The following is a 57,671-nucleotide window of genomic DNA, read 5'->3' as shown; positions in this document are numbered from 1 at the left end:
TCCCACCTTGTTCCGCTCATTCCTGGCAGTGATCAGGCTGACTAGATACATGACAATAAAGCCCACTCCGAAGGTGACGGAGAGCGCTAGGGTGGTCTGAGCCGGACCCAGAATAAACAAGACGCCAAAACCGGTAACCAGCAGCCAGGCTCCTCCGATGACCAATTCGGTCAGGTACAAAAAATTTGTCATGGAATGGATCATCAAGCCGTACAGAATCGCCAAACAAGGGACCAGATAACCGCTCCACCCGTGGCTGACCAGGAAAAACACAGCCAATCCGATCACGAATCCATAGGGGGCGACGATGGCCATCGTATTCCGGGTATACACTTCCTTAAGCAATTGCCGGAACGTAAGATCCGCGCCCAATTCCCGGACGCTCTGGCGGATCAATCGCGCCTTGGTATAGGAGAGCCAAACCATCAGAATGCCCAACAAGCTGTAATAAACGGTTTTCATGGCTCCGGGGATGGCGCCGTACGAACCGTAGTATCCCATCAACCACTGGATCGCGGCGGCAAAGCCGATCGTCAGCAGGCCGGTCGCAAGATAGAGCGGCCGGAGCGTTTTGGAGGAGATGGACTTGAAGACCCGGTTCGTCCGCATCACGGCATTTTTCAGATAACGGAAATCATCGATCAATTGAGTGAGCTCTTGTGATTTATCTTTCATGACTATGAACTCCTTTTGGATGTGTCTCGACATAATTGGAACGGCCAGGGTTCATGTCGTGACATTTGGTTTATATCATAAACTAATTTATATAATAATATGCCTTGAACAATTATTCAACAGGAAAGGATTGCTGCCCGCGTAAAAAAAGCCCTAATCCTTTTAGTCTTCAGGATTAGGGCTTCGCCATTTTCCAAAATACAAGTTGATAGATGGAACCCGGAGTTATCGCAATGAACGGGTTATTGGATCACGACATGCGCAAGGCGTTGCAATAACCCGCCGTCAGCCGCCGGATGCAACTCGGTAGAGCATTTCCAAATGAATTTATCTCCCGGCTGACTCTTTGCGGCGCCGTTTCCGCTCGCTCAAGAAGTCGATGACCTGGCCATTTTCCCCGCAATCCGCCGCCGGAGCATGACATGCCTCATGCTCCTCCCCTTCGCAGCAGTCTTCCTCGTCATCGCCGGCGTCGGCATCGAACTCTTCCGCGTCGAAATCCAGATAATCCCGGCTCGCCAATACGACCTGGAGCAAGTCCTCGTCAGCGACGTCCGCGGGGATCGCCTGCTCCCGGCGGGGTTTCTCCCCCCGGGCCAGCCAGTCCTCGCCCAGGACGGTCAGGTCATATTCGGCGGCGGCCGCGAACAGCTTGCTGCGCATCGTTTTGAAATCATCCAGCTCGGCCAGGAGATCGTCCACTTCCAGCTCCAGATCGTAGACCTCCGGATAGACCGGCTGGATCAACTGGAGATAATAGCCGAAGGGCGTAAAGAAGTAGAGATCCAGATAGACCTGGAGCCAGAGGAACTTGGTCAGATTCTCCAAACCATCCTCGCCCGCTTGGGAATACTGTTCCAAATCGCCGGTCAGCATCAATTCGTCGAACTGCTGTTGATCAACGCCCATTCGCCGCAAGACTGCTTCCAAAAGCCCCTCCAGCCGGCCGGGATGTTTGAGCAACCCTTTGATCTTGGCCACGGTAAATTCCAGCGCCGCTTCCGGAAAGGCCTGGGCCAACGTCTTGGAGCAGAGCCGGATGGCGGCGTCGACCAGGCGCCCAAATTGTTCCGTCGCGTCCAGGTCGAGGAATTCGGCAGCACCCGGCGCCGTCTTGCCGGTGATGCCGAAGGGCGTCTCCTCGCATTCGAGAAGCCCGGCTTCCAGGGCGATCAGTCCGAGCGTGTTGAGATAATGGCGATCTTCCAGAAAGAAGCCGGCTTTCAGCTTGTCCTGCTCCCGAGGGAGCAGGATGCCGGGATGCTCCATGGCCAACCCCCGCGTCGCGCTCTCCAATAGAGATTTCAAATCCTCGACCAGTGGATGGTGGTCCGCCTGAACCCGCACGAGATGATAATCGAGGCCTTCGTCGCTTGGGTCCTGGCGGGTGACCCGTAGGACGGGGACTACCATGAAACCCCGGCCGAACTCTCGCTCGCAGAGGGTGTTGACGATCCCCGCCGGCGTAATCAGCGCATCGGGATCCAGTACCGAATAGTAGTATTTCCGAAACATCTGCTGGACACAATGGGCCAGCGCCTCCCGCTCCGGCGGCTCTATCTCCCCAGCCAACTCCTGAAACTGCTCTATAAAATTGGCGACGGCCGCGGTGACGCTTTTCTGCCGCCCCAAAAACTCTCGGACCTTCTCCGGGCACTCCATTGCTTTACTCCTCTCCCGCTTTTCCCGCCCCATCCGGGCGTGGCTTCTCGACAATTCCGCGGGGATGCCGTCCAGCCGACTTCCCTGGCCCGGCCATGGACTCCCCGAATGTTAGTATATCAAAAAGACCCGCGGAAATGAATCCCATTTCCGGCCAATTCCTGGGCCGTCTCAAAAATATCGCAATGAAGCCGACGGCTTTCCTTTGAAATGAACCGTCGGCTTCATCGGATGCGTCCTGGCGGACCGAGGCCGGATTTTCCCGGTTAAAGCTTGAAAGCCTCCTCGATCTCCGTGATCTTTTCCTGGTCGATGATGGCGATCTCGCCGATGCTCTTCGACGCAATGATCGCCTTGGCGCTGTACTCGGCCACTTCCAGACGGTCAAAGGCGTTCAGCAGCGTGCTGCCGGTGACGATGATGCAGTCGTTTTCCATCATGACGATGGGATTTTCCTTGGTGAAGGACTCGGCGACGCTGGCCGGCTGCATAAAGCTGGAGCCGAAGGGAAGCTTCCGGATATTGCGCAACATGATATAGCTTTCGGGGATGGTCCGCGAATCAAACTGCTCCTTGGTCACTGCAAACGCCATGATATTGGGGGGATGGGCGATCAGGACCGCGTTGATGTGCGGATGCATGTCATAGATATACTTATGCAGCATGACCGAGCGGCTGGGCACCTTGCCCGCCTCCCGCAGGCCGTTGTCAATCCGTACGATCTCGCTGGTCTCCAGATACTTCCGGTCGATCATGTACGGGGTGATCAGGAACGACTGCGCGTTCAGCCGGGTCGAGAAAGTCCCCTGCGTGCTGGTGAAGAGCTGCTGGTCGTAGGCGCGGTGAATCAGCTCGCACATCTCTTTCCGCGCCAGCCGCTCTTCGCTGCTGAAGCTGTGCGGGATGAACTCGTTCATCATCACATGCTGCTTGTTCTTGGAAAGTTCGATATCCTTCGGGGTCAGCGAGACCGGCGTGCCGATCCGGTTGGCCTCGATCTCCAGCCGGGCGCAGAAGTCCAGGGTCTCAAAGGCCATAAAGGCCCGAAAAAGATCTTCGCCTACCACCACTACGCCGTGATTCTCCAGCAGCACCGTATTGATCCCCTGCTGCAGGACGGTGGCAATCTTGGCGCCCAGGTCTTCGCTGCCGGGCAGGCCGTACTCGGCCATACCGATGGGTCCGCAGACCAGCGTGGCATTGGGAATCAACCGGGTGTCCGGGATCTTCCGGACAATGCTGAATGAGACCAGCGCCGGCGGATGGGCGTGCAACACCGCCTTGACGTCGGGACGGTTTTTGTAGATGGACTGGTGGAAAGGCAGCTCGCTGGAGGGCTTGTGCTTCCCGAGCACCGTTCCGTCCGGCGTCACCCGGACAATATCCTGGCCGGTTAAAGAGCCTTTGTCGACTCCGGCCGGCGTGATCCAGACATCGCCGTTGTCATCGCGGATCGACAGGTTTCCGCCCGAGGTGGTCGTCATACCGTAGCCGTAAATCCGTTCCATGATCATCACCAATTGATCGGCGGGGTGCAACAGTTCAAAACGCATGGTTCTATCAGCTTCTTTCATACGACAATATGACCTCATCCATTTCCCAGCTCTTCGATGGCATGCCCATGCGCCCGTTCCCAAAGGCCGGATGCGGGCCTCCATAAGCTTCTCTCATCGAAAGTGACGCCATGAATCCGCGCGGATCCCATCCTCCCGCGAATCATGTCGTCGTATCTATGCAACGACATGATTCCTTAGTGTTTGATGATTTGCGAAAATAACGAAGGCTTCACCGTTTTTTCGCAAATCATGTCATTCAAATCATGTCGTTGCATCTAGCTGCAGTAATTTATTTTCACAAAATTCCTTATCGTTTGAAAATATCCTTCTTGATCCCGCGATTTTTTTATTCCCAAAAAACGGTCCTTTTCTTAAAAAAACCCTCATCGAACTGCATAGGAATTCCCATGGGCGCGGCCGGCCGGGGTCTTTTCATCAAGATTTAACAATTTTGCGCCGGCCCGCGCCGCATACGAAAACGCCAGTCCCTTGGCAGATGCTCAAGGACGGCGCGCAGCCAAAAAGGCGCTCCGGATCGGAGCGCCTTTGCCGTTCAGCCGTCGGTCGGCCGGGCCGGGCCGGCCAGTTCCAATTGGTAAAAAGCCAGGTCGAGCCAGTTGCCGAATTTGAACCCCGCCTTCTTGATCACTCCGGAACAGGTGAACCCCAACTTCTGGTGCAGGTGAATGCTGGCCAGGTTGGCCGCGTCGATCCCTGCCACCAGCGTGGCATACTCCCGTTGGTTGGCGATCCGGATGATCTCCCGCAGCAGCCCGGCGCCCACGCCGCGGCCGCGCTGGTCGTGCCGCACATAGACCAGGTGCTCGATAGTGTACTTATAGGCCGGCCAGGCCCGGAACGGGCCGAAGGAGGCAAAGCCGGCTACCTCCCCTTCGATCTCGTCTACTAACACCGGATACCCGTCGGCCTGCTTCTTTTGAAACCATTCCCGCCGTTCCTCGAGGGAAAGGGGTTGATAAGCATAAATTGCCGTGGTATGTAGGATCGCATCATTGTAAATCGCCAATATTTCGGCTAAATCAGTCTCTCTGGCATCGCGAATCATCGGGATCCTCCCTTGCATCTAGCGCCGCTCCATGGCCGTTCCGCCGCGCCCATTGCTGCGCGGCTTCGGCAAGCCCCGGTTCCTCCGGCGGTGAAATATCTGCTTTTTAACTTCACCCCCGCTCCGCGATCTCCTGCCCCTCCGGGAAATTATTCAGGGTTCGACCCCACCGTCATCCCTCTCGCCGGAGTGGAAGACCCGGTGCAAGACCTCCTGAAGCTCGTCGATCTTGTACGGTTTGCTGACCACGCCGGAAAAGCCGTACCGCTCATAATCGGCCATGATCGGGTCATTGGCGTAGCCGCTGGAGACGATCGCCTTGACCTGCGGGTCATACTCCCTCAGACAGGCGAGGGCCTCCTGCCCGCCCATGCCGCCCGGTATCGTCAGGTCCATGATGACCGCGTCAAAGGGATCCTCTTCCTCCTTGGCCCGCCGGTACATCTCGACAGCCGCGGCCCCGTCGTTGCTGAGCACCACTCGATGGCCGAAGCAGCCCAGCATCTCCCCCACCGCCTTCAGAATCTCCTGCTCGTCATCCATCAGCAGGATCTTCAGTCCGCCGGCGGCGGCGATCTCGCGCTGAACCTCCGCCTGGATCAGCGCCGCATCGGAGGCGGGCAGGTAAATGGTGAAGGTCGTGCCCATTCCTTCTTGGGAGTCGACCTCGATATAGCCGTTATGCTGATGAATGATGGAGTAGGATGTAGCCAGGCCCAAGCCGTTACCCTCTTTTTTGGTGGTGAAGAAGGGATCGAAGATTTTGGACAGGTTCTCCCTAGAGATGCCGACGCCCTGGTCTTGGACGGTGATTTTGACATACTGGCCCGGCTCCATCAGGGTCCCCGGGGCGACCACGCAATTCTCGGCGCTCACCCGGAGCACCCCGCCCCTGGGCATGGCCTGCTTGGCATTGATCACCAAATTATTAATGACCTGGCTGATCTGGCCGACATCGATGGTGGCCGCCCAGAGATCGTCGGGAATCGCGAACTCCGCCTTGGTCTTGGAACCTCTGAGCACGAACTCGGTGTTTTCCCGGAGCAACTCGATGAGGGAGGCGTCTTTTTTGACCGGAACGCCCCCTTTCGAGAAGGTGAGCAACTGTTTGGTGAGCTCGCTGGCCCTGCGGGCCGTCTCCACGGTGTTCAGCAGATAGGTCCGGACATCCTCGTTCTTCTCCAGTTTGAACATGGCCAGCTGGATGTTGGAGAGGATGGCCGCCAGGATATTATTGAAGTCGTGGGCGATGCCGCCAGCCAGAATCCCCAGGGATTCCAGCTTCTCAGCCTTGAGCAGCTCCCGCTCGGTCTTCTGTTTGGCGGAGATGTCCTGGAAAACCGTAACCGTTCCGATGACCCGGCCATCCTTGGCCTTGATGGGCGAATGGTTGATGGCGATCGGAACCTCCCGCAAATCGCGGGTCACCAATATCGGATGGTTAATGGTTCGCATGGCGGCGATCTCCACCAGCGGCTCGCTGGTCTTGTCGTCGATAATGTACATGATCTTGTGGAACGGCTCGCCACTGGCCTCGGCCTGCGAATATCCGGTCAGGCCGGCGGCGGCTTCGTTCATCAAAAAGACCCGTCCCCCCGGGTCGCTCGCCACCACGCCCTCGCCGATGGCGTCCAGCGTGACCCGGAGCAGCTCCCGCTCGGAGGCCAGCCTGTCTTCGAGCTGGCGTTTTCGCGCGGTGATATCTTGGAAGACAAAGATCACGCCCAGAGTCGCCCCCTGGGAATCATAGATGGGGGCGACCGTTCCTCCCAGCCAAACCGGGTCTCCGGGCTCCCGCATGATCACCATCTCTTCGTCGCGGGTCACCTCGCCCCGCAACGCCCGGTATAACGGAGTCTCATTCAGCGAATACGGCGTGCCGTCCGCTTTGCAGAGATTCAGCTTCATGATCCGCTCCGCGTAAGCCGTATGATACTGTTCCCGGGGATAATTCAGCAAATTCATGGCGAATTCGTTGATGTGCACGATTTGGCCGGCCGGATCATAAATGATGATCCCCGCGGCGATGGCGGCGAGGGTCGCACTCAGCTCGGCCGCGCGTTGCTGCGCCTCGTCGCGCGCCCGGAGCGCTGCCGCCGCATGTTCCCGGACGGTGGCGTCCTGGCGCTGCAACTCTTGATAGGCGGTCGTGAGTTCTTCCTGTTGGGCCTGGAGTTCCTCGTTGGCCGCGGTCAGTTCTTCCTGCTGGGCTTGGAGCTCCTCATAAGCGGCGGTCAATTCTTCCTGTTGGGCCTGGAGCTCTTCATTGGCCGCGGCCAGTTCGGCCCGGTTCTCCTGGAGCGCCGCTTCGAAGCGCTGGCGTTCGGTGATGTCGTGAATGATGGAGAAGAGCAACGGCCGGCCGCCAATCTCTACCGGCGTGGAGTGGACTTCGACCCAGCGGAGCTCGCCGCCGGCGAGCCGGTGCGGGAAAATATAATAACCCCTACGCTCTTCCAGCGTCTTCCCGCGCAGCTTAGCCACATCGTCCTCGGGAAGCTGATTGATCTCCTGGATCCTCATGCCGCACAACCGGGCGCGCGGATAACCGTAAAATTCGGCGGCCGCCGCATTGGCATCGATGATTGTGCCGCCATGGGGTTCGATGAGCAGCATGACCGCCTGGTGGCTTTCGAACATCGCCCGGAACCGCCGTTCGCTCTGGTGTAGAGCCTCTTCCATCCTTTTGCGCCCGGTGATGTCTTCGTTGAGCATCACCACGCCGCGAATTTGCCCATCCGGGGAATGATACGGCACGGCCGAATTGAGGATGATTTTCTGGGCGCCGTCAAAGCATTCGATGACCAGTTCTTGGTCCAGGCTGGTTTCGCCCTCCCGGATGGCGCGCGTAATCGCCCAATCCTCCGGCCTGAGCGGCTCCCCGGTATCCAGCCACCTGGCCCGGTACTCGTGGAACCGCTCCGGTCCGACATAGCGGGCTCCGGACCAGATCCGCCGGCCGGCTTCGTTTCCATATACAATGGTCCCGGCCTCGTCGGTAAACCAGACGCCGATCGGCATGTTGTCCACGATCGCCCGCAGCCTGGCTTCGCTCTCCTGAAGCGCCGCGGTCAACCGGCTCTGCTCGGTCACTTCGTGGCTATAGAGGCGAACGGCGCGCTCCTCCGCTAAAAATAAAAAAAGCTGTTGATAGCTGCGATCGTCGAGAGCGAGTATCCGGCTGACCATTTCGGTTCCTCCCGTCTGAAACGTGCGGGAGACCGCCGGCCAGTCCGCCAGCCAAGGATGGTCCATCCCTTTCTCCAGCAAATCCGGGAAGAGCTGAAATGCGGCCGGGTTGGCGTAGCGGATATTACCGTCCAGCTCCAATTCCATAATCGGATTCGGATTCTTTTCGGGGAACGAGGCCAGATAGGTCAACCGGTCGCGGGACTGGCGGGGTCCTCCCCTCTCCATGAAGACCAGCGCGAACTGGCCCCATTCCGGACAGGAGACGTAAATGTCATAGTGCCGGTCCAGCTCCCCGGCGTAACTGTGGAAACGGAGCGGCTCCCCGGTCAGCGCCACCCGGGCGTAGAGCTTCAGCCAGCGCCGGTCGTCCCCCGGCAACACCTGACTCTTGGCCTTGCCGATCACCGCTTCCCGCTTGAGCCCGGTGATCCGCTCGAACCCCGGGTTCAAATCCAGGAAACGGTAGTCGCAAGGCGCCCCCTGCTCGTCGAAGATGAGCTCGTGCAAGGCATAGCCGTCCGCCATCAGGGTGAACAGCGCATAATCGCGTTCGCCGCTGCCGCGAAAGATAGATTGGTCATGATTCATCGCCAGGAACGTTCTCCCTCCCATGCGCCCGTAGACCAGGAATCCGGCGGAGATTCAAAATATCATCCCGTATCGATCGCAATCCGTTTCTCAAACCCCGGGCGGATTGCGACCTATTGTATTCGAAGAAAAAACGTGCGATCGTTTGGACCCTTCGGATTAAAAACTATGGAACAACACTTCGGTGCCTTGGATGATTTTTCCTGCCGTTTGAGACGCGGTGCGCTGAATTATTCGCCGACAAAAAAGCGGATCGCGTCATTGCGACGCCGATCCGCCATTGCTTGCCAAGGGGCCGAAGCTCCCCAAACCGTTACGGTTTTCGCTTGTGATACCCCCGCTCGTCATAGGGCTGCAGCTTCTCCAGCCACAATTCCTCCAAGGCCTTCAGGTCCTCGCGGTAGTCGTAGAGCGGGTCTTCGTTGGGTTTCAACCGGTCCAGGATCTCGATTTCAAAATTCTCCGGTCCGTAGGCTTTCATTTCCGCGTCGAGCCGGCTGTTGCCTTTCCAGCCCCAGTCATATTGGGTCATCATCTGGAAGCGGTTCAGCATCCCGTCGAGATTGAGCGAACTGCCCAACAGCACTTTGCCGTTGACCCGGTTTCGAATCTGAAATATCCCCATGTGCTTGGGCCGGTTCTTATAGGCTAATTTCATTTCGGCGCGCTTATCCATGATGCATACCCTCCTTTACAACAAAAACTCATCCTTGGCTCAGCGCCTGTTTCTGCAGATACTCGGCTTTGCGCTGGGCGATCGCCCGCTCGCCTTCGGCCAGCACCCGGTGGAGATCGGTCCCCGCCACCGCCGGATCGAAGGCGCAGTCGGGCGGGCTGGCCGGACTTACGCGGTAACAGGAGCCGTCCGGCTTACGGTCGAGGAACCGTTCCTCCACCAGCCGGCGGCGCATGGTGACGTGATCCCAGCCCGCGAAGCAGCTGGCCGCAGTCAGCCAGTGTTGGATCACCTGGTTCACCGCGACTTCGGCGTACTCCCGGCCGGGGTCGAAGGCGACGGCCAGACTTTTCAATAGGATAAGCTGATCCCGGCGTTTGGTCGGGAATTCGGTCATCCCGCTCCGCAGGCAGAGATCCACCAGCCGTTTGGTAAAGGTTTCATACGATATGCAAGGAGTTTCCATTTCAATCCTTCCTTTCGTTTTCCGTCCATCCAAGGCGCCTTCGCTTCAGTCTTTCACCCAGTAGAGACTGCCGTCGGCGTGGCGATCCATAAAGCCGTACTCGATCAGGTAGCGGCGCACCGTGACATAGTCGTCATAAGCAGCTTTCAGGAGCTGGTTGACCTCTTTCTCGGTATACTTCCGTTTCGGGTCAAACCGTTGCACCAGGTGTTTCAAGATAACGACCTTGCGTTTTTCTTTTTTGGGAAAGCTATGCAAGGGACCGTCCGGTCCTTCTTTGAAATAAGTCTCCAGGATCGAGCGGCTCTCCGGCTCGGTGATGGCGAACCTTTCGTCCACCATCGTGGCGCCGCGTGGGATCTCGATGAAGGGCTCCGCCTTGGAGCGTTCCTCCAGCAGTTCCATGATGGCCAGAAACACCTTGGCCTGCTTGGCCTTTTCCCGGAAGGAGAAACGCTGGTTGCGGATGGTGGAGGTGTTGCCGTTCTCCATCTTGGCGGCGATCTCTTTATCGCTGAAGTTCTGATAAAAACAGGTCAGCAGGTTCTTCTGATGCTCGGTGAGTCCGGTATATTTTTTGTCCAGTTCCAATAAGAAAGCGAACGTAGAAGAATGTTCGTCCGCAATATGAGTCCGGACCGCCCGCTCGGCGTCTAGCCAAAGATCGCCCTTGGGATAGATCCGCCCCTGGGTGAACCGTTCCCCGCACAGGATGCAGACAAACTCTTCGGTCGCGAGGTCGGCGACATAGCCCCGCTTCATCTCCGCCAAGCTGGCGTTCCAGAATAATTTTGACAATTCCATCCGATTTTTCACCTTATCCGTCTACGATTTATGTAGTCATTATATATTTTCGTCTACTGATTGTCAAGACGCCGCCAAGCTCCTTCGCCCGCCCCGGTCTCTCCCCGGGTCATCCGCTTACCATAAAACCGCGCCAATCCGGGGATCGACCGGCCCCCTCTTCCATCCTTCTTGGAAAATTTGGAAGGAAACCGATAGGAAAATTCCACTCGGTAGCGAATCTATTGCAAAATAACCGCGGGGCCGGAGCCCGCCCTAAAAAGCCGGAAAACGGAGGGGAAACATGGGATGGAGAATCAAACGAACCGGGAGCAACCGGTGATCCGGGAGTTGGGCCCGGCCGAACCGCTGGAGGAGAGCGCGGTCCTGATCCGGGCCGCTTTCGGGACCGTCGCCGCCGAGCTGCGGCTGACCCCGGCGAATTGCCCGACCAATCCGGCCTTTTTGGACCGGAGCGACCTGGAAGCGCTACGGCAGAAAGGCGTCAAGCTGTACGCCCTGCGCAAGGAAGGACGGAGCATCGGCTTTGTGGCCCTCGAAAAGGCCGACCCCGAACTTTATTATCTGGAAAAGCTGGCGGTCCATCCGGACTACCGGCACTGCGGTTATGGCCGCCAATTGCTGGATTTCGCCTTCCGGACAGTCCGGGCGGCCGGCGGCCGGCGGGTCTCCATCGCCATCATCGACGAAAATGCCCGTTTGAAGCGTTGGTATCAGGCCTACGGATTCCGGGAGACCGGCCTGAAAAACTTCCCCCACCTGCCGTTCACCGTCTGCTTTCTGCAAAAGGAGGTCGCCACTTGAGGCCGGAGAGCGCTCGCAGCGCCGATCCGGCGTCCCAAAGGAAAGTACCGGTCTATTCAGGGTCAATATCCGCCCCCATGGGAATCGTCCCGAAATGGGCGAGAAACGGAGGAATCAGGAATGGAATTGATGGAAGCCATTTATCAGCGGCGCTCAATCCGCAAGTACAAGGATGATCCGGTCCCGAAAGAGGTCGTCGGCCGGCTGCTGGAAGCGGCCACTCTGGCGCCGAGCGCCTCCAACTCGCAACCCTGGGCGTTCGCGGTCATTCAAGACCGGGACCGGTTGCTGGGTTATTCGGATCGCGCCAAGGCGCTTTTTCTGGAATGGTTCAAGAACCAAGCCGATCCCCAGGGTTACCTGGCGCTCTTATCCAAGCCCGATTTTAACATCTTTTACGACGCGGGGACCCTGGTGATCATTTACAGCCGTTACGGGAACGTTTCCCCCATGGCGCTCGGCGACTGCTGCCTGGCGGCGGAAAACCTGATGCTGGCAGCGCACGGGCTGGGCCTCGGGAGCTGCTGGATCGGTTTCGCCACGCTCCTGGTGAACGACCCCGCCTTCAAGGAGGAACTGGGCATCCCCCAAGACTATCAGGCGGTGGCGCCGTTGATCCTCGGTTATCCGGAGGCGGTTCCGTCCGGTTACAGCCGGAAGCCCCCTGAGGTGCTGGTTTGGGAATAAGCTCCTCCCCGGGGATTGCGCTGCAAAAACGGGCCGTCCCGGCATCATCCGGCACGGCCCGTTTCACTTTATCCCCTATGAAAAGCGCCAGCCCGGCTACACCTCGCGGACCGCGATCGCGCTTTCCGCCGTCCAGCTAGCGCCAGGCTGCAGCTCCTGATAGCCGGTGAGTTCCGGCGCCAGGTCCAGGTTGGGCGCATTGATGGCCCAGGTCTGAGGCTCGGGGCAGAAGAAGCCCGACGCGCCGTCGTCGTTCCAGAGCATCCAGTGGCGGTATTGCCGGTCCACCGTATAGACCACGCGGAGCCCCTTGGAGCGGTCCTCGATGATCGCGCCGTGGAACGGCCGGCCGTCCACCGTCAACTCCTCGGCGGTGAAATGGCCGGAGATCGGGGTCCCCTGCAGCGGAGCGCCGCCGCTCCGGTAGGCCCGGTCATGTTCGTTCAAGGGCAGCAATTTCCCGGTGGGCAGAATGCGCTCGGTCAGCTCCCATCCCCGGCCCACCGAGACCAGTAGCCGGCAGTCCGCGGCGCTGCTCTCCGGATGGAACGGCACCCGAAAGGCGGTATGAAAGCCGACGCCCAGGGGCAGCGCGACGGCGGCCCGGTTGGTGACGGTCAAGCGCTGCCGCAGCCCGGCACCGGATAAAACGTATTCCTGCTTAAATTCAAATTGGTTTAAGTACGCGGCATAGGAATCGGTCGCGCCGTCGCCGCGGAAGACCGCCTCCGCCTCGACCGCGTCCCCGGCGATTTCCGCCCGGGTCAGTTGCCAGGGGCGGGTCCGCAGGAAGCCGTGGATATGGTTGTGCCCCTTGGCGTCATTCACCGGCAGCTCCACCGCGCGGCCGGCGATGGGCAGCTTGCCGTCTTCGATCCGGTTGGGCGGGAAGAGCAGCGGGAGCCCGTAGATCTGCGGCCGGGCCTTGAAGGCCTCCAGGTCCACCGCAACGGGCGGCCGCAATAGTTCCAGGCCGCGCCGGAGCTCCCGCAGCTCGATGATCTGGGCCCCGACTCCGGGCACCAATACCGCCTCATACCCGCCGGCCCGCAGCCGCACCACCGGTTCGCCCTGCCAGACGCTTCTTTCAATCCCCGCCGGATAACTTGGTCCTTCGCTCATTGAAAACATCCCCTGTCGTTACTGAATTTCCCCCTCTATTGTACAACATCCCGCGCCCAAATTTAATGGCAATCGCGGATCGCCGGCGGGCGAAGCTGCCCCGCCCGCAGCGGGGTTCTCCAGTTTATCGGCAGTCGGAACGGTTTTCCTGACGCTCCGCTGCAGGAGATCGCCGGATCCGTGTAGAATGGGTTGAAGCATACCGCTTATTTTCGCTTCGTGGAGGAAACCGGCATGGATGCGTCATGGCAGCAGCGGATGGCGCGGCTGAACCGCCGCCGCTGGCTGGTCTGGACCCCGTTGGCCTTCGCTTTTCTAGCCTCATACTTTCACCGCACCGCCACCGGCGTGGTGGCCGACAGCCTGATGCGAGAGTTCGCCATCACCCGCGCCGCCGACCTCGGCGGATTGGCGGCGGTTTATTTTTACACCTACGCCGCCATGCAGGTTCCCGCGGGGCTCCTGGCGGACCGTTTCGGCCCGCGACGTACCATCCTGCTGGCCCTGGCCGTGGCCGCGCTGGGCGCGACCCTCTTCGGCCTGGCGCCCAACCTCACCGTCCTTTACTGCGGCCGGTTCCTTTCCAGCCTGGGAGTGAGCCTGATCTATGTCAATATCGTCAAGATCCACGCCGAGTGGTTCCGGGGCCGCGAGTTCGCGACCATGACCGGCCTGATCGTCGTCGCGGGCAGCGCCGGCTTTCTGCTGGCAGCCACGCCGCTGGCGTTCTTCGTCGACCGCTTCGGCTGGCGCGTCTCCTTCCTGGCGATCGCCGCCTACTCGCTGCTGGCGGCGGTGGCCTGCTGGCTGCTGGTACGGGACCGCCCGGCCGCGGTCGGCCTGCCGTCCATCGCCGCGGTGGAAGCCCGGGAGGGCGGCGGACCGCCGCTGGCCGCGGCCGCGGCCGAACCCGCGCCGCCGGAGAACGGTTGGGACAGCCTGCAAAAAATCCTGCTGAATCCCTACACCTGGTGGCCTTTCTGGGCCTCGGTGGCGGTCTACGGCGTCTACATGGCCTTCATGGGCCTCTGGGCGGTGCCCTATTTCATGCAGATCTACGGCATGTCGCGGGTGGCCGCCTCCAACCACATCCTGGCCATGGCCGCCGGCACCATGGTCGGCGGGCCGCTCATCGGCCTCTGGTCCGACCGCCGCGCCACCCGGCGGCTGCCCAATCTCCTGGTCTCCTCGGGCTTCCTCGGCGTCTGGCTGCTGCTGACGGTCTGGAACGGCGGCCGGCCGCCCGAGTGGGCGCTCTACCCCCTCTGTTTCGGGATCGGCCTGGGCATGTCCGGCGTCAACCTCAATGTGGCCTGCGGCAAGGAGGTCAATCCGCCGCAGTGGACCGGGGTCGTCGCTGGGATCGTCAATTCGGGCTCGTTCGTCGGCGCCGCCCTGCTGCAGCCGCTCTTCGGCTGGGTGCTGGACCGGAACTGGGGAGGCCTCGCCGCGCACGGCGTCCGGATCTATCCGCTGTCGGCCTACCGGACCGCCTTCTGGTGCTGCGCCGTCGTCCTGGCGCTGGGAATCCTCTTCATCCTGTGGATCAAGGAGACCGGCTGCGTCAATATCAGCCGGCGGGAGCGGGCGACCGGTCCCGCCGGCGCGCCGCAGTAACCGCGGCCCGGAACGCCGCTTCACGGACGGGCCAAGCGCCCGCGGCGGCGATCCCCCGTCGATCTTCTGTGGCTAAAGTACCTGCTTTTGTGAATGAAGCAGTTGCTTGAATCATTCCGGATCGATCCGCTGTGAATCAGTCACTTGCTTTTGTGAATGAAGCGATTGCTTGAGCCATTCCGGATCGATCATTTGTGAATCAAGATCCATCATTGGTGGATAAAGATCTTCCTTTTGTGAATCGAGATCGATCATTTGTGAATGAAGCAGTTGCCTGAAGCGTTCCCGATCGTTCTTCTGTGGATAAACCGCTTGCTTTTGGGAATGAAGAGTTGCCCCCGGGCGGCCGCGCCTGACGGACGGAACGATGCTGAAAAGCTGGAGGAAAATACGGAATCATGCGCTTGAAATCACTTCATGACGAATCGCTGGCCACGATTCACGCCGCTTTCATCGCGGCGTTCAGCGATTATTCGGTGCGGATCGAACTGCCCTACGAGCGGTTTTTGGAACATCTGCGGGGCCGTGACATCCGGCTGGCCGATTCGTTCGGCGTTTATCATGAAACTGGGCGGCTGATTGGGTTCGTGCTGAATGGCCTCCGCGAGCGGGACGGAGTGACCACCGGTTACGACGGCGGCACCGGATTTCTCCCGGCCTACCGCGGCCAGGGCCTGGCCGCGCTGTTATTCGCCGAAATGCAAAAAGAACTGGTCCGGCGGCAGGTCCGGCGCTATCTGCTGGAAGTCATCCGCGACAACCAGCCGGCGCTGCGGCTCTATCAGAAGCTGGGCTTCACCGTCACCCGTAATCTAAACTGCTACCAGTGGCAGCGGAGCGCCGCGCCCGCCCCCCCGGTCCCCGAGGAGCTTCACCTGGCCGAACTGGATCTGGCGGCGCTGGACCGGTATCAGCACTGGCTGGACTACCAGCCGACCTGGCAAAACGCGACCCCGTCCATTCTGAATCTGAAGGATCGCTACCAGGGACTGCGGATCATGCTCGGCCAGCGCGAAGTGGGCTACGCCGTCATCCACCGCGAGTACGGCGACCTCCCGCAGCTGGGATTGGCCGAGGAGCTCCGCCGGGAGCGCCTGCCGCTCCTCGGCATGCTGGCCCCATACACCCGGTCGGCGGTCCTCAAAGCCATCAATGTCGAGGAAGGCAGTTATTTGGGCCCGTGGCTGATCGGACAGGGGATGCAAGGCCACGTCGATCAATACGAAATGGCCAAGGATCTGGGCTGAGCGGCGGCCCCTGGCCCGCCGCTCCCGCCCGCGGGTTCACTCCAGGCCGCATTTTCTCATGGCCTGGCGTTTGATTCGCCCGATCAGTTCCTTGCCGCCGATCACCGCGCCGCCCACGGCGTCGCCGCGGCCCATGATGTACTTGGTCAGGCTGCATTTCCCGCGACCTGATGTTTTCGCAATCCCTCAACCCGGAGCGGAACGGCTCAAAAGCAAAAAGAAAAGGGCCACCCCTCTCGGGCCGCCCCTTTCCACGGCAAATCGCCGGAAATCCGCTTTCAAGACGATAACCGATGTTCTATACCTGTACTGCAGGAAGATTCATTGCCGCGGCATCCTTTACCCCCAGAAAGCGAATCCTACCACCAATAAAACGAGGATTAAGAAGGTCAGAAAAGCAATACCGATGCCCCAGCCTCCTCCGCCTCCCCACAAAGCTTGTTGATCGGACATTAAATACCCCTCCTTTTTTTCATCAGAGGACTAATTGCTCTCATCGAGTCCTTTTATTCCATATTATGAAGCATTTCCAACCAATGCATCACGGCGAAAGAAACTTCATGCGAAAAATGCCTTTTGACGGCCAAAAGGAGTTTTTTGAGAATATGCTTCATTATCCTATTCATAAACGTAGTCCCATAAAAACTTTGGCCCGATACGCAACTTGACCTGAATCGAAAAGCATCAGCAAAGGCTCATTTTTTATCTCCCGCCTGAAATCGCTTCTTTCACTCCCGACCCGCGCCAACTCGCTTCGTGACCCGATATTTGGAATATCTATGCTAAAAAAAGGAAAAATATCTTCAATCCCCCATTTTGGCAACCGGCCGTACGCCGGAATATCGTCATGGACCAAATTTCCAAAGGAGATCATCTGCCCAATTGAGCGCCTCAGACAAGCAAAGCATCGCCGTGATTGTCCTGTATATCATCGGAACATCTTCCTTAGTCATCTTCTCCCTGCAAGCAAAGAGAGACTTATGGCTCGGCATCCTCCTGTGCTACCTGATGACTTTGCTGATGGCCCTGATGATTGGCAGGATTAAGGTTTTGTTTCCCGATATGGATATCTTTCAAATCTTCGAAAAATGTTTTGGAAAAGGGATTTCCAAAGTTATAAACGTCCTTTACATACTATCCGCCTTTTACGTCGTGGTGCTCATCAACACCTTTCTCATCCATTTCATCCGGGTCACGGCTTTGCCGAACACGCCCAAAGTCATTCTGAACATTTTTATAACCGTCATTTGCGTATGGATGGTGAAGGGCGGAGTGGAATTGATCGCCGATTTCGCAACGCTGTTCTTTATCCCCGCGTTGCTTTCGATTGCGGTGATGATCATCGCCCTGATTCCGCAGATGAATATCGGAAACCTGCTCCCCCCTTTCCAGGAAGACATCCGGCATACCTTGTATGGCGCCTTGTCAACTTTTATTTTCCCTCTGGGGGAAACCGTGGTCTTTGCGGCCTTTTTCCAAAAATTCAGCGCCAGGAAATCCTCTTACAAAGTGTTGTTGATCGGTTCAACCATCGGCGCGGTGGTGGTTTTCGTCATCTCGGTATCCAACGTGCTGGTCCTGGGGATCGATCTGGCCTCTGACGTTTATTATCCTACCTATCTTTCCGCTTCGAGAATTACGCTCGGCACCTACCTGCATGGGCTCGAACTGGTTTTATCCATTGTCTATATTCTCGGCGCTTTGGTGAAAACCAATGTCTATTTCTCGGTCTGTTGCAAGGCAGTGACCAGAACTTTCGGTTTCCAAGACGATTACCGGTTTATTGTCACGCCCGTCGGGCTCCTCATCTTCTGTGCCGCGCTCTTTTTCTATGAAGGTCCGCTGGATTATACCCTTTGGCTCAAAAAAAACCTGGTGCCGTATTCCATCCCCTATATCATCATCGTTCCGGTGATTACCTTTATCGTCGCGGAACTCAGGAAGAAAAAAGTTTAGACAAGGCCGTCACCAGATCATCCATTGGTTTTGCCGGACTTGGCAACCGGACGGCGACGCTCAGCAATAAACTCACGACGAATGCCGCCAAAAAAATGCTCGCGTACAGGATTAACTCTTTGATCCGGTTCGCTTTCACCAACGGCGTGATTTCGACGAATCCTATCAAGACATAGGCCGAGATGACGAACAAGAACATTCTAGCGCCCTTCTTTCGTTTCCGCCATACTTTGTTCGCTGCCGGTAACGTTCAACTCCACCCGGACCACGGCCGGGATCCTCGCGTATACGCTCTCCCAATGACTCCGGATTCTCCGCCATTGCTGCGGATATTTGTTTTCGACCTGGCTTCCAAAGCCCAGAACATCGCTTTGATACTTTTCTTTGAGCAGATTCAGCAACTCCATGATTTCGGCGGCGATCATCCGCTGCGCCTCTTCCTTCAATTTTTTGAGCGCAGCGGGTTTGAACACTTCTTTGACGCCGTCGATCTCAGCGATTTGGGCCTCTATTTTCACCCGGACCTTCATTCGCAAGGTGTTTTGGGATAATACCGGTTCGATGGCGGTTTGGCAATGGCTGGTTCGCAGCGAAACCTGCGGCAGGGTTGAGTGCCCGGATGGCCGGAGCACGAAGACCACCCGGTTCAGCTTATTCAAAAGCAACGCAAGGATCCGCGTCTGTTTGCCGTCGAGCCAACCCGCGACCTTGGTTCGCCGGAAAACCGCCGTCCCGTTGATAAAAGGCAGTTTTCCGCCATCGGAGTCTTCCAGGCGCACGGCGGGCAAGTGAATACAAGCGCTGGGCGAGCTCAAGTCGTACATCACCTCCGAGTAAGGCATGCTGATGAAGGTCTCGGCTTCCGCAGCGAGAAACAGCCGATCCAGGTAGTATGAGATAATTTTCTCCGTCTGCGGCTCGGCCCGCTGTAAAATTTCCCCGGCGGTTTTTTCTTCCGAAAAGACCATCCACATGGTTTCACGGGTTTCACCGTTTCTTTTGACCCAATCCATGGTGCCAATGAATAAGCGCTCGTTTTCCATGATTCCGGCGCCCAGGATCAGAATTTTCGAGTGGCTCCACAATAACCGCCGTCCCGCTTTAGAATGCAAGGCCACGATGGCCTCCGGTATGTTTTGGCCTTTGGCTTGATAGATCTTTGAAGTGAAGCTGCTTTCCTTGTCCGATGCCGTGGGCAATGCGATCTCCACCGTCAGCGAAATCCCCCGGCTCTCGCGGTCATAGTCAACCGCCGCGCCGGAAATGATGATCTGGTCGTCGATCTCCCGGTAATCCCAGCATCCCCCGAGCAGTGCCGGTATCGCGAGGATCATGGCCAGGATGAGCCCGGTTGTTTTGATTCCCGTGGTTCGCTTCGCGCTTGTTCGGTTCATCGCGCTCCCATCTTTCCCCATTTTCTTAAGGCTTCGAACCCGGATCGGCCCGCCCCTGCCGGATCCGGTTCAGCGCGCCGATAAATCTCGGCCGGTTTATCATGTACCACCACGGCGCTCTCAAAACGGTATCCTTTAGATCCTGAAGATTCATCGCGTTCAAGGGGGTCATATAAGGCACTCCGAAAGAGCGGATCTGAAACAAATGGACCAGCAGTCCGATCATGCCGAAGAGGTAGCCATAAAAGCCGATAAAGGTAACAAAGATTACAAAAACGAAGCGCAAGATAATAATGGCTCCGCTCAGTCCGGGGATCATCAGTCCGGTGACCGCGGTCAATCCGATAATGATCACCATCGGCGCGCTGACCAGGCGCGCTTGCACCGCCGCCTGACCCAGGATGAGTGCGCCGACGATGCTCAATGCTTCCCCGATGGTGCTGGGCATCCGCATCCCCGCCTCGCGCAAAATTTCGAACGCCAATCCCAGGATTAAGAGTTCGATGGCGGTCGGAAAAGCGACTCCTTGCCGGGCTGCCGAGATGCTGAGCAGCAAGGGAGTGGGGAGTATCTCCTCATGAAAAGTTGTCAGAGCCAGGTAAATGGCAGGAACACTGATCGCGAAGAGAAAAGAGGCGATCCGGATCATCCGGTTGATCGAGGAGAAATAGAAATTGATATAATAATCGTCGTTGGACTGAAAATACTCGACGAAAACATGCGGCAAAGTGATCGCCACCGGGCTTCCGTCCAGAATCAGGGCCACCCTGCCTTCCAATAGTTTCGCAGCCACCACATCCGGCCGTTCCGTGTTCCCGATGGTTTTAAACGGCGAAAGCGGCGCATCTTTAATGAATTCGACGAGATAGCCCGTGCCCAGTATGCCGTCGAGCTTGATTTGATCCAGCCGTTTTTCCAATTCCGCCAGAATCGCCGGACTGGCCAAGCCTTCGATATAACAGATACAGGCCTTGGTCCGGGAACGGGCGCCCAAAACTTTCATGGAGAATTTCAGCCGATCAGTATGGAGTCGCCGTCTCACCATGGACAAGTTCATCATCAGCGATTCCGTGAATCCTTCCTTGGGGCCGCGCAGCGTCTTCTCGCTTTCCGGCTCGCTGATAGCCCGGGTTGGCCAGCCTTTGGAGCTTATGATCAACGCTTCCGTCTCGCCCGCGCAGAGCAGAACCGTATCGCCATTGTGGAGAGCTTCCGTCAGGCGCTTCACATCGGCCGTCTTTTGCACCTCATCGGCCTGAATGACCTGGGTTTGCAAGATATCCACCGGGCGCCGCCCGGCTTTTTTGGGTTGGACATCGTGGAGGATCGGCCCGATAATGTGTTCATTGATAATCTCCGGATTAACCATTCCGTCCACGAAAACGGCGCAGTATTCCAGGTCGGCATCGGCCGGGTTGCTAAAACGCCGGTAAATCACGGTATCGTCGTTTTTAAACAACCGGCGGAAGAGCGCCTCATTGGATTCGAGGGAGTCGGACAACTGAAATACGGCATCGCTTTGCGGAGATTGGCCCGATGGAACCGGTTTGTTCTTGCGCCAGCTTTTATACATGGAGCTTCACCCAAATATAGTATCCGGATCCAATGGATAAAATATGTGGATCACTCCGGATCGCCGGCGGAAGAATTCGGCTTTTCGCACTATCCCCGATGTTGTGCCAAGCGCCGGTCCATCTGCCCCGCCGCTCCTCCCGCCGGGAGCAACGCCTCCGTCTCCCGTCCCGATCCTCTAATATATCAGCCGATCCTCGCTCGTGTCAGGTATGGTCTTTGGTCCAACTAGGATATTCTTCATCCTTGTAAGGGATGCTCGAATCCGTGTTAGGGATGCCTCGATCCTTTCAAGGGATCCTGCGATCCTTGTAAGGTATGCCTCCATCCGTGTCAGGGATGGTTTTCATCCTTGTAAGGGATCCCTTGATCCTTTCAGCGGATCCTTTGATCCTTTCTTCCCGAAGGATCATCCTACCATCCCGAAGCCTTCGGGAACCTTCCCCAAGGTTCCGGGATAAAGGACCAAAGCTTCGGGATGCTTCCCCAAGCCTCCGGGAAAGAGGACGAATCTTTCGGGAACCAAGACGGAATCCCGGGGATGCATCCCCGCGGCTTCGGGAAACCGGACCGCCGCATATCCTTGGAGGCCGGAGCCTCTCCCAACCGGACCAAAACCGCGCCTGACCGGTTTCTCCCCATCCCCTGCTCCGGCGCGGGGCGGCACCAATTCCCCTAAACCTTCCTCACGCTCCGGAAAAAATGCGGCTATCCATTCTTCAAGAAGGCCGAGTAATATTTTATATTAGATTTACGAGAAGTTATAATGATTGAGATATATCAAAGCGATACTGTGTAATTCAGTAATAGCGGGTATTATCAATATATACTATTGATAACCCTTACCATTGCAACAACTTTTAACATCGAATTGATAATTATTATTTCTATTTACTCATTAGTAAATGAGTAAAATATGCTTAATATCAGTATGTTGTCGATATCCAACTTTTCAAATCAACGTCATTAAAGGATTTATATTATATATGTACTTACAAACCCTTTAATATCAATAGTTTTAAAATATGATTGACATATTTAAATATTTGAACTATATTGTATATAAATTCCAAACGAGGTGATTCTCTTGAATCGTTCCGGCGCTGAAATATTGCTCGACTGCCTTGCCCGGGAAGGCGTGGAGCTGCTTTTCGGGTACCCGGGCAGCGCGGTGATCCACATCTATGACGCGCTTTACGGGCATCCCACGATCCGCAACATCCTGGTCCGGCACGAACAGGGCGCGATCCACGCCGCCGACGGTTATGCCCGCAGTACCGGGAAGACCGGCGTCTGCCTGGCCACTTCCGGACCCGGGGCGACCAACCTGATCACCGGGATCGCTACCGCCTATCAGGATTCGATCCCGCTGGTGATCATCTCCGGCCAGGTCTCCAGCTTTCTGCTGGGGCGCGACTCGTTCCAGGAAGCCGATATCCGCGGCATGACCCTTCCCATCACCAAGCACAACGAACTCGTCACCCGGCTGGCCGACCTGCCGCGCGCGGTGAAAGAGGCTTTTTATATCGCCCGTACCGGACGGCCCGGACCGGTCCTGATCGACCTGACCAAGGACGTGACCCAGATGCAGGATCAGGCGGAATATCCGGATGCCGTTCACCTGCCGGGCTATCAAGCCCGGCTCGGACCGCGGCCCGGCCCGATCAACGAAGCGGCGGCCGCCATTGCCGCAGCCAGGCGGCCGGTGCTCTGCGCCGGCGGCGGCGTCATCTCCTCCGGCGCCGCTCCCGCCTTGCGGCAACTGGCCGAAACGCTGGCGATTCCCGTCGCCGCCACTCTGATGGGACTGACCGCTTTCCCCGCCGGACACCCGCTCTCCCTGGGACTGTTGGGAGCCAACGGCACCGCCGCCGGCCGTTGGGCGGTGAACCAGGCTGATCTGTTCATTGCAGTCGGAGTGCGCTCCGCCGACCGGGTCACTCCCCATCCGGCCGTTTTCGCGCCCCAAGCCCGGCTGATTTCGATCGATATCGATCCGGCGGAACTGGAGCAAAACCGGAGCTCCCGGATCTCGCTGGCCGGGGACGCCAAGGCGGTATTGAGCATGCTGCTGGAGCGCCTGAAACCTGCCGGGCGCCCCGAATGGCTGGCGGAGATCGCCGCCCGGAAAGCCACTTCCGTCCCGCTCTCCTCCGCCGCCGGCCTTCAGCCCCGGGCCGTCATGGCCGCACTGGGCCGGATCACCGGAGGAGGGGTGTTCATCTGCAGCGAAGCCGAGCAGCCCGCCATCTGGACGGCGCGTTTTTATCCGTTCCGCGAGCCGCGGACCTTTATCGCCGCCGGCGGGCTCGGCACCGTGGGATTCGCTTTTCCCGCGGCCGTGGGAGCGCAGGCCGGCAACCCCGGCCGCCCGGTGGTCGCGGTCGTCAACGCCGCCGGAGTCCAGATGTGCCTTCAGGAGCTGGCGACGCTGGTCGCCAACCAATTGCCGGTGAAGGCCCTCATTTTGAACCGGCGCAACCCCCGGCCCGACCGGCCGCAAGGGCTCGCCCCGGAGAGCCAGCCCGACTTCGTCAAACTGGCCGAGGCTTACGGCGCCAAAGGTTTTCGCATCAACATCCCGGAACGGCTGGAGGAAATTCTGGGCGAAGCGCTGGCCGCCTCCGGGCCGGCGCTGGTGGACTGCCCGGTGGATTGGACGGAGGAGGATCTCCCGGCGCTGGCGGCGGCCCAGGGTTGACCCCTGCGGCGGATCAAAACGAGGCGGGATTGCTCCCGCCTCGTTTTGGCTCTTTGAGCCGGCGCCACGCCGCACCTACCGCGGCAGATACCGCTCCCCCGGTATCAACCGCACGTAGGGCCGCTCCAGCATCCGGATGGCGCCGCTCTCCGGATCCTTCACCGAATTGACGAACTTCAGCCAGTTGAAATCGTCCCGCTCCGGATAGTCGGTCCGGGTCTGAAACCCCGGCCACCGGGTCTCCTTGCGGTAGGCGAGATGCTCCACCACTTGCCGGGCCACCGCCACCCGGTCGATCACTTCCTGGCAGGCCAACAGCTCATGATAGTCGGCGGCCACCAAATACTGGAGCTGCCGTTCCAACCGCGCCAGCTGCCGCCCGGCCTCATCCAGGCCGGCCTCGTGAATCTCATAGAAGGTGCTAATCCCGCCGGCGTACTCATCCATGATCTTCTGCAGCCGCTCCTCGGCCTCGGCCGGGCCGACTCCCTCGGCGCCGTCCCGGAACCGGGCCAACGGCCGGTAGGAACGCTCGATCAGCCCCGGCAGGGCCATCTCATCCAGCTCCGGCTCATCGGCCTGCTGGAGGTCTTCGACAATGGCCCGGGCGGCGATGATCCCCTCGGCCCAACAACCGCTGACGAACTTGTAGGGATAGCCGCCGGCCACGTCCCCGGCGGCATACAGTCCGGGCAGGGTGGTGCGGCGCTCGCGGTCGATCCAGTAGCCGGCCTGGCAATGGCCGCCCATGATGTACGGCTCGGTGCCGCAGATCTCCACCGGCGTCTCGGCCGGATTGAATTCATTGGCCGCCCATTGCAGAACGATCCCCGGATACATGTCGAGATAGGCGGCTTTCAGTTTGCGGACCTGATCGGCGTCGAGATGGCGGGTATCGAGATAACAAGGACCGCGCCCCGCTTTCTGCTCCTGCACCGGACCATAGACCCGGAGGCAGGTCGGCGCCCCTTCGCCGCCCTGATGTTTGAAGCGCAGCTTCATAAATTCCTCACCGAGCGCGTTCCGCTGTTTGGCCCCGAATCCCAGGGCCAGCGTCCCGGTGGGGCAGATCAGATCCTTGGTGCGCAGGGCGATAAAACGCATCTCAAATCCGGTGAATTCGGCTCCGGCCCGGATCCCCATGGCATACCCGCCCCCGGTGTTAAAGGGCGGGTACCACATCTTGTGCGCCGCCCGGCCGGGATTGTTGGGGCGGTAAAGACCGGCCGCCCCGCCGGTGCAACAAAGCACCGCCTTGGCCGTGACCCAGTGGAATTGCCCGTCCCGGACTCCGACCCCGGCCGCTCCGACCACCCGGCCCTCATCGATCAGGAAATCGACGGCGTTCACCCGGTTCAGCACCTGGACTCCGGCCTCCCGGACCGCCGCCGCCAGGATCGGTTTGAGCGATTCGCCGTTGATCCGGATATTCCAGCGGCCCCGCGGCTGGTAGCGGCCGCTCTCGTCCTTCTGGACCGGCAGCCCCCAGCTTTCCACCTTTTGGACCGCGGCGTTCAGCTCCTGAGCGCCCGAGTAGACCAGATCTTCGCGGAGCAAACCCATGGCGTCATAGCGGACATATTGGGTGAATGATTCCGGCGTTTCGCCGGGATTAAGGTAAGCGTTGATGGCGTTCATCCCAGCGGCCAGGCAGCCGCTGCGTTCGATATGGGCCTTCTCCATGATCATCACCCGCAAGGTCGGGTTGAGTTCCTTTACGGTGGCCGCCGCCAGGCAGCCGGCGGTGCCGCCGCCGATGATCAGGACGTCGGTCTGATGCCGCACCGTTCTAACCTGTACTTCCAAAACGAAAATTACCTCCCCGTGCTTTCTACTATTAGGTACTGTATGCAGAAAGCACGGGGAGGGTGTCAATGATGATGCGCGGAGAGTGACAGTGGACGGGGCGTGCCGCGGCCGGCGCGCCCCGGACGGGTAGCTTCAGGGCTTCGATCCGGCGGGAGCGGGGGACGGAGACGGCAACCCCGCCGGGCCCGGACTCGCCGGCGCCGGTGCCGGGGTCACCTTCTCCCGCCGTTCGGACTTGGAGAGGACCCGAATATCGGTGATCCGCCAGATCCGCTTGACCGGCCGCAACGTCATCCGATCCTTGCGGGTCAGATACTGGATCTGCGTCGGCAGGGCCATTTTCAACGTGTATTGGGCTTCATACACCGCTTGCTCCGGCGAGCGGGAGATCTCCCGCACCGTCAGGCCCTCAAAAGAAACGGTCGCGTTATCCTTGGTGGTCAGAGAGTATCCCTGTTGGGCCTTGTTCATCACATGGAGATTGGTGACCATGTCCGCGAAACTGTTTTTGGCCCGGTAGATGGTCTCGTCCACCAGGGAGACGTCGATCTTGCTCACGCCTTGAAAATAGTAACGCACCACTTTCAGGGGCGGGGTCTTGGGGTTCAACACCTGCATGCCCTGGGGCCGGAAGAGCAACGCCAGCGCCACCAGAATGACCAGGCCGATTCCGGTCGCCATCCCGTATTTTTTCATCCAACGGTGCCACTTCTCCCGGGTCTCGAAGCGCTGCCGGTTGGCATTGCTCTGCGTCTGATACTGGCGGGCCTCCTCAGCGTCGCTCCGGAGCGCCCGGCCTTCGATCAGGCCGGCCAGCCGGGAGGCGATGGCCTCCAGGGATAAGCGCCGCGCCGGATCGGCCTCCAAGGCTTGCGATACCAGTTGATTCAGGGCGGGACTGATCTCCGGCCGCCGGTCGCGCAGCGGCAATACGCTGGCCCGGACGATCTTATCCAACCGTTCCTCGGCATTGGCCGCCTGAAAAGGATCGGCCCCGGTCAGCAGCCCGTAGGCCAGCACTCCCCAGGCGAAACTGGCGGTCCGGTCAGTGGCCGGGCGCCCCAGAATCTGCTCCGGCGCCGGAACCCCATGATACTCCTCGGGCAGCGATTTGCCCAGAAAATGCAAGACGGGCGGATCGAGCAGGTAGACCGCTCCGGAGGCGTCGCTCCGGACCATGCCCGGACTCAAGTCTTCAAAGAAGCGGCCGTCCTGTTGATACGCTCCGACCAGCCGCGCTATTTTCAGCAACGCCTGGCAGGCCGTTTCCAGATCCTCGGTCCGGAACCGCGGCAGCGGATCCTCGGGCAGCGCCGGCCGGACCAGAAACAGATCGCCCTGGTGCTTTTCGACTCCGGCATAGCGGATGAATGCCGGGTCCGTTCCGGCGAAAGGTTCATGGATCACTTCTTTCAACTCCCGGATCAGTTCGAAGCGCATATTCTCCTTGGGCGGCATCACAAACGGAATCCGGTCGAAGATCATTTTCGTCCCGTCTGCGGCGACGAATAACAACGCCTCCGGGCTCAGCTCGGCCTGGAACTGGTATTCCATGCGGGTCACTCCTTTGGAACCGATTTCAATCGTACCTTCAGACTATTATACTATACGCCACGCGATTATTCGAGACGGATGAGCGGTCTTCCCGTTAGGGGCGGCCGGGCAAAGCCGTCCCCCGCCAACACTTATTGAAACGTGAAATGAAACGAGAAATTCCCAACTTTTTCGGCGCTGCGGCGCCGGGCGATTAACCAATGCTTAACCTGGCCACTGCAGGATTCATGAAAAGAATCGCGAATACTTTCCAGCATATCTTCACGCATTGCGTCTCTAAAATTCGGCAATTCGGCGCGCGTCGTTCGGACAGCGCGGTTCATCGTGACTTTCCCTGCCATTCCGTAAAACACGCCTGTTAATCAAGGCATTTTCATTACCGAGGTGATAAAGAGTGAATGAAACTGAGCATGCGGTGATCACCGTCATGGGCCAGGACCGGGTGGGCATCGTCGCCGGCGTCTCCAAGATCCTCGCCGATAACGGCGTCAACATCGTCGACATCAGCCAAACGATCATGCAGGGCATCTTCGCCATGATCCTGATGGTCGACATCTCCCAGGCCAAGCAAGACCTGATCGCGCTCCAGGAGACCCTGCAGGCGGCCGGGGCAAGCTTGGGCGTACGCATCGTGATCCAACACGAAGATATCTTCCGTTACATGCACCGGATCTGAACCTTCGCACCTTCTCACGGCCGGTCCCTGCCCGACGCGGCAGGTTCTCATGCGGCCAAGCAAGCAAAATCGGCCGCCATTTCGCTCCCTTTCCGGGCGCTGAATGGCGACAGCGAAAATTTGGAGTGATGGACAATGCCCTATACCCCCCAGGAGATTCTCGAGACCATCTCGATGATCGAGAATTACCATTTTGACATCCGCACCGTGACCATGGGGATCAACCTGCTGGACTGCGCCGGGCCGGACGTCGCGGCCACCTCGGCCAAGATTGCCGCCAAGGTCCGGCGGCTGGCCGCCGATCTCGTGGCTACCGCCCAACTGATGGAACGGACCTACGGCGTGCCGATCATCAACAAGCGGATCTCGGTGACCCCGATCGCGCTGGTGGCGCAAGGCGCCGCGGGCCCGATCGCGGAGATCGCCCGCACCCTCGACGGGCTCGCCGAGGAACTGGGCGTCGATTTCATCGGCGGTTATTCCGCGCTGGTCCACAAGGGGGCAACCCCCGGCGACTTGCGGCTGATCGATTCGCTGCCGGAAGCCCTGTCGAGCACCAACAAAGTCTGCGCCTCGGTCAATGTGGCCACCACCAAGGCCGGGATCAATATGGACGCCATTATCAAGCTGGGCCGGGTCATCAAGGAAGCGGCCGAACTGACCCGGGAGCGGGACGCCATCGCCTGCGCCAAACTGGTGGTCTTCGCCAATGCCCCGGAGGATAACCCCTTCATGGCCGGCGCTTTTCATGGCGTGGGCGAGCCGGAAGCCACCATCAACATCGGCATCAGCGGTCCCGGAGTGGTTAAGGCGGCGGTGGAACGGATCCCCGATTGCGATCTCCGCGAATTGGCGGAGGAGATCAAGCGGGTCGCCTTTAAGATCACCCGGGTCGGCGAGTTGATCGGCAGAAAAGTCTCGGCCGCCCTGGGCGTGCCTTTCGGGATCATCGACCTCTCGCTCGCGCCGACCCCGGCCATCGGCGACAGCGTGGCCAATATTCTGGAAGCGATGGGCCTGGAGCGCTGCGGCGGGCCGGGGACCACCGCCGCCCTGGCGATCTTGAATGACGCCGTCAAAAAAGGCGGTTCCATGGCCTCCTCGGCCATCGGCGGCTTGAGCGGCGCCTTCATTCCGGTCAGCGAGGACGCCGGCATGATCGAGGCGGTCAAGGCCGGCGCGCTCTCCATCGAGAAGCTGGAGGCCATGACCTGCGTCTGCTCGGTGGGCCTGGACATGATCGCCGTGCCCGGCGACACCTCCGCCGCCACCATCTCCGGCATCATCGCCGACGAGATGGCCATCGGCATGATCAACAGCAAGACCACGGCCGTCCGGATCATCCCCGTCCCCGGCAAAGTCATCGGCGACGAGGTCAACTTCGGCGGCCTGCTCGGCTCGGCGCCGATCATGGCGGTCTCCAAGTTCAGCCCGGCCAAGTTCATCGGGCGCGGCGGGCATATTCCCGCCCCCCTGCAAGCCTTGACCAACTGACCGGCCTCGCGGGCCGTCCTATCGATGCAACGACATGATTTGAATCACATGATTTGCGAAAAAACGGTGGAGCGTTCGTTATTTTCGCAAATCATATACCCTATGGATTCATGTCGTGGCATATGAAATTCAACCCGTCCGGAGAATCTGCCGGACGGGTTTTGTTTTTGAGCCGGCCTGCCGGACCGGTTGCCACTCCGGCGGAAGCGGCCGGACCATCCGCCGGACCGTCCGCCAGGCCGGCGGAAGACTCCGCCGGTTCCGCTCTTTGTCGCGCAACTACTGCTCAACCTCCCGCAACCCCTGCCCGACCCCGCGCCGGAACCGCGGAATCCTTTGCAACCCTTGCGGCAGGCTCGGCAGCCCCGGCGAGGGACCCTGCCGGCCCGGCAGCAGCGGATGCGTCTTCGGCTCAAGCCGGCAATCATGAAGTTTCAACCCGTAAACGGCGGTGATGCCGTTTGCCATGGTCTACAGGCCATGCTTCAGCCGCTCCATGATGCTGTCGAGATAGAGCCGGACCTGTTCTTCGGCCTCCCGGCGCAGGACCAATCCGGGGGTATGTTCCCGCAGCTGTCGATAGAGGGCAATGGCTTCCTGCAAAGCCAGCGCGCAATCCAGCGGGTTATGAGCGGCAATCGTCCGTTGCAGCTGCGCCGCTTCGGCCGGAGCGTCCCGTTCCAGATAGCGCACACCCCGCGGCAGCTTGCCCCGGCCCAGCAGCGCCAGCGGGCCCAGGACGGTCTGGCGCAAATAAGACAGCATTTCGATGGCTTCGAATAGCTCCCCCCGCCCGATCTTCACGGTAATGTAATGGACCCAGACCCAAAAACGGTCCTCGATCCATTGCCGGTCCGGCTGGGGATAGCGCGGTTCGCCCCCGGCCAACGCCGTAGCAAGGGCTTCGTCCCGCTGCCAAAGGATGACCGGGTCTTCCACCCGGTGGGCCAGGTCCTGCAAGCCCACAAATTTTAAGTCGACATGGAGCAGCGGCGGACCGTACAAGCAGATCAGGAGGCGGGGCTCTCCGACGTGCTCGCCAGTGAAAGCCGCCAACACTTTCCCCAGCTGCTCCGCCATTGTCAGCCGCTCCCGCGAGACTTCCGCCTCGTATTCCGGGGCCACGGCGATGACTAGATCGATATCGGAAAACTCATCCATCGACTGGGTGATCCATGAACCTCCGGCGGCAATGCCCATGATGCGCGGGTCTCGCTGAAAGCGGTCGATCGCCCGGTTTACAAACTCGCGATGCTGTTCCAGCGCCATGACTTCCTCCAGGTAAAAAAAGGTATTACTGCAGTTTACAACGCACCGCGCCTTTTGTCAATACCGGCGAATTCGCCGCGCCGTTCCGACCCTGGCGGGGACCTAACAAAAAAGCCATGGCCCGGGGCCATGACTTTTCGAATCAATCTGCGCCGGATTATTCCACGGCCACCCGGCCGTTGGAATAGCGCGGCAGGAGCGGCATGCTGTTGAGGTCGGCACAGGCGGCCAGATCCTGCTCCAGGCCGACCTCGATCAGGTTGCGGCCGTTGTCGGTCTGGCGGAAGAACTTCTCCAGGCCGATGGATCTGGCCTCGCGCTGCGCATAGAGCGCGGTCTTGGCCGCATCGGTCAAACCCGGCTCGAGCCCGGCGTCGATCAAGCCGCGGATAATCCAGCCGGCGCAGGCCAGATCCTCCAGGCTCAAGCCCCAATTGCCCCGGCCGGCGCAGGCGATCACCAGATCCCGGCCGGCCTGGCTCAGATACTCGATGACGGCCTGGACATTGAGGAAGCTCCCGATCAGCACCTCCGCCGCGCCTTGGGACGCCAGCTTAATCGCTTTGGTCCCGTTGGTGGTCGACAGGATGATCTTTTTGCCGGCGATCCGTTCCTCGGTATATTCCAGCGGCGAATTGCCCAATTCGAAGCCGTCGATCCGCAGGCCGCGCCGTTCGCCGCCGGTGATACACTCCTGGGCTCCGATATTCTTGGCCAATTCGACGGCTTCCGCCGGCTCGACCACTGGGATCACTTCGATCGCCTGGTGATGGAGCGCGGTCACGATGGTGCTGGTAGCCCGCAAGGCATCGATGACCACCGTAATTTTATTGTTAATCTCCGTATTTCCGCTGAGTTGCGGGAGGGCTAATGTTACATCCGCTTGCACTTTCATTCCCCCGATATCTGTTCGAATTTTGACGTTTGCGCCACGGTCCCCGGCCGGGTGCAGGTTTACTGCTGAGAAAGGACCGGCGCGGCACGTACCGGCCGCTGCGGTTTCAACTCCGCCATCAGTTCACGGACCTTGGCGCGATCGGGCTTCCAGTACGCCTCGTAAAAGCTTCCCGGCAGGGTATAACTGCGGATATCCGTTTCGGGATTCAATTTACGCGCGAATTGAATCAGTTCCAGCATCTGCCCGGTCTTCAGGTCGGTCCGCATATATTTGCGGGCGATGCCGAGCATGGACGGGATTTTGACGATATTCAGCGGTTGTTTCAGCTTGGTGTACAGCGCCAGCAACAGTTTGCGCTGCCGCTCCACCCGGCCGATGTCGCCCAGCGGCTCGTGGCGGAACCTCACGTATTGCAAGGCCTTGACGCCGTCGAGCACTTGCGGGCCGGGATCCAGCTTGATTTTGTACACGCCATATTCATCGGCATACCGCATTTTTTTATCCACATTGACTTCAATGCCGCCGACCAAATCGACCAACTGCTGAAAACTCTCGAATCCAACCTGCATGTAATGATCGATCCGGCAGCCGGTCAGCCGGGTCACCATCCGCCGCGTCAACGGAATTCCCCCCAGGACGCTGGCCTCATTTATTCTGCCCAATCCATGACCGGGAATATTTACGAGACTGTCGCGGGGAATGGAGACCAGGGAAGCCTTTTTGGCAACCGGGTCGAGAATCGCCAGGATCAGCGTGTCGGTCCGGGTCAACGCCGGGGTCTCCTCCGGCTTCGGCTCGCCGACATTGATATCCATGCCGATCAACAACAGAGTCATGGGTTTTTTGGCGACGACGGCCGGCGGCCGCGTCTCCTTGACGTCCCGGGTAAAATAGAAAAAGCCGATGATCATCAGTACCACCAAAATCCCCGCCGCCACGATGAACGGTTTTTTCGGCGGGGTTTCCAACTGAGTCGTTGTCATGCCAATCTCCTCCTGCCAGCCGGGTGATCCAGCCCGGACCCGCTGCCGGATCTTTATCACGTTTCGCAATGGTTACGATGACCGGCGCGACCGCTGCCGGACCCCCGATAATCCTCATAATAAGAGCAGACCCCATTTTGCGCTCGCGTTTCTCGAAAGCTTGTACGGGATCCGGGAGTTTCAACATAGGATAGAACGCGCGGATGAGCCGGGACTGTCGCTCCCCATCACTTGTTTCATCTCATCCATATGCCGGCCAGGGCGCCGGTAAACCATCCAGCGCGACCTACTTTTCATCACGGAGCTGAACGCTATTTATCATTTTATCAGATTTTCTATTTTCGCGCCAAAAAAGTTTTGGCGACTCATAATATAGAATCAACATTTTTATTGACATTTTCGCCCAAATATCACAAATATCATCAAATGTTAACAAAACCGGCCGAAGGGCTCCTCTCTTCCCCAATAAAAAGAATCCGGTTAACCCGGATTCCCGTAATAATAACAAAGGTAGCCTTGGTCGGCGTCGCCGATCCCGTCCCTGAGGAACGGAACGACTTCTAGAATACGAAGATCAAAACGGATGAAGTTCTGAAAATCATTCACCTTATCGATTTCGACCATCGCCACCCGCCGTTTCATGCCCGGCTTGAAATGAATAATCTCTCCTAAAACCCCCTCCTGAAAACGGCCTTCTTTGATCTCGGCGCAAAGATCCGGAGCAATCTCGGAGTTTTGATAGACGAGGTGAATCAGATAACCGCTTCCCAGGCTGGTGATGCTATCGACCAGCCATTGGCTTTTGATCAGCAGATGGAGGGTTTTAGGTTGTTCCGGCTGCCGCATGCCGCTCGCCCTCCGTTCCGTTAAACAACCCCGCAACGCCGGAAACCCGGATCCTGCTTCGCCGCTCGGCGCGAGCCACGTTCTCCACCTACCTGACGTAGCACCGTCAGCGCCTCCACCGCGCCGTATGGCGGGAACTTATCCGAAAAATCCGCTGCGTCGCACATCGGGGTCTGCTAACCATATTATGCGGGACACCGGCCGCCGGTTACCGGTTTATTATAATATAATGGCCCGGGCTTTCTGGACTGATTTGGCCTTTTCCAGCTTGGCAAGGAGTTCCGGCGCTTCGGCCGTGTCCACGTTGAGCACCATCAGGGCCTTGCCGCCCTGTTGTTTCCGGCCCACCTGCATCGCGGCAATATTCACTCCGGCCTGGCCGAGCACGGTTCCGACCTCGCCGATGACGCCGGGTTGGTCGGTATGGTCGATCAGAATCATCTGCTCCGACGGTACGGTGTCCACGCGGTAGCCTTCGATCTCCACGATCCGGGCCTCCTCATGCTCAATGACCGTTCCGGTGAGGGTGTGGGTTCCGTGGTCGCCCGCGACCGCCACCTTGATCAGACTGGAGTAGCCGGCCGATTCCTCCGCTTTGAACTCGGTCACTTTGAGGCCGCGTTCCTTGGCCAGGAACTTGGCGTTGACCTGATTGACCTCATCGCCGAGGCTGGCTTGGAGGATCCCCTTGAGAATCAATAAGGACAGATACGAGGTTTCGACTTTGGAAACTTCGCCCCAATAGCTGACTTCGATCTTGCCGATCCGTTCCGTCGCCAGCTGGGCGGCGATCTTGCCCAGGACTTCGGCCAGATTGGTGAAGGGTTGCAGGGCCTTGCGGACCTCGGGACGAAGCGGCGGCAGGTTGACCGCATTCTTGAAGCTCTCGCCCTTCAAGACCTTGATCACTTCGTGGGCCACGTCGACGGCCACGTTCTCCTGGGCTTCCCGGGTGGAGGCGCCCAGATGGGGGGTGACCACGACCTGAGGTAGCTCGATCAGGGTCCGGTCCGCCGGGGGTTCGCTGGTGAAGACATCCAGCGCCGCGCCGGCCACCTGACCGCTCCGGATCGCCGCGGCCAGCGCCGCCTCGTCGTAAATGCCGCCCCGGGCGCAGTTGACCAGGCGGACTCCTTGCTTCATCCGGGCGAATTCGGCGGCGCCGAAGAGGCCCTTGGTCTCGGCGGTCAACGGCGTGTGGACCGTGATAAAATCGGATTCGGTGATAATCTCTTCCAGGCTGGCCAGTTTGACCCCGAGCGCCGCCGCCCGCTCCTCGGTCAGGAACGGATCGTGCGCCAAAACCGTCATCCCCATCGCCAGCATCCGTTTGGCCACCTCGGTGCCGATCCGGCCCATTCCCACCACGCCCAGGGTTTTCCCGTTAATCTCCACTCCGGTGAAGCTCTTGCGATCCCAGGCTCCGCTCTTCAGACTGGCGTGGCCTTGCGGGACATTTCTGGCCACCGCCAGCAGCATCGCCACGGACAGCTCGGCGGTGGAAAGGGTATTGCCATCGGGAGCGTTCAGGACGATGATCCCTTTTTTGGTGGCGGCCTCGACATCGACATTGTCGACTCCGACGCCGGCCCGGCCGATGACTTTCAGGTTATCGGCCGCCGCGATAATCTCCGCCGTGACCTTGGTCTGGCTGCGCACGATCAGCGCATCGTAGTCCTTGATCTTGGCCAGCAATTCCTCTTTGGTGTGATCGGTTTTGACCTCCACCGCGAATCCGGCTTCTTTAAACAGTTCGACACCGGCCGGCGTAATCGGGTCACTGATCAAAATCTTCGCCATCTTGGACACCTCTTCTTTTCAATTTAAATTGGAGAGACCGCCCATTCCCGCCCAACGCTTCGGTCCGCCAGCGCCGGGACGGGATGCCCGGTCCCCTTACGACAACGTTCAATCGAGAATAAATAAAAACGGCCTTTCGTCATGTAGGGACGAAAGGCCGTGGTACCACCCTATTTTCCGCCGGATCACCGTTTCCGGGGACGGAATCTTTGGTTTAGCGTTAACGGGCTAGCCCGATGGAACTTACTGTAATTTCATTCCATGGCTCCGAGGGGGATTCCGCCTGTTCCGCGCCGGCTCGCAGCAGCCGCCGGCTCTCTGAAGACGGTAACAAACGTACTGGTCCTCTTCATCGCGATCAAAATTTTATCTGTATTATACATTGTCAGACATTTCCCTGTCAATGAATTTTGATCCGACTCGGCCGGAATGTTTGCCATGGTAAGCGCGGTCTACATCAATTCGTTGCCGTTCCTGTCCACCCGGCGGATCTTCTCCTCCTTGCCGGTCTGCGCGTTGTAGTAGAGCAGATAACGGTCGTTCTCCTGGCGGCCGGCCACCTCATAGCAGAACACCTTGTTGAACTGTTCGTCCAGTACCTGGGCCCGGCGGATCCGTTCCAACTGCAGATGAGGACTGATAAAGTCCCGAATTTGCAATTCCGTTTTTTGCAGCAGGACCGGCTGCGCCGCTTCGGGTTCATAGAAAGTCAGGTAGGCGACGGCGTCGACCCCCAGGATCTCGCCATTATCCCGGGCGACCTGGACTTTGACCATCTCCGGATAATAGAGTACCTGATGGCGGAGGGGGACCATGGTCAGGAGCGCGATGTTGCCGTTGCTCTGCTGGCTGACCTTCTCCATGCCGGGATAGCCGTTTCTGGCCAAAAACTGCGCCGCTTGCGCAGCGCAATGCTCCAGCGAGAGCCTGGAGGCATTGACGGCGCGGTTCGACAACAACCAAGCCAGATGGCCGCCTTTCACGCTGAGGCTCACCCGGCAGTTACGGTTCGGATTGCGCCGGTCCGTGGCGGATATCATATAACTGGGAAAATTGCCTTTGATAATCCGCTCATACCGGACGGTGGCGTTGTTCCATTGCGGTCCCAGGACCCGCCGCGTGGTCACCACCGCGTCTCTGCTGCTGATGTTGGCGCCGGTCAAGCCGGTCGGTTTGGGCGTAAAGTCCAGATTGTTGCCCTGGAGCTGAATGTCCGGCGAGCGGCGCAGGCCGTCCTCCAGCATGATAAAGGCTTTGGTGACTTTGTTATTGTTCATGGTGGCGCTGGGGATGCCGGCCGCTCCCAGGGTTCCCATCCGGTCGACCTCCAGCCATTGAGCGCGATTCGTATAAAACTGGTCCCGCAGCTGCAGCAGGTGGCGCGAAACGGTCCGGGTCTGATCGCGCAATTGTTTCAGGATCTTCCACTGCTCGTCGTTCAAGGCGGTCCCTTGGGTCAACCGGTTCTGCGCGGTATCGAAGGAGAACGCCCCGGCTTTGGCAAGGACCGCTTTGGTCCGCGAGAGTTCGACGGAGGTCAGGGGCAGCTGGCCCAAGTTTTCCTGGCTGGAGTTGGCCTCGCGCCAGATATTGGTGAGCGAGCGCAGCGATTGGACGAAAGAACCGGCCACCAGCCCCTTGGACATCTCCGTCTCCATGTTGGACACATGGGCGGTCAGCTCTTCGAAAGCCCGTTGGTACTGGTTTTCGGCGTTGATCTCCCATTGCCGCTTGGCTTGATATTGCGAATATCCCCATCCGCCGGCTGCGACTAGGGCCAAAAACAGCACGGGAATGATGAACTTATTTTTCATGGCAACCACCCTCTCTTGGCAATTCCTTTTTGTAATATTCCCTGCGGCAGCCGGTTGTTATGCGGCAATTTGGAGAGAAAGGGCGGCGGTCCCGTTTTGGGGTTGACATATTTTAGCTTTATCGGTATATTATATATCGAAGTGATATACATCATATAGATATAAAAATCTCACCTAAGGAGTCCATGCCGATGATCGACAACATGATATTGGGATTTCTCTTCAAAAAGGCCATGAGCGGCTATGAGATCAAGCAGATGATGGGGATGAGCACCGGCTATTTCATTGACGCCAGCTACGGCAGCATCTATCCGGCTCTGAAAAAACTGGAGGACCAAGGCCTGATCACGGCGGCCGAGACGGTGGAGAACGGGAAGTTTAAAAAGATTTATACCATCAACCAGGCCGGAAAAGCAGTCTTCCTCCGGTGGCTCTCCGGGCCGATCCCCCTGCCGCGCCGGGGGCTGGAACATCTGTTGCGCCTTTTTTTCTTCGGTCTGCTCCCCATCGAACAAGTCAAGGAGCTGATCCAAAACTTGCTGGCTGATTTGAAAGCCGCCCAGGCCGCGACCGAAGGGCTGGAGCCGCTGATCAAGGATAAGGCCGACTTTTTTGAATTCGCCACCCAGCAGTTTGGCAAGGATTTCTATCGTTTCATGATCCAGTGGTATCAGGATTTCCTGGAACGCTTGGAAGACCGAGTTTGATGAGAAGAGGCCCGCTCCGTTTCACCCGGCGCGGGTCCGATTACGAAAAGGAGTGAGTTCCGATGCAGATTACCGTGCTGAACGGCAGTCCCAAGGGGGAGATCAGCGTCACGCTGCAGTATGTCCGTTACCTTCAAAAAGCCTTTCCGGAGCATCAATTCAAGATCTTTCACATCGCGCAGTCGATCCGGCAACTGGAGAAGGAACCGTCTCTGTTTGAGGAGGTCATCGCCGCGGTGGCGGCCGCTGATGGAGTGCTGTGGGCCTTTCCGCTTTATATCTTTCTGGTACATGCCGATTACAAACGGTTTATCGAACTGATCCGGGAACGCGGCGCGGCTGCCGCCTTCCGGCATAAATATGCCGCCGCACTGAGCACTTCGATCCATTTTTACGACCATACCGCCCATAATTACATCCAGGCGGTCTGTGATGATCTGGAGATGAAATACACCGGGTATTTCGCGGCAGAGATGGACGATCTACTGAAGGAGGAGCTCCGAAAGCAGTTTCACTGTTTCGCGGCCGGCTTCTTTCATGATATCGCGGTCCAAGCGCCGACCGCCCGGCGCTACCAGCCGCTGCCGCCAGCGATGCCCGCCTACCTTCCGGGCCCAAGCCAGGCCGGGCCGCGGGTGGCGCTGCGCGGCCACCGGGTGGTGATTGTGGCCGACGCCGCCGGGAGCGACACCAATCTCGGCAAGATGCTGGCAAAATTCGAATCCTGTTTCAGCGAGCCGGTGGAACGGCTCCAGCTCGATACGCTGAAGATCAACGGCGGTTGCCTGGGCTGCATCCGCTGCGGCTATGACAATGTCTGCGTCTACGGGGACAGCGACGATGTGCGGCAGGCTTACCAGAAGTTGGAAGCGGCGGATATCGTAGTCTACGCCGGCACCATCGTCGACCGGTACTTCTCCTCCCGCTGGAAACTGTTTATCGACCGCCGCTTCGAAAAGACTCACCAGCCCCTTTTCACCGGCAAGCAGTTCGCCTACATTATCTCCGGGCCGCTCAGCCAGCTGCCGAACCTGACGGAGATCCTGCATTCCACGGCGGAATATGACAGGGCCAATCTGGCAGGGGTGGTCACCGACGAAGCCGGGTCCGGAGCGGAGATCGACGCCCTCCTGGCCGACCTCGCCGAACGCCTGGTGCGCCTGGCGGACCAGCAGTACGTCCCGCCGGCGACCTTCCGGGGCGTCGCCGCCACCGTCATTTTCCGCGACGCCATCTGGGGCAGGCTCCGTTTCGTCTTCCAGGGCGACCATCGCTACTTCAAACGGCACGGCTTCTACGACTTCCCGCAGCAGCAATGGGGCCAACGCTTCTTCAACGGCTTCATGACGGTGCTGTTCCGGATTCCCCCGGTCCGCCGGGTGATCCAGCGGGAGACGAAGCAGCAGATGATCGCGCATTTTCAGAAAGTGCTCAAGCCATAGCCCTTCTTCAGCGACAGCGCTCCGGCGATTCGAAACCTTGATTTACTATGTTCGCGGCCGCTGCCGGTCTGGCGGCGGCCGCGGGCAATTCCGGCGAACCGGGTCCGGGGAACGGCTTTAGAAGCCATGTGATAAAGTCTCTTTTCAACCGATTCAGCCGTAAAAGGTTTAAAAATCGACTTTATCACTTGCTTCTCTGAGCTTTTGTGTTCACCCTGACCTTCGGACTGGGTTTATCACAACGCTTTTAAAGCGTAGCTCCGCCTTTTAATAGCTGATTCATGGTCCGCATCGCGCAGATCTTGCCGCACATGGTGCAGGAGTCCTCATGCTCCGGCCGGGACTCTTCCCGGTAGCGCCGGGCCTTGGCCGGATCCAGCGCCAGATCGAACATGGACTCCCAATCCAAAGCGACCCGGGCCTGGCTCATCCGGCGGTCCCATTCGGCGGCGCCCGGCAACCCCTTGGCCAGGTCGCCGGCATGGGCCGCGATCCGGGAGGCCATGATCCCTTCCTCCATATCGGCCAGGGTGGGAAGGCGGAGATGTTCGGCGGGCGTCACGTAGCAGAGGAAGTCGGCGCCGGCCGCCGCGGCGATGGCGCCGCCGATGGCCGACGTGATATGGTCGTATCCCGGCGCGACATCGGTCACCAGCGGGCCCAGCACATAGAAGGGCGCGCCGTGGCAGAGCCGCTTCTGCAGGGTGACATTGGCGGCGATCTCATCGATCTTCATATGGCCTGGTCCCTCGATCATCACCTGGACGTTGCGCTCCCAGGCCCGCCGGGTCAATTCCCCCAGCGTGATCAGCTCCTGAATCTGGCAGGCGTCGGTCGCGTCCTGGATGCAGCCGGGCCGCAAGGCGTCGCCCAGACTCAGCGTGACATCGTATTCCCGGCAGATCTCCAGAATTTTATCGAAATGCTCGTAAAAAGGATTCTCGCTCCCGTTCAGTTCCATCCAGGCGTAAAGGAGCGAACCGCCGCGCGAGACGATATGGGTCAGGCGCGGGTTCCGCTTGAACTTTTCCACCATGTCCCGGTTCAGCCCGGCATGAATGGTCATAAAATCGACCCCGTCGGCGGCGTGCCGCTCGACCACCTCAAGAAACTCCTCGGCCCGGATCTCCTGAAGCTCTTTGTCATAAAACCCGATGGCGTCATAGATCGGCACCGTGCCCACGGCGGCCGGGGAGAGGGCCAGCAGGCCGGCGCGGAACTCGGCGGTCTTGCCGAAGGAGCTCAGGTCCATGATGGCGTCGGCCCTAAGTTCCAACGCCCGCCGCACCTTGGCCATTTCCTGCTCGATGTCGTAACAATCCTTAGAGATTCCCAGATTTACATTGATCTTGGTGCGGAGCCCGGTGCCGATGCCGCAGGCATCCAGCGAACGGTGCCGCTTGTTGGCGGGGATCGCCACCCGGCCCGCCGCGACCCAGTCCCGGATAGTCGCCGCGACGATCCCTTCCTTGGCGGCCACCTGCTCCATCTCCCGGGTGATCAGTCCTTGCCTGGCCGCATCCATCTGCGTGGTATATGTCATATCGTTTTTCCTCCGCTTTTATTTGCTTGCCGCGCTCCGGCGATAAAAAGAAAAGCACAAATCCAGGATAGATTTGTGCTCCGTGTGCCCGCAATATGGGACTGGCGCTATCACTTCCCTTCGCTGGTATGATCCAGATCAGGTTTGAAGGGTTAAAGAACTCAGCGGTTCTTAATCTCAGCCGGCCTCTCCGACTCCCCTAGTGTTCCATGGACCGATATTCAATTGGCGATCGGTTTCATCATATCACAACCGATCGCAAAATGCAATTTTCAGTCCGGGACCAAAGGCGGATTGGATGAGCATCTTAGACGGTTTCATGGCTGGAATTTTGCTAAATATTTCATCCCGGTCAGGGCAGAGTCCTTTCATCTTGTAGCCGCCGGGGTTTTTGCCTATACTCACTCTTGGGATAGGCCGAGTTTCGCAAATATTTGATTCCTCCATGTAATCTCTACAAGACAGCGCTCAAGAATAGCGGTACAATTATATTGCTGGAAGCGGAGGAAAAAATTTCTATACTGGTCAGACCCTGTTGCCAAAGGGTACTTCCCAAAATTTTGAACTGGAGATGATTTGGATGATCGTCAATGAGACTTTAAAAATCATTCAACAGCGCAGGAGCATTCGAAGCTATCAAGAGGAGCAGATAAAGGAAGAGGAGTTACAGGTGGTGCTGGAAGCGGGGTTGTATGCTCCCAACGCCGGGGACCAGGCATGGCATTTTACAGCCGTCCAAAACAGGGCCTTGCTCGAGCGGCTGAATCTGGCAGCCAAAGAAGCAGCCAGGCAAATGCCCATCGAATTTTTAAAGGAACTGGGTAACAATGATCATTTCAATTGTCTGTATGGCGCGCCCACGCTGATCATTGTCTCCGGCAGCGAGCGGGCTCCGATGCCGCTCGACGCGGATTGCGCCGCCGCCACTCAGAACTTACTGCTGGCCGCGGAATCCATCGGGCTGGGGTCGTGCTGGATCTACTTTGTCCTGATGGCATTTGACTCACCCCAGGGCCCCGCATTGCGCAGGGAATTAAAAATACCCGTTGATTACAAACCCTACGATTCGGTGGTGCTCGGGTATAAGAGAGATGCAACTGTCCATGTACCGGAGCGAAAGCCCAATCTTATTACGTATATTAGATGATTTTAGCTTTCGTCAGGATGTAGCGATTTTATATAATCCTGTGGATCTGGTTTGGTTGCTCCTGTCCTAGAGATATCTTCGGAAAACATAAAATCGTTTTCTTCACTCAATAACCCCTTTTGCTTGAAGGACCTCGATGAGCTTACCATGTATATGAGCTGGCAATAGCATCTCATTCATATCATTTGAACATTTTATTAAAAGAAAATCTTCATTTTCCTGGGTTAACTTCACGTATTCCTTTTCAACTTGTTTTTGCAAATTCAGATTCACTTCATGAATATCTTCCTTGCCATTAAGATATTCGCGATCCTTTCCTTGCCTGCTTTTTCTTAATTGGTTTTCTACAAACTCAAACGGGACATGCAAAAATAAAGACAGATCGGGTTTTGGAATTTTGTTATAATTATACTCTAAATTTTGAATCCATTCTTTCAAATTTTGCTTTTCCAATTCATCACGCAATTTAGCGCACTGAAACGCAATATTAGAGTAAACGTATCTATCTAAAATCACTAAATACCCTTGTTTTATCCATTCTAATAACATTGTTTTTGCATTGTCCCTGTCACCGGCATAAAGCAATGCAATTAACTTTGGATCGAGCTCTCCCAGTTCGCCCCTTAAAAAACTAGCGATTAACTCGCCATAGACCGGTGAATCGATTCTGGGAAAATGAACATACTTAAATTGAATTGATTTGCTTCGTAGATAGTCCTTCAATAAATTTATCTGGACTGATTTGCCAGCTCCATCTAAACCTTCGATTGTAATTATCACTCTAGCTCTCCTGTTATAACATTAATATGATATTTTTCGTATATTTTTCTGGTTCGCATGTTTCAAGATAATTTTCGGTCCATTTCATACAAAATCGTTTCAGTAAATATTAATTTAAGAATCTAATTTTTGCTTCAATTCATAATCTTTCAAAATTAGTACTCCTCCACCGCCTTCATTAAATAAACCGCATACTTAAACTTGCCACTCTTTAACTCGTCAATATAGAATAGATACTTCAATTTTATATACAGGAACTCGACTTAATTTTTCTCTGTGGCTATTAAAATTCCTTCTTCATTTACGGAGTACCTATTTTAAAAATATTCATTTTCCCATATTAATTCACAAGATCTCTCCCCAGCGACGATCGTTTCACCGGGTAAAAGTCACCGCAACGCCGCGATGAAATGAAGAGGACGAAAGGGAGTGTCGTTTACTACCTCTTAGGCAGTTTTGCGACACTCCCTTTTCTTTTAGATCATTTTATTCCTCTTTTGTTTGTCAGCTGATTTACGCCCAAATAATTTTTTAAAGCCTCTTGCAAGACATGCGAGAAATTTACTTCGTTTTCTTGCGCTAAATCATCAAGCCAACGCGGGATGGTGACTGTTTTCTTAACGGCTTTATTCCGCATCTCATCTCGAAATGGAACCATCCAAGCCTCAATCATGACCACAAATTGATTTTTATCGAATTGAAGTTTGGTCACGTCTGTTGGAGCAGGGATATCGTCACCATCCTGTTCCATTCCATATAGATGAAGCGCCATGGCCTCTTTAGCGTTTGCCACTGCTTCTTCGATAGTTTTCCCACAAGGTAAACAACCCGGTAAATCAGGGAATTCTACTGAGATTCCGTCGTCGGCAACATCAAAAATTGCAGGGAAAAAATATCTATCTTTCACGTTTTAGGCCTCCTGTCTATCGGGGCTAGTTTATATCTAGCCCCGCTTGTTTGAAAATTGATTTCACTATCTTAATCGGTAAGTCTTTGACCGGATGGGTCACCGTCACTTTTCCGGGCTTAGTTGGATGTTTCAGTTGGTAGTGATCTCCTCTGGCATTTACAATATACCAGCCATCATTGTTTAGTATCTGCAAAATTTCTCTAGATGAATAGGATTTCACAATCACTTACCCCCTGACGCTTTCATTCTAGTACGTATTTAACTACGTGTCAATATTTCTTATACATATTTCTATACGTATTAGAAACCAAGTTCATCGCGCCCGGTCTTAATTTCGCTGCGCTGGCATTACCCGTCAATCCGGCTTGCTTATAGCATCAAAAAATCCAATGTCCCCTTTTCACAGTCGAATCAATGGTCAATTAATGAAAGACTGGGGTATGTGATGGTGAGCTTCTGTTTCCTATAATTCGCTGGAATATCCGGATGGAGCTTTGGCGATGCACTATATAACAGAGAGTTAACGTTAAAACGGATCGAAAAAAGCGACGCCCTAGTTTCCCTCATGCATATCAAGGTTTTCACGTTCCTTTTCAAACGCTCGGTATTATTGTTTAATCAAATGTTTGCTTTGAGAAATTTCACTGAAAACATTTTCCGGATGATTGCAACAAAAATAAAGCCCTTACTTCCAAGAGCAAGGGCGTTAAAAAGGAGGTATAAGGAGGTATGAAAAAGTATTGGTTCATTACCTAAACTATATACCTCGCATGTGTACATTTCATGGTTAGCGTATGGAGAAGATGTGGATATTGGGTTACAATTCAGAAAAATTAAAACCGTACCTCCAGGCCGATCATCCCTTCGCATCAGCCTATCCAGCCCATCGGGTACACAACTCGAGGTGGCCTTGAGGTAAGGTTCCTCATGACGCATTTTTGTGAATACAAAGATTTTTCACTCCCACGGCCTCTCCCCCAGCGACGAACGTTTCACCGCTATGCCGCGATAACCGTATTTCCTCACGATCGTCTTGACTAGTTGCAAAAACCAGTCCTTCGAATCGGGAAACACATAAACCGCCTCGGTCAGCTCGTTCAAATCCGCTTGGATATTCAGGCCGTTCTCCGCTTCCCCGCTCTCCCGGTTCGCTTGGCCCACCAAAGCCCGCAGCTCATTCTCATGTTGAAAGCTCAACCGTTTCCAGAAGAACGGCTCCATCCATAAAAAAGCTTTTCGCGCTTCGCCTTTTGGCGGTTGCCACTGGTCATAATCGATATAATCCACCGGGCCGATCCAGATCCGTTCCCGGGTTTTGGCCAGGGACCGCTTCAGCCTTCCGATGGTGGACTTGATGGCTATCCCCTCGTAATTCCGGGAATACAACCGCCACATTGCGTCGGATTCGTACTCGCTCATGAACCAGCAATTCACGAAGTGGGACGGGATAATCTTCCGGATCAGTATTTCTTTTAAACGCGCGACCCCTTCATCCCCGGCGGGGATATCCTGATAAACTTTCGCCCAGTATTCCAACATGGCCTTGGGATAAACCCCCTCCCATTTATCATGGAGCTTATCCAGCCTGCAAAAGAAGAGCGCCTGTTCATTCAGCATCGAACAAAACTTGGTAAAGGTGATGTACCGCCAAATGACGGTATCATCGGGCGGGGTCGAAAGCCGGGAGTGCTCGTAAAACAATACCATCCAACCTTCGCAATCCGGTTTAGTTGCTTCCCACCTAGTATCGGCGCTATCCTAAAAATCCATGTAATGCCTGCCGTAGTTTTGGGGTTTTGAACTCATCTCGCTCTCTCTTTTCCGAAAGAGAGAATAACCATCATGCATGCTCCGGAGCCAACCATTTTCCCATCATAAACCGGCCTGCTTCCCGGTTCTCCAAAAGCCGTCCCAGCACGCCTCCATCCTCCGTCCCGGCCCCCTAATATATCAGTCGATCCCTTCTCATGTAAGGTATGGTCTTTGGTCCAACTAGGATATTCTTCGTCCTTGTAAGGGATGCGATGATCCGTGTTAGGGATGCCTCGATCCTTTCAAAGGATCTTTCGCTCCTTGTAAGGTATGCTTTCATCCGTGTTAGGTATGGTCTTCATCCTTGTAAGGGATCCCATGATCCTTTCATAGGATCTTCTGATCCTTTCTTCCCGAAGGATCATCCTAGCATCCCGAAGCTTTCGGGAACCTTCCCCAAGGTTCCGGGATAAAGGACCAAGGCTTGAAGATGCAAGACGAAACCTTGGGGAAAGAGGACGGATCCTTCGGGAAGCATCGACGAAGGCCGGGGATGCCTCCCCAAACCTTCGGGAAGCATCCCCGGCCCCCATCCTGAATCCCGAGCACTCTCCCCGGAGAGGTTGGCATGCCTGTCAACTTTTTAGCGGCTCCGATTGGATTTCGGCAAGCGTGGCCGTTTCATAAGCTAGGTTACAATCCCAGCAAATTGAAGACCCGAGCGAATTACGCCGGTTCAATGCTGCGGATTCGGCCCCGAAACTTCTCAATCTTCCCGAATTCCCCGCTCACTTCATACTCATGAATCCAGGCCGCGGCTTCTTTCCGGCTTTCGACGATCCGGATCGTCACCAGGCATTCATCGGCGGTCCGAAATGCCCTTTCCGGCTCGACCGCTGTAAAAATAATCTCCGTAAAAACGGGTCCGTTGCGCATGTTTGCCTCTCTATCGCGATGGAATATCGAAATTGGAATCCATGCTGGTGATATTTTTCCCTCCTGTAGCGGTTCGGAGGGCTTCGCCGGGTTCTCCCGGTCTCCGTTCGTCTCTATGAAGAGAATTATCCCTGAATCAACCCTGGGCTGTCAACCATCAACCCGCTGGAAAACGAGGGCATCGGATGGAAAGAACCTGCTCCCAGGGAAATCGGGCGCGGCTTAAAAATTTTCGCAAACCGGGAGCTCCCCTCCCGCCGATCCTAAAGGGTGTTGCGCCGGGGATGGTTAAACCCGTCAAGCCGGCCAACCGGTAAGTTGCATTTGACCGGCGAATTCAGGTTGCCTATCATCCCGAAGCCCGATGCGCTATTGCCTTTGCCGGTCCAGCGGCTTATAATAAAAATAACGTTAGCCATTCTACCTTTGATTGAACCTCGTTTCATCCCTAGTCTGCCCAAGGCCGAGGATGTAGTCCAAAATCTTCTCGCGGAGTGTAATACCCATGGACCCTCTGATTCCCACGCGATTCGCACCGGCGGAACGGCTGGCTGACGAGCTGATCATCGAGCAGGCCACCAGGATCAACGACGCCTCGCCGATTCCGGCCCTGTTTAACATGCTCCCTTACGTGGTGCTCATCTTGAATAAGGAGCGGCAGATCATCTACTCCAATCATTCCTTATTTGAAGCGCTGGGGATTCATGACGCCGGCCAAGTCATCGGCTTGCGCTTCGGCGAAGCGCTCCGCTGTATTCATACCGATCCGGCTTCCGGGGGGTGCGGCACCACGGAGTGTTGTTCCGTCTGCGGCGCTGTCCGGGCCATTCTCGAAAGCCAGCGCACCCGGACGCTCGTATCCAAGGAATGCCATGTGACCTTGGACCGCGCCGGCAATCCCTCGCTGGATCTGCAGATCTACGCTTCGCCCATCGGCGACTTGCAGCAGGAATATACTTTATTCGTGGTCAAAGACATCGGTGAGGAGAAACGCAAGCAGGTCTTCGAGCGGGTTTTCTTTCACGATCTGCTCAATACCTCGGGAGCCGTCCGGGGCCTGATCGAGCTGCTGCAAACCACCGAAAATCCGGAGGAAATCAGGGAAATCTGCGGCATTGCCCAACAGGGGATGGAGATGCTGATCGAGGAGATCGTCAGCCAAAAGGAGCTGATCGCCGCCGAAAGCGGCGATCTGGCCTTAAAAGTCGCGCCCTTCTCCGCGGACGCAATGCTTACCAAGCTGGTCAACCATTTTCGCAATGATCCCAGAACTTCCTGCGCGCTCCGTTTCGATCCCCATTCCCCGGAAACCGTCATTCAAAGCGACCCGACCTTGGTGCGGCGGGTCGTTCAGAACATGGCCAAAAACGCCGTCGAGGCTTCGCGGGCCGGGGATGTCGTCACCATCGGCTACACCCTCGACGAGGGCGCCATCCTGTTCCGGGTGCGAAATCCGCAGGTCATGTCCAGGGAAGCCCAATTGCAGATCTTCCAGCGTTCCTATTCCACCAAAGGAGCGGGGCGGGGCATCGGCACCTACAGCATGAAGCTGTTGGGCGAGAGATTATTGGGCGGCCAGGTCAGTTTCAGCAGCGACGACGCGCACGGCACCGAGTTCCGCTTCCGCCTGCCCCTCAAATAAAAAGCAGCGGGGCCGCGACCCCGCTTTCTCGCTTTATTCCCTTCCGGTCAGCCAGTCCGCCTCCCGACCGCCACGGCTAAACCGTTAGCAACGCTTTCTGGCTGGTCAAGGCGATCGAATACGGATCGAGCGCCCGTTGCACCGCCAGGATCCCGTCCAGATGATCGTACTCATGCTGCAACAGCTCGGCCAGGTCGCCCTCCAACTCCATGGTCCGGTCCTGCCAGTCCAGATCTTTATATCGCAGCCGGATCCGGCGGTGCCGCTCCACCTTGACCAGGATCTCCGGAAAACTCATGCAATCATCCCACAACACCATCGTTTCCGGGCTCTTCCACTCCAGCACCGGATTGATGAAGACCGTCGGCGTGTCGATGAACATGTAAATTAACCGCTTTTTCACCCCAATCTGCGGCGCGGCGATGGCCCGGCCGACCCGGTATTTTTCACGGAACGCGATCAAGGTGTCGTGCAAATCGGCGACTACCGTCTGGAGCGCCTCCAGCTCCGTTTCAACCACCGCAACCGCTGTTTCATACAACCGTGGATTTCCCAACAATAAAATCTCTTGTGCCGGCATATACTTTCTCCTCCTGGCGGAGTCGCGATACCGCTCCGCCGTGCGTGATACCCGTAATTTAGGGGATGCCTCAATGCCCCAACAACCATCACCGCCGGAATTGAAATGCTTCCCTCTATATATCATTCGACGGAAAAAAACAAACCCTTTCCATGGAATGGCAAGATTAACATTTTCATAATAAAAAGGGACCGCCGCTTCGGCAGTCCCTTGGGGAATGTTTTTTAGAATGATTACCGTTTCATCTCACCGATCTTCACCGTGGTCTCCCTGGCTTTGGAGCCCCGGTAATACTTCACCTTGAGCTTGGTTCCCACCGGATGGCTGGCGACCGCCTCCCGGATCAGATCCTGATCCTTCACCGGCTGGCCGTCGACGGCGACCACGATATCGCCCGGTCTCAAGCCGGCCTTGGCGGCGGTGCTGCCCTCAAGCACCTTGACGATGAACAGGCCGGTTTTCACCGGGACCCGCTGGCGCAGCCGGTATTCCAGCACCGCTACGTTGTCCGGGGTGAAGTGTACGTAGGCGATGCCCAACCCCGGCCGGGTGACATAGCCCTTGGTGATCAACTGATTGGCAACCGTCCGCACGGTATTGCTGGGAATCGAGAAGCCGATCCCCTGCGAATTGGCGGCGATGGCGGTATTCAAGCCGATCACACTGCCGCTGGAATCCAGCAAGGGACCGCCCGAATTGCCGGGGTTGATCGAAGCGTCGGTCTGGAGCATATTTCGCAGCTCCTGATCCTCGCTCATGATCAGGGTCCGGCCCTTGGCGCTGACCACGCCCACGGTCACGGTGTTCTTCAGGTTCTCGGCCAACGGATTGCCGATGGCGATGGCGATCTGCCCGACCTGGACATGGTCGGAATCCCCCCAGCTGGGCACCGCCAGATTCTCGGCATTGATCTTGAGGACCGCCAGGTCGGTTTGGGGATCGACCCCGACGATCTTGGCCGCATAGGACCGGCCGTTGGAGAGCACCACCATGATCTTGTCGGCCATGCCGGTCTGGCCGTTGACCACGTGGTTGTTGGTCAGGACGTACCCGTCCTTGCGATAAACGACCCCCGACCCCAGGCTCTGAATATTCTTCACCTCGGGTCCGGTGAAAAAGTCGAAATCCTCCACCACGGTGTTGGTGGTGATCATCACCACCGCGGGCCCGATCCGGTTCACCACGTCAATGGTGGTCTTCTCGTACTGGTTCAGCGCCAGGGGTTGGCTCTCCACCGCCGGCGCGGGGGACGGCGCCGGTTCGGCGGGCGGATTGACGAGGGCCGTTCCCAGGCCGGTGAAGCGCACCGCCCAGATGACCAGGAGCGCACCGATGATCCCGGAGATGACCGCAGTTAAAATATAGGGGGTCCGCCGCTCATGAGCGTCAAAACGATATTGATTCACAATCTAGACCTCCTGCAAAGCATGTCGGGCTTCGCCGCCCGCTCCCCGGCCCCCGCGGCTCGAACGGAACATGCCGGGAGGTGGGCGGGGCGCGGAACGGTAGACAGCGAAAGTTGAAAAAGGATTGACCATCATTCCGAATAACACTAAGTTGACAATAATCTATAACGAACGATCCGCTGTCTGGTTCCCCGCCATGCTCAGGCGATAAAGATCAATGGTACAGGTTTTATTCTCATAAACCACCGGAATCGCAGTCTGAATAACCCGCCACTCCTGGGATAGGCCGGCAATGAATTGCTTGGCCCACTCGCGGCCGGGATCGGTCAGCCAAATTTCGCCAGCGGGCCGCAGATGGCGATGGAAGATCCGGTACAAGTCGGCATGGAGCGTCTTCTCATAGAGAATATCCGCGCCGATCAGCCGGTCAAACCGGCCGGCCTCCGCCGGAAAGCGGCGCCAGTCTGCCAGCAGAAACTCCCCGGCCGGAACCCCGTTGCGCAGGCAATTCACCCTCGCGAACTCCAAGGCGTCCGGGCAAAAATCGCTCTGCACCACCTCCGCCCCGGCCAGCTTGGCGGCGATTCCGGCCAGGCCCACGCCGCAACCCAGTTCCAAGACTTGCAGCTCGGCCACCTTGGCGCGGTTCATCAACAAATAGCGGGCCAACCCGATCGAGGCCGGCCACAGCTCCGCCCAGAAGGGAATCTGATCCGGTTCGGAGACCCGGTCCAACAGGTCGTCGATGTTCTCCACCTTCACCAGTTCCAGCGGTTGCTCGGCCACGGTCAGATTCACCGTGACCAGTTTGTAATGGGCGCGCAACGCCGCCAGCTGCTCCGGCCAATCCCGATGCTCAGCCAACCCGCTTCCCCCACTGCTCCAAGAGCAACCCGACCGATCCGCTCAAGTTGTCCAGGGCCTGGGCCGAGCCGGCTTCAAAATAGACCCGGATCAACGCTTCGGTGCCCGAGGGCCGGATCAGGAACCAACTGCCGTCCTCCAGCACAAACTTGAAACCGTCGCGGGTCCGGACCTCCCGGACGGCGAGAGCGTCGATCCGTTCCGGCGGCGCGGTGCGGCACCGTTCGAGGATGGTCCCCTTGGCCTCTTCGGTCAGGTGCAAATCGAGCCGCCGGGTCAGAAAATGGCCGACCTGCTCATACAATTGACGCAGCGTCGCGTGGAGCGGCTGCCGGGTCACGGCGACCATCTCCGCCATCAGCGCGCCGGCCAGAATGCCGTCTTTCTCCGGGATATGCCCGCGCACGCTCAGGCCGCCGCTCTCCTCGCCGCCGATGATCACCGGCCGGGTGCGCATCAATTCGCCGATATATTTGAATCCCACCGGGGTTTCGATGGTCTCCACCCCGTAGACTTCGCCCAGCCGGTCGATCATGTGGGTGGTGGCCACTGAGCGGGCCGCCACGCCGCGATAGCCCCTGCTCCTGATCAGGTGCAGCATCAGCAGCGGAATGACCTGGTTCGGCGTGAGATAGGTCCCGTCGCAATCAATGATCCCAAAACGGTCGGCATCGCCGTCGGTGGCCAGTCCAATGGCATGGGGCCCGGCACTGACTTTCGCCTTCAACTCGGCGAGGAACTGGTCCTGCGGATCGGGCATGAAGCCGCCGAAGAGCGGATCCCGCCAGCCATGGATCTCCTCCACCGGGCAACCGCTTAATAAACCCGGGATGAAGCCGCGGCCGGTGGCAAACATCGGATCGACGACCACCCTGAGCCCAGCCTCGCGGATCGCCTGGACATCCACCAGCTCGCCGAGCTGTTTCAGATAATCGGAGGTCGGATCGATCACCTGGATCCTTGGGTCAGACGCGAGCGGGCCGGTTCCCATCGCGGCATCCGCCGCCGCACTCTCGGGCAGCGACTCCAGACAGTTTTCGATCTCCCGGGTAATCTCCAGTGAGGCCGGTCCGGCGTATTCCGGTATGAATTTGATGCCGTTATATTCCGGCGGGTTGTGGCTGGCCGTGAACATCATGGCTCCGAACGCCCCATGCTGTTTCACGGCATGGGCGATGACCGGGGTGGGAAAATCCCGGCTGCCCAAAAAGACTTTGATTCCTGCGGCGGCGGCGATCTGCGCCGCTTTTTTCGCAAACAGGTCGGAAAAGAAACGGGCATCATAACCGATGACCAACCCCCGCTCAGCGCCTTGATGTTCCTTGGTGTACTTGGCGATCGCCCGTACGACCCGGCAGACATTGGGTAGGTTGAAACGATCGTACATCAGATCCCGCCAGCCGTCAGTCCCGAATTTGATAACCGTCATTCCGAATTCTCCTTTTTTGAAAATGTCAGGCCTTTTTTCATCTTATCTATTTTGGCCGAAGTTGGCAATTTTATTAACTCACCCCAGCCGGTCCCACCCTTGCGGACCGATGCGCAAGCCCGAACGTACCTGCGGCACGCGCCCATCCCGTCCCTTCCGGAACCGGGGATCGCGCTTCGGTCGTTCCGGGTCGATCTTCGGGGAGCCTAGATCGATCTTAGGTCACTCCCGATCGATCTTCGGTGAGTCCGGATCGATCTTCAGCCGTTCCGGATCGATCTTCAGTGATTCAAGATCGATCTTCAGCCGTTCCCGATTGATCTTCAGTGATTCAAGATCGATCTTCAGTCATTCCCGATCGATCTTCAGTGATTCAAGATCGATCTTCAGTCGTTCCCGATCGATCTTCAGTGATTCAAGATCGATCTTCAGTCGTTCCCGATCGATCGTGGATAGCTCCAAGCGATTTTTGGTGATGGTTCGCCTTAATAATTTCTGCAACCGCGGGGCCGACTCCTGTCGCGCAGATTATTTTTCCAACCTTTGGCCCGGTCCGTTCCAGAAAAGCCATGCTTTTCATATACTTAATTGTGAATAGGAGGTTAGAATATGGGACACCGATCATCTGATTTTCATGAAAATCGAGACAGCCAGCGGAACGAGGCGGTTCAGGAAAAGCCGGCCCATCCTTTTCTTCAACCCAACGATCTGCTCTATCTCTCGGTCACTAAGCCTTTTTTGAGCCCGCGGGGGCAAAAAATGATCAATTTCCTTTTGACTCTGGGCGATGACAATCCCGACGCCGGCGGGTTCGATATGGCCGCGCTGCTTAAGCGCATCGCGCCCAAAGGTACCGAGCAAACCTTGGCCGATCTGGTCCCGTCGTTAATGAACATGCTTTCGAACAATAACTCGGGCGGCGAGACTCCGTTGAAGATTAATCCCGCGCTCATCAGCTCATTCATCTCCGCGCTCAGCGGCAACAATCCAGCCTCGAATAACAATGCCGCTCCGGCCGGCGATTGACGGGCTGCTTTGCGGAATACCGGGCGGCGGTAAAATCCCGTCCTTGCCCGAAAGAAAAAACTGAGGTATCTCCCTCAGCTTATGAAAACCCCTCACCCAATTTACCGGTTGCGGTTTTAAAAGCCATGTGATAAAGTCTCCAGTCCGGACATCATTCTTTCAAAGTGGACGAAAAAACGACTTTATCACTTGCTTTTCTGAGCTTTTGTGAACGCCCCGACCTTCGGACGGGGTTTATCACAACGCTTTTAAAGACAGGCAAAATAAAAAAGTGGTGGTAACCCCCCACTTTTTGCTTTTGCGAAAACTATTGTTCCATTTGTTTGGCTAGAAACCCCGCCGCAGTTTCGGCAATCTTCACTTCCAAGTCTCCCATGACGACATTCGGCTCTTTACTGGAGAGAATAACGGCCCCGATTGGGTCTCCTTCGGCAATAATCGGCGCAATCACCTGGGCGGTAAATTTGCACTTTCCTTCTTCCTCTTTGACGGGGCATGCCTCACAATACTTGTGTTCGCCCGGTTTGGGCATCAACACGACTTTCCGGTCTTCGATCGCCTTCTCAACCGCTTTCGAGATGGGTTTATCCAGAAATTCCTTCTTAGGTGCGCCTGAGACTGCAATTACCATATCCCGGTCCGCAATACAGGCGATATGCCCGGTCGACTCGTAAAGAGAATCGGCATATTCCTTCGCGAAATCGCCCAACTCACCGATGGGAGAGTATTTCTTAAGGATAACTTCCCCTTCCCGGTCTACGAAAATCTCTAACGGGTCGCCCTCTCGTATCCGCAGGGTTCTACGGATTTCCTTGGGGATGACCACCCGGCCCAGATCATCGATCCGCCGTACAATTCCGGTCGCTTTCATCCCCTTATCCCTCCTTTTAATAAATGTCTTTGTTTGAATTTGGTATCAGAGGACCTGCCACCCGTGTGACCCGGAGTGGACTTTTTGATAGTTTCAGCTGCTGCTTTTATTGATAGTATATAGCTTGAGCAAGTTTATTATTCATTTTTCCACTTTCGAGCAGTCCGCCGCCGCTATCAGCTGGTGTTTCTATAGTACCCCAAAATTTTTTATCCATACCACAAAGATGCAGGGCAGGAGTTTTTCATTCTCTAGCCAATAATTCCTAAGTTCACTGGTTCAATGATTGATGAACCCTCATGCTTCTTATACTATGAATAATGCCTCCCGGAGCAGTTCGTTCCATTCGTCGGTCCTGACGCATCAAACGAGGTGAGGATTTGAAATACTCCTGGCCGCTCAAATTCCTGCTAGCGCTCTGTCTGCTGCTGCCATTGGCTTATTCCACCCATAGTTTCGACGAATTCGCCACTCCCAAAATGGCGGTTTTTCTTTGCGGATCATTACTCATCCTGGCCTTCGTCCTTTATTACGTCAAAGGACTCCGGGGCCTGCCCCGGGCGATGCTGGCGGGTGCCGGAATCTTTTTGACGGTCCAGATCTACCAGACGTTCCGCCTCCCCTATCCCCCGGAGGGGCTCTTTGGAGCGTACGGCCAATCCGAATCGCTGCTGGTTCAGTTCGGCTTCGTCGCCCTGTTCTTTGCGGGGTATCTGTGGATAAGGACTGACCGGGAACGAAATGCTTTTCAGGAAACCGTCATCTTTGCCGCTTTATTGGTCTCCCTCTTCGGCATCTTCCAGTACTATCTGGGCGATCCGATTTCGCGGGAAGACGTTTCCCGGGTCAAAAGTCTTTTGGGGGATCCGAACTCGCTCGGTGTGTATTTGGTGATGGTTCAGCCTTTATTATGGTGGAAGATTCTGCGGGAGACAGCGCCGGTACGGCGCCGGTTCTTTTTCGGCTGTTGTTTTCTGCAGTCCGCGGTCATATCCCTGACTTTCTCGCGTGCGGCCTGGGCGGGCTTGGCTTTTACGTTCCTCTGGTTCGCTTCGTTTCAGAGCCGCCCCTATTACAAGGAGCGGGGGTTCTGGCTGCGGCTGTCCCTGATTCTCGGTTTTGGCGTATTGAGCATCAATCTGCTGCGCCAATCCCAACTCTGGCCGATCATCCTCGTCGGGGTGATTCTTTTCGGATGGAGCCTGTGGCGAAAACTATATTCCCAAAAACAATATTTTGTCCATTGCCTTTTGGTGATCTTTCTTTTGAGCATCGTAGCCGGCCAGTTATTGACGGTGTTAAAACCAAGCTCATACAAGAATTATAATTTGAGTTCGCGCTTGAATTCATTCTCCCAGCAAAAGGACAGCGGCAGAGGTCTGATCTGGAAATCGGCCTGGCTCGCTTTTCGGCATGCGCCATGGACCGGCGCGGGGATGGGGAGCTTTCAAGACTCTTTCCACCGTTTTGAATCCAAGGAAGCGGTCAAGCATTGGGGCCCCGACCGCGATATCCGGCAGGTTCATAATGAATTGCTCCATTATCTGGCGACGCAAGGAGTGGTGGGTCTGGGGTCCTATCTGGCATTGCTGGTCCCGATCCTGATGATGTCGCGCCGCCCTCTGCGGACCATGCCGGAGGGTCATGAAGGGATCGCGGCGCTCTGGTCGTTAATCGCCGGGTATCTGGTCTTTGTCCAATTTGCCTATGCCCTGGTCCATTACAGCCATCTCTTCTGGATGAGCGCCGGAATATTAGTAGGATACTATTACCCCGCTCCGGACCCGATCCCGCCGGGACCCCTCTCCAAACGAACCGCCGGATGGTTATTTTTAGCGCTCTGCATCGGGCTGGCGTTTCTTTCCCACAACTTTTACCGTTCCGATGTGCATTACCGGAAGGCCTTCTTTGGCTCCCGGTATCGTCATTTCAGCCGTTCTTTCAATCATTTCCGGACTACGCTCCGCTTGGCTCCCTGGAGCTATCAATACCGCTATCGGTATGTCTATGCGCTGATTCGGGCGGCGGCGCGCACCCGCAACGCCGCGCTGGCGAGGCAGCATTTTCGGGCTGCCGAGGACCTGTTGAACAGCCTCAGCCGCTCTTTCCCGGAACGGTATCAAGTCTATAATCTATTCGGATACCTCTATTTTCAGAAGCTGGAGTTTGGCAAGGCAAGCCTTTTCTACCGGAAGGCCCTGCGGTATTTCCCCGAGAATTATGGGGTGTATTACCGGATCGTCCGGGCCGAGCTTTTGCAAGGCGATCGTGCTGCGGCATTAGCGGCTTACCGGGCCGGTGCGGCGATTCATCCGGAAGCCATGAAAGAGTTGCTCCATTCCGATAAGCTCAAATTATCATTGAAGCCGTTTTAGGGAATCGACGGTCATTGTGAGCAATTCGGGATCGGTCAGATTGGCGCGCCATTTGAAGACGGGCGGCCGGCCCGGCTGGTAGCGGAAGTGGGAACGGTACTTTTGCAGGACGCCCAGGATCTTCTCATAATCGACGCCGAGACCCACGTGGAGCTTGCCAACCAATTCGGTCCGTTCTTTGGTGATCGAGGCGAAGCCGAGCAATTTGGCCAGCGCCTTCAATTGGGCGATCAGCATCAGATTCTGGACGGGCTGCGGCGGTTCTCCGAAACGGTCCAAGAGTTCATCGGCCAACGACTCGACCGCTTCCAGAGTTTGAGCATTGGCGATTTTCTTATACATATCCACTTTCAGTTTATTATCGGAAATATACTGGGACGGAATATAGGCGTCCACCGGAATTTCCACCATCGGTTCCGGCAACTCCGGTCCGATTTCGCCCTTTTTCTCACGAATCGCCTCTTCCAGCAACCGGCAGTAAAGTTCGAAGCCGACTGCGGCGATTTGGCCATGTTGTTCCGGCCCGAGTAAATTGCCGGCGCCGCGGATCTCCAGATCCCGCATGGCGATTTTGAAACCCGATCCCAACTCCGTGAATTCCCGGATGGCGGATAAGCGTTTTTCCGCATTTTCACTGAGGGTTTTATCCTTGCGAAAGCAGAAGTAGGCATGGGCGATCCGGTTGGACCGTCCCACCCGGCCGCGTAACTGATACAGCTGTGCCAGTCCAAAACGGTCGGCGTCATAGACGATCAACGTATTGACATTGGGAATATCCAACCCCGTCTCGATGATGGTGGTGCAGACCAGAATATCGGCCTGATTGTCGTAAAAGTCCATCATCACCCGTTCCAGCTGATCTTCGTTCATTTGGCCATGGGCAATGATAATCCGCGCTTTCGGCAGTAAATTCTGAAGATAGGACGCCATCCGCTCGATGGTTTCGACCCGGTTGTAAACGAAATAGACCTGACCCTTCCGGTCGAGTTCGCGCTGGAGGGCCTCCCGAATCACCGTCTCATTGTATTCCAGGACATGGGTACGAATGGGAAAACGGCCCATCGGGGGAGTCTCGATGATGCTGATATCGCGGATCCCAACCAACGACATATGCAACGTCCGCGGAATCGGTGTTGCGGTTAACGTCAGCACGTCGACGTTTTTCCGCAGTTCTTTCAGTTTCTCCTTGTGGGCGACGCCGAAACGCTGTTCTTCATCGATAATGAGCAGCCCCAACTCTTTGAAATGGACGTCCGACGAGATGAGCCGGTGCGTGCCGATGACCAGATCCACTTCTCCCTTGAGCAGCCCCTCAATGGTTTCATTCTGTTCG

General features: G+C 57.1%; 51 protein-coding genes, 1 riboswitch and 1 other annotated feature (2 of these 53 cut by a window edge). Of the genes, 14 read left to right on the top strand and 37 right to left on the bottom strand.

The window, feature by feature from the left end:
* The 8 genes from EDC14_RS02385 to EDC14_RS02350 all read right to left on the bottom strand — a co-directional run.
* On the bottom strand, positions 1-675 hold the 5' portion of the coding sequence (locus EDC14_RS02385) for a hypothetical protein (RefSeq protein WP_132012579.1). 3 nt of this gene lie to the left of the window's left edge; only the first 675 of its 678 coding nucleotides appear in the window; the start codon lies at positions 673-675; the stop codon falls past the left edge of the window.
* A 327-nt stretch (positions 676-1,002) separates the two neighbouring features.
* Positions 1,003-2,337 carry a hypothetical protein gene (locus EDC14_RS02380; protein WP_132012578.1) on the bottom strand — a complete coding sequence of 445 codons (1,335 nt, stop codon included), beginning with the start codon at positions 2,335-2,337 and terminating at the stop codon, positions 1,003-1,005.
* Between the two features lie 266 nt (positions 2,338-2,603).
* Entirely contained in the window at positions 2,604-3,890 is a 1,287-nt protein-coding gene (locus EDC14_RS02375; protein WP_132012746.1) for a class II aldolase/adducin family protein, read from the bottom strand.
* Positions 3,891-4,446: 556 nt separating this feature from the next.
* Positions 4,447-4,959, bottom strand: a complete 513-nt coding sequence (locus EDC14_RS02370) for a GNAT family N-acetyltransferase (RefSeq protein ID WP_132012577.1) — start codon at positions 4,957-4,959, stop codon at positions 4,447-4,449.
* 153 nt (positions 4,960-5,112) lie between these two features.
* Positions 5,113-8,739, bottom strand: a complete 3,627-nt coding sequence (locus tag EDC14_RS02365) for a hybrid sensor histidine kinase/response regulator (RefSeq protein WP_165907737.1) — start codon at positions 8,737-8,739, stop codon at positions 5,113-5,115.
* Between the two features lie 313 nt (positions 8,740-9,052).
* Complete coding sequence (locus tag EDC14_RS02360) at positions 9,053-9,415, bottom strand: GIY-YIG nuclease family protein (protein WP_132012575.1); 363 nt, start codon at positions 9,413-9,415, stop codon at positions 9,053-9,055.
* Between the two features lie 28 nt (positions 9,416-9,443).
* Positions 9,444-9,881 (bottom strand): DUF2087 domain-containing protein, encoded by a 438-nt coding sequence (locus EDC14_RS02355; protein ID WP_132012574.1) that lies wholly within the window; start codon positions 9,879-9,881, stop codon positions 9,444-9,446.
* 45 nt (positions 9,882-9,926) lie between these two features.
* Positions 9,927-10,685: a DUF2087 domain-containing protein gene (locus tag EDC14_RS02350; protein WP_132012573.1), complete on the bottom strand. Its 759-nt coding sequence runs from the start codon at positions 10,683-10,685 to the stop codon at positions 9,927-9,929.
* A gap of 288 nt (positions 10,686-10,973) precedes the next feature.
* On the opposite strand from EDC14_RS02350, the gene EDC14_RS02345 reads away from it, so the two are divergent.
* Both EDC14_RS02345 and EDC14_RS02340 read left to right on the top strand, forming a co-directional pair.
* Positions 10,974-11,489: a GNAT family N-acetyltransferase gene (locus EDC14_RS02345; RefSeq protein WP_132012572.1), complete on the top strand. Its 516-nt coding sequence runs from the start codon at positions 10,974-10,976 to the stop codon at positions 11,487-11,489.
* Positions 11,490-11,609: 120 nt separating this feature from the next.
* Complete coding sequence (locus EDC14_RS02340; protein ID WP_132012571.1) at positions 11,610-12,176, top strand: nitroreductase family protein; 567 nt, start codon at positions 11,610-11,612, stop codon at positions 12,174-12,176.
* A gap of 96 nt (positions 12,177-12,272) precedes the next feature.
* Here the strand turns inward: EDC14_RS02340 and EDC14_RS02335 are convergent, their stop codons facing one another.
* On the bottom strand, positions 12,273-13,298 hold the full coding sequence (locus tag EDC14_RS02335; protein ID WP_165907736.1) for an aldose 1-epimerase: 1,026 nt from the start codon (positions 13,296-13,298) through the stop codon (positions 12,273-12,275).
* 192 nt (positions 13,299-13,490) lie between these two features.
* On the opposite strand from EDC14_RS02335, the gene EDC14_RS02330 reads away from it, so the two are divergent.
* The 3 genes from EDC14_RS02330 (at position 13,491) to EDC14_RS02315 (ending at position 18,118) form a co-directional block, all read left to right on the top strand.
* Positions 13,491-14,915 (top strand): MFS transporter, encoded by a 1,425-nt coding sequence (locus tag EDC14_RS02330; protein ID WP_243662771.1) that lies wholly within the window; start codon positions 13,491-13,493, stop codon positions 14,913-14,915.
* A gap of 398 nt (positions 14,916-15,313) precedes the next feature.
* Positions 15,314-16,162 carry a GNAT family N-acetyltransferase gene (locus EDC14_RS02325; RefSeq protein WP_132012569.1) on the top strand — a complete coding sequence of 283 codons (849 nt, stop codon included), beginning with the start codon at positions 15,314-15,316 and terminating at the stop codon, positions 16,160-16,162.
* Positions 16,163-17,044: 882 nt separating this feature from the next.
* Positions 17,045-18,118 carry a GerAB/ArcD/ProY family transporter gene (locus EDC14_RS02315; RefSeq protein ID WP_165907735.1) on the top strand — a complete coding sequence of 358 codons (1,074 nt, stop codon included), beginning with the start codon at positions 17,045-17,047 and terminating at the stop codon, positions 18,116-18,118.
* Here the strand turns inward: EDC14_RS02315 and EDC14_RS02310 are convergent.
* Genes EDC14_RS02310 through EDC14_RS02300 form a run of 3 tightly spaced genes read right to left on the bottom strand, consistent with a single transcriptional unit; the run spans position 18,099 to position 21,085 of the window.
* On the bottom strand, positions 18,099-18,317 hold the full coding sequence (locus EDC14_RS02310) for a hypothetical protein (RefSeq protein WP_132012566.1): 219 nt from the start codon (positions 18,315-18,317) through the stop codon (positions 18,099-18,101). The genes EDC14_RS02315 and EDC14_RS02310 overlap by 20 nt on opposite strands.
* Position 18,318: 1 nt before the next feature.
* A complete protein-coding gene (locus EDC14_RS02305) occupies positions 18,319-19,512 on the bottom strand; it encodes a Ger(x)C family spore germination protein (protein WP_165907734.1) in 1,194 nt (397 codons plus the stop codon).
* Positions 19,513-19,537: 25 nt separating this feature from the next.
* Entirely contained in the window at positions 19,538-21,085 is a 1,548-nt protein-coding gene (locus EDC14_RS02300) for a spore germination protein (RefSeq protein ID WP_132012564.1), read from the bottom strand.
* 1,077 nt (positions 21,086-22,162) lie between these two features.
* Between EDC14_RS02300 and ilvB the strand changes: the two genes are divergently transcribed.
* Positions 22,163-23,785, top strand: coding sequence for a biosynthetic-type acetolactate synthase large subunit (gene ilvB / locus EDC14_RS02295; protein ID WP_424337388.1), 1,623 nt, complete (start codon positions 22,163-22,165; stop codon positions 23,783-23,785).
* 75 nt (positions 23,786-23,860) lie between these two features.
* Here ilvB and EDC14_RS02290 read toward each other — a convergent pair whose 3' ends face one another.
* The 3 genes from EDC14_RS02290 to EDC14_RS02280 all read right to left on the bottom strand — a co-directional run bounded on the left by EDC14_RS02290 (position 23,861) and on the right by EDC14_RS02280 (position 27,489).
* A complete protein-coding gene (locus tag EDC14_RS02290; RefSeq protein WP_341540138.1) occupies positions 23,861-25,591 on the bottom strand; it encodes an adenylyl-sulfate reductase subunit alpha in 1,731 nt (576 codons plus the stop codon).
* 135 nt (positions 25,592-25,726) lie between these two features.
* The gene (locus EDC14_RS02285) at positions 25,727-27,148 is read right to left on the bottom strand and encodes a serine/threonine-protein kinase (RefSeq protein ID WP_132012562.1); all 1,422 of its coding nucleotides are present in this window, start codon (positions 27,146-27,148) and stop codon (positions 25,727-25,729) included.
* Between the two features lie 131 nt (positions 27,149-27,279).
* Positions 27,280-27,489 carry a hypothetical protein gene (locus EDC14_RS02280; protein WP_132012561.1) on the bottom strand — a complete coding sequence of 70 codons (210 nt, stop codon included), beginning with the start codon at positions 27,487-27,489 and terminating at the stop codon, positions 27,280-27,282.
* 53 nt (positions 27,490-27,542) lie between these two features.
* Between EDC14_RS02280 and EDC14_RS02275 the strand changes: the two genes are divergently transcribed.
* Positions 27,543-27,824 carry an ACT domain-containing protein gene (locus EDC14_RS02275; RefSeq protein WP_279388723.1) on the top strand — a complete coding sequence of 94 codons (282 nt, stop codon included), beginning with the start codon at positions 27,543-27,545 and terminating at the stop codon, positions 27,822-27,824.
* Positions 27,825-27,959: 135 nt separating this feature from the next.
* Positions 27,960-29,318 carry a PFL family protein gene (locus tag EDC14_RS02270; protein WP_132012560.1) on the top strand — a complete coding sequence of 453 codons (1,359 nt, stop codon included), beginning with the start codon at positions 27,960-27,962 and terminating at the stop codon, positions 29,316-29,318.
* 129 nt (positions 29,319-29,447) lie between these two features.
* Here the strand turns inward: EDC14_RS02270 and EDC14_RS26565 are convergent, their stop codons facing one another.
* The 8 genes from EDC14_RS26565 to ypeB form a co-directional block, all read right to left on the bottom strand.
* A complete protein-coding gene (locus tag EDC14_RS26565) occupies positions 29,448-29,597 on the bottom strand; it encodes a hypothetical protein (protein ID WP_165907732.1) in 150 nt (49 codons plus the stop codon).
* The gene (locus EDC14_RS02265) at positions 29,598-29,786 is read right to left on the bottom strand and encodes a hypothetical protein (protein WP_132012559.1); all 189 of its coding nucleotides are present in this window, start codon (positions 29,784-29,786) and stop codon (positions 29,598-29,600) included.
* A 3-nt stretch (positions 29,787-29,789) separates the two neighbouring features.
* Positions 29,790-30,587, bottom strand: a complete 798-nt coding sequence (locus EDC14_RS02260) for an oxalate:formate antiporter (RefSeq protein ID WP_132012558.1) — start codon at positions 30,585-30,587, stop codon at positions 29,790-29,792.
* A gap of 157 nt (positions 30,588-30,744) precedes the next feature.
* Positions 30,745-31,476, bottom strand: coding sequence for a 2-phosphosulfolactate phosphatase (locus tag EDC14_RS02255; protein WP_165907731.1), 732 nt, complete (start codon positions 31,474-31,476; stop codon positions 30,745-30,747).
* Between the two features lie 65 nt (positions 31,477-31,541).
* A complete protein-coding gene (locus tag EDC14_RS02250) occupies positions 31,542-32,468 on the bottom strand; it encodes an LCP family protein (RefSeq protein WP_132012556.1) in 927 nt (308 codons plus the stop codon).
* Positions 32,469-32,948: 480 nt separating this feature from the next.
* Positions 32,949-33,314 carry a hypothetical protein gene (locus EDC14_RS02245; protein WP_132012555.1) on the bottom strand — a complete coding sequence of 122 codons (366 nt, stop codon included), beginning with the start codon at positions 33,312-33,314 and terminating at the stop codon, positions 32,949-32,951.
* Between the two features lie 219 nt (positions 33,315-33,533).
* On the bottom strand, positions 33,534-35,114 hold the full coding sequence (serA, locus tag EDC14_RS02240) for a phosphoglycerate dehydrogenase (protein ID WP_132012554.1): 1,581 nt from the start codon (positions 35,112-35,114) through the stop codon (positions 33,534-33,536).
* A 142-nt stretch (positions 35,115-35,256) separates the two neighbouring features.
* Positions 35,257-35,476: a binding site (T-box leader), on the bottom strand.
* A gap of 90 nt (positions 35,477-35,566) precedes the next feature.
* The gene (gene ypeB / locus EDC14_RS02235) at positions 35,567-36,928 is read right to left on the bottom strand and encodes a germination protein YpeB (protein ID WP_132012553.1); all 1,362 of its coding nucleotides are present in this window, start codon (positions 36,926-36,928) and stop codon (positions 35,567-35,569) included.
* A gap of 191 nt (positions 36,929-37,119) precedes the next feature.
* Here ypeB and EDC14_RS02230 point away from each other — a divergent pair, with 191 nt between their 5' ends.
* Complete coding sequence (locus tag EDC14_RS02230; protein ID WP_165907730.1) at positions 37,120-37,635, top strand: PadR family transcriptional regulator; 516 nt, start codon at positions 37,120-37,122, stop codon at positions 37,633-37,635.
* Positions 37,636-37,697: 62 nt separating this feature from the next.
* The gene (locus tag EDC14_RS02225; protein WP_132012551.1) at positions 37,698-39,077 is read left to right on the top strand and encodes an NAD(P)H-dependent oxidoreductase; all 1,380 of its coding nucleotides are present in this window, start codon (positions 37,698-37,700) and stop codon (positions 39,075-39,077) included.
* On the opposite strand, the gene EDC14_RS26560 is transcribed toward EDC14_RS02225, so the two are convergent.
* Both EDC14_RS26560 and thiC read right to left on the bottom strand, forming a co-directional pair.
* Positions 39,056-39,205 carry a hypothetical protein gene (locus EDC14_RS26560; protein ID WP_165907729.1) on the bottom strand — a complete coding sequence of 50 codons (150 nt, stop codon included), beginning with the start codon at positions 39,203-39,205 and terminating at the stop codon, positions 39,056-39,058. The genes EDC14_RS02225 and EDC14_RS26560 overlap by 22 nt on opposite strands.
* Positions 39,206-39,324: 119 nt before the next feature.
* Complete coding sequence (thiC, locus tag EDC14_RS02220; protein ID WP_132012550.1) at positions 39,325-40,620, bottom strand: phosphomethylpyrimidine synthase ThiC; 1,296 nt, start codon at positions 40,618-40,620, stop codon at positions 39,325-39,327.
* A gap of 98 nt (positions 40,621-40,718) precedes the next feature.
* Positions 40,719-40,831: riboswitch (TPP riboswitch) on the bottom strand.
* A gap of 369 nt (positions 40,832-41,200) precedes the next feature.
* Here thiC and EDC14_RS02215 point away from each other — a divergent pair.
* A complete protein-coding gene (locus EDC14_RS02215) occupies positions 41,201-41,767 on the top strand; it encodes a nitroreductase family protein (protein ID WP_132012549.1) in 567 nt (188 codons plus the stop codon).
* A gap of 102 nt (positions 41,768-41,869) precedes the next feature.
* On the opposite strand, the gene tmk is transcribed toward EDC14_RS02215, so the two are convergent.
* The 5 genes from tmk to EDC14_RS02190 all read right to left on the bottom strand — a co-directional run bounded on the left by tmk (position 41,870) and on the right by EDC14_RS02190 (position 46,145).
* On the bottom strand, positions 41,870-42,547 hold the full coding sequence (gene tmk / locus EDC14_RS02210; RefSeq protein WP_132012548.1) for a dTMP kinase: 678 nt from the start codon (positions 42,545-42,547) through the stop codon (positions 41,870-41,872).
* A 481-nt stretch (positions 42,548-43,028) separates the two neighbouring features.
* Positions 43,029-43,454: a type II toxin-antitoxin system HicB family antitoxin gene (locus EDC14_RS02205; protein WP_132012547.1), complete on the bottom strand. Its 426-nt coding sequence runs from the start codon at positions 43,452-43,454 to the stop codon at positions 43,029-43,031.
* Positions 43,455-43,479: 25 nt separating this feature from the next.
* On the bottom strand, positions 43,480-43,677 hold the full coding sequence (locus tag EDC14_RS02200; protein WP_132012546.1) for a type II toxin-antitoxin system HicA family toxin: 198 nt from the start codon (positions 43,675-43,677) through the stop codon (positions 43,480-43,482).
* A gap of 737 nt (positions 43,678-44,414) precedes the next feature.
* On the bottom strand, positions 44,415-45,164 hold the full coding sequence (locus EDC14_RS02195; RefSeq protein WP_132012545.1) for a DUF2971 domain-containing protein: 750 nt from the start codon (positions 45,162-45,164) through the stop codon (positions 44,415-44,417).
* Positions 45,165-45,935: 771 nt separating this feature from the next.
* Positions 45,936-46,145, bottom strand: coding sequence for a hypothetical protein (locus EDC14_RS02190; RefSeq protein ID WP_132012544.1), 210 nt, complete (start codon positions 46,143-46,145; stop codon positions 45,936-45,938).
* A 505-nt stretch (positions 46,146-46,650) separates the two neighbouring features.
* Between EDC14_RS02190 and EDC14_RS02185 the strand changes: the two genes are divergently transcribed.
* Positions 46,651-47,787 (top strand): sensor histidine kinase, encoded by a 1,137-nt coding sequence (locus EDC14_RS02185; protein WP_132012543.1) that lies wholly within the window; start codon positions 46,651-46,653, stop codon positions 47,785-47,787.
* A gap of 76 nt (positions 47,788-47,863) precedes the next feature.
* Here the strand turns inward: EDC14_RS02185 and EDC14_RS02180 are convergent, their stop codons facing one another.
* From EDC14_RS02180 to EDC14_RS26555, 5 genes are all read right to left on the bottom strand, one after another.
* Positions 47,864-48,367, bottom strand: a complete 504-nt coding sequence (locus EDC14_RS02180) for a peptide deformylase (RefSeq protein WP_132012542.1) — start codon at positions 48,365-48,367, stop codon at positions 47,864-47,866.
* A 233-nt stretch (positions 48,368-48,600) separates the two neighbouring features.
* A complete protein-coding gene (locus tag EDC14_RS02175) occupies positions 48,601-49,773 on the bottom strand; it encodes a S1C family serine protease (RefSeq protein ID WP_132012541.1) in 1,173 nt (390 codons plus the stop codon).
* Between the two features lie 162 nt (positions 49,774-49,935).
* Positions 49,936-50,637 carry a class I SAM-dependent methyltransferase gene (locus tag EDC14_RS02170; protein WP_132012540.1) on the bottom strand — a complete coding sequence of 234 codons (702 nt, stop codon included), beginning with the start codon at positions 50,635-50,637 and terminating at the stop codon, positions 49,936-49,938.
* Entirely contained in the window at positions 50,630-52,066 is a 1,437-nt protein-coding gene (locus EDC14_RS02165; RefSeq protein ID WP_132012539.1) for a phosphoglucomutase/phosphomannomutase family protein, read from the bottom strand. Before EDC14_RS02165 ends, EDC14_RS02170 begins: the two co-directional genes overlap by 8 nt.
* Positions 52,067-52,414: 348 nt before the next feature.
* Positions 52,415-52,567: a hypothetical protein gene (locus EDC14_RS26555; protein ID WP_165907728.1), complete on the bottom strand. Its 153-nt coding sequence runs from the start codon at positions 52,565-52,567 to the stop codon at positions 52,415-52,417.
* 108 nt (positions 52,568-52,675) lie between these two features.
* On the opposite strand from EDC14_RS26555, the gene EDC14_RS02160 reads away from it, so the two are divergent.
* Positions 52,676-53,092, top strand: coding sequence for a hypothetical protein (locus EDC14_RS02160; RefSeq protein ID WP_132012538.1), 417 nt, complete (start codon positions 52,676-52,678; stop codon positions 53,090-53,092).
* 307 nt (positions 53,093-53,399) lie between these two features.
* Here EDC14_RS02160 and spoVT read toward each other — a convergent pair whose 3' ends face one another.
* On the bottom strand, positions 53,400-53,963 hold the full coding sequence (gene spoVT / locus EDC14_RS02155) for a stage V sporulation protein T (RefSeq protein WP_132012537.1): 564 nt from the start codon (positions 53,961-53,963) through the stop codon (positions 53,400-53,402).
* 380 nt (positions 53,964-54,343) lie between these two features.
* On the opposite strand from spoVT, the gene EDC14_RS02150 reads away from it, so the two are divergent.
* Complete coding sequence (locus EDC14_RS02150) at positions 54,344-56,338, top strand: O-antigen ligase family protein (protein WP_132012536.1); 1,995 nt, start codon at positions 54,344-54,346, stop codon at positions 56,336-56,338.
* On the opposite strand, the gene mfd is transcribed toward EDC14_RS02150, so the two are convergent.
* A protein-coding gene (gene mfd / locus EDC14_RS02145; protein WP_165907727.1) for a transcription-repair coupling factor crosses the window boundary here: on the bottom strand, positions 56,321-57,671 show its end. Its footprint extends 2,150 nt past the window's final position; only the last 1,351 of its 3,501 coding nucleotides appear in the window; the start codon falls outside the window, past its right edge; it ends in the stop codon at positions 56,321-56,323. The two genes, EDC14_RS02150 and mfd, sit on opposite strands and share 18 nt — an antisense overlap.

The sequence above is a fragment of the Hydrogenispora ethanolica genome (assembly GCF_004340685.1).
GTDB classification, from domain to species: domain Bacteria; phylum Bacillota; class UBA4882; order UBA8346; family UBA8346; genus Hydrogenispora; species Hydrogenispora ethanolica.
Note: the sequence above shows the minus strand (reverse complement) of the source record. Positions and strands in the feature narration are given on the sequence as shown.

Coding starts and splice junctions, on each gene's coding strand:
- EDC14_RS02280 (WP_132012561.1), bottom strand. CDS start 27,489: ATGGCAGGGAAAGTCACGATGAACCGCGCTGTCCGAACGACGCGCGCC.
- EDC14_RS02265 (WP_132012559.1), bottom strand. CDS start 29,786: ATGGCAAACGGCATCACCGCCGTTTACGGGTTGAAACTTCATGATTGC.
- EDC14_RS02270 (WP_132012560.1), top strand. CDS start 27,960: ATGCCCTATACCCCCCAGGAGATTCTCGAGACCATCTCGATGATCGAG.
- EDC14_RS02355 (WP_132012574.1), bottom strand. CDS start 9,881: ATGGAAACTCCTTGCATATCGTATGAAACCTTTACCAAACGGCTGGTG.
- EDC14_RS02345 (WP_132012572.1), top strand. CDS start 10,974: ATGGAGAATCAAACGAACCGGGAGCAACCGGTGATCCGGGAGTTGGGC.
- EDC14_RS02310 (WP_132012566.1), bottom strand. CDS start 18,317: ATGTTCTTGTTCGTCATCTCGGCCTATGTCTTGATAGGATTCGTCGAA.
- EDC14_RS26560 (WP_165907729.1), bottom strand. CDS start 39,205: ATGGCTTCTAAAGCCGTTCCCCGGACCCGGTTCGCCGGAATTGCCCGC.
- EDC14_RS02260 (WP_132012558.1), bottom strand. CDS start 30,587: ATGGCGCTGGAACAGCATCGCGAGTTTGTAAACCGGGCGATCGACCGC.
- EDC14_RS02250 (WP_132012556.1), bottom strand. CDS start 32,468: ATGACAACGACTCAGTTGGAAACCCCGCCGAAAAAACCGTTCATCGTG.
- EDC14_RS02245 (WP_132012555.1), bottom strand. CDS start 33,314: ATGCGGCAGCCGGAACAACCTAAAACCCTCCATCTGCTGATCAAAAGC.
- EDC14_RS02215 (WP_132012549.1), top strand. CDS start 41,201: ATGATCGTCAATGAGACTTTAAAAATCATTCAACAGCGCAGGAGCATT.
- EDC14_RS02195 (WP_132012545.1), bottom strand. CDS start 45,164: ATGGTATTGTTTTACGAGCACTCCCGGCTTTCGACCCCGCCCGATGAT.
- EDC14_RS02380 (WP_132012578.1), bottom strand. CDS start 2,337: ATGGAGTGCCCGGAGAAGGTCCGAGAGTTTTTGGGGCGGCAGAAAAGC.
- EDC14_RS02185 (WP_132012543.1), top strand. CDS start 46,651: ATGGACCCTCTGATTCCCACGCGATTCGCACCGGCGGAACGGCTGGCT.
- EDC14_RS02180 (WP_132012542.1), bottom strand. CDS start 48,367: ATGCCGGCACAAGAGATTTTATTGTTGGGAAATCCACGGTTGTATGAA.
- EDC14_RS02160 (WP_132012538.1), top strand. CDS start 52,676: ATGGGACACCGATCATCTGATTTTCATGAAAATCGAGACAGCCAGCGG.
- thiC (WP_132012550.1), bottom strand. CDS start 40,620: ATGACATATACCACGCAGATGGATGCGGCCAGGCAAGGACTGATCACC.
- EDC14_RS02230 (WP_165907730.1), top strand. CDS start 37,120: ATGATCGACAACATGATATTGGGATTTCTCTTCAAAAAGGCCATGAGC.
- EDC14_RS02225 (WP_132012551.1), top strand. CDS start 37,698: ATGCAGATTACCGTGCTGAACGGCAGTCCCAAGGGGGAGATCAGCGTC.
- EDC14_RS02165 (WP_132012539.1), bottom strand. CDS start 52,066: ATGACGGTTATCAAATTCGGGACTGACGGCTGGCGGGATCTGATGTAC.
- EDC14_RS02325 (WP_132012569.1), top strand. CDS start 15,314: ATGCGCTTGAAATCACTTCATGACGAATCGCTGGCCACGATTCACGCC.
- EDC14_RS02360 (WP_132012575.1), bottom strand. CDS start 9,415: ATGGATAAGCGCGCCGAAATGAAATTAGCCTATAAGAACCGGCCCAAG.
- EDC14_RS02300 (WP_132012564.1), bottom strand. CDS start 21,085: ATGTATAAAAGCTGGCGCAAGAACAAACCGGTTCCATCGGGCCAATCT.
- EDC14_RS02285 (WP_132012562.1), bottom strand. CDS start 27,148: ATGGAATACCAGTTCCAGGCCGAGCTGAGCCCGGAGGCGTTGTTATTC.
- ypeB (WP_132012553.1), bottom strand. CDS start 36,928: ATGAAAAATAAGTTCATCATTCCCGTGCTGTTTTTGGCCCTAGTCGCA.
- EDC14_RS02370 (WP_132012577.1), bottom strand. CDS start 4,959: ATGATTCGCGATGCCAGAGAGACTGATTTAGCCGAAATATTGGCGATT.
- spoVT (WP_132012537.1), bottom strand. CDS start 53,963: ATGAAAGCGACCGGAATTGTACGGCGGATCGATGATCTGGGCCGGGTG.
- EDC14_RS02335 (WP_165907736.1), bottom strand. CDS start 13,298: ATGAGCGAAGGACCAAGTTATCCGGCGGGGATTGAAAGAAGCGTCTGG.
- EDC14_RS02190 (WP_132012544.1), bottom strand. CDS start 46,145: ATGCGCAACGGACCCGTTTTTACGGAGATTATTTTTACAGCGGTCGAG.
- EDC14_RS02365 (WP_165907737.1), bottom strand. CDS start 8,739: ATGAATCATGACCAATCTATCTTTCGCGGCAGCGGCGAACGCGATTAT.
- serA (WP_132012554.1), bottom strand. CDS start 35,114: ATGGCGAAGATTTTGATCAGTGACCCGATTACGCCGGCCGGTGTCGAA.
- EDC14_RS02305 (WP_165907734.1), bottom strand. CDS start 19,512: ATGAACCGAACAAGCGCGAAGCGAACCACGGGAATCAAAACAACCGGG.
- EDC14_RS02375 (WP_132012746.1), bottom strand. CDS start 3,890: ATGCGTTTTGAACTGTTGCACCCCGCCGATCAATTGGTGATGATCATG.
- EDC14_RS02340 (WP_132012571.1), top strand. CDS start 11,610: ATGGAATTGATGGAAGCCATTTATCAGCGGCGCTCAATCCGCAAGTAC.
- EDC14_RS02350 (WP_132012573.1), bottom strand. CDS start 10,685: ATGGAATTGTCAAAATTATTCTGGAACGCCAGCTTGGCGGAGATGAAG.